Origin of the sequence: Paenarthrobacter nitroguajacolicus, from assembly GCF_031455195.1 — a bacterium.
In the GTDB taxonomy this organism is placed as follows: Bacteria; Actinomycetota; Actinomycetes; order Actinomycetales; family Micrococcaceae; genus Arthrobacter; species Arthrobacter nitroguajacolicus_D.
The window spans coordinates 1-56,785 of record NZ_JAVDSH010000011.1 but is presented as its reverse complement, the minus strand read 5'-3'; the positions used below and the strand labels follow the sequence as shown (position 1 = coordinate 56,785).

The 56,785-nt window shown below is 62.7% G+C and carries 52 protein-coding genes (1 of these 52 cut by a window edge); 24 read left to right on the top strand and 28 right to left on the bottom strand.

All coding sequences use genetic code 11. The annotated features are described in order from the left end of the window. From J2Y68_RS19345 to J2Y68_RS19320, 6 genes are all read right to left on the bottom strand, one after another. Window positions 1–359, bottom strand: the beginning of a protein-coding gene (locus J2Y68_RS19345; RefSeq protein WP_309996147.1) for an amino acid ABC transporter ATP-binding protein. 394 nt of this gene lie to the left of the window's left edge; the window shows 359 of its 753 coding nt (coding positions 1–359); the start codon lies at window positions 357–359; the stop codon falls past the left edge of the window. A 26-nt stretch (window positions 360–385) separates the two neighbouring features. Continuing rightward, complete coding sequence (locus tag J2Y68_RS19340) at window positions 386–1,348, bottom strand: amino acid ABC transporter permease (protein WP_309995887.1); 963 nt, start codon at window positions 1,346–1,348, stop codon at window positions 386–388. Between the two features lie 2 nt (window positions 1,349–1,350). Next, window positions 1,351–2,286, bottom strand: coding sequence for an ABC transporter substrate-binding protein (locus J2Y68_RS19335; RefSeq protein ID WP_309995886.1), 936 nt, complete (start codon window positions 2,284–2,286; stop codon window positions 1,351–1,353). A gap of 65 nt (window positions 2,287–2,351) precedes the next feature. Further along, window positions 2,352–3,572 carry an amidohydrolase gene (locus tag J2Y68_RS19330; RefSeq protein WP_309995885.1) on the bottom strand — a complete coding sequence of 407 codons (1,221 nt, stop codon included), beginning with the start codon at window positions 3,570–3,572 and terminating at the stop codon, window positions 2,352–2,354. Window positions 3,573–3,747: 175 nt separating this feature from the next. Further along, window positions 3,748–4,662, bottom strand: a complete 915-nt coding sequence (locus tag J2Y68_RS19325; protein ID WP_309995884.1) for an oxygenase MpaB family protein — start codon at window positions 4,660–4,662, stop codon at window positions 3,748–3,750. Window positions 4,663–4,767: 105 nt separating this feature from the next. Next, window positions 4,768–6,207: an MFS transporter gene (locus J2Y68_RS19320; RefSeq protein ID WP_309995882.1), complete on the bottom strand. Its 1,440-nt coding sequence runs from the start codon at window positions 6,205–6,207 to the stop codon at window positions 4,768–4,770. 85 nt (window positions 6,208–6,292) lie between these two features. Here J2Y68_RS19320 and J2Y68_RS19315 point away from each other — a divergent pair, with 85 nt between their 5' ends. Beyond that, window positions 6,293–6,670: a MarR family winged helix-turn-helix transcriptional regulator gene (locus J2Y68_RS19315; protein ID WP_309995880.1), complete on the top strand. Its 378-nt coding sequence runs from the start codon at window positions 6,293–6,295 to the stop codon at window positions 6,668–6,670. A 289-nt stretch (window positions 6,671–6,959) separates the two neighbouring features. Next, window positions 6,960–8,612, top strand: a complete 1,653-nt coding sequence (locus J2Y68_RS19310) for an ABC-F family ATP-binding cassette domain-containing protein (protein WP_309995878.1) — start codon at window positions 6,960–6,962, stop codon at window positions 8,610–8,612. Here J2Y68_RS19310 and J2Y68_RS19305 read toward each other — a convergent pair. Further along, window positions 8,595–10,025, bottom strand: a complete 1,431-nt coding sequence (locus J2Y68_RS19305) for an MFS transporter (RefSeq protein ID WP_309995876.1) — start codon at window positions 10,023–10,025, stop codon at window positions 8,595–8,597. The genes J2Y68_RS19310 and J2Y68_RS19305 overlap by 18 nt on opposite strands. A gap of 94 nt (window positions 10,026–10,119) precedes the next feature. Between J2Y68_RS19305 and J2Y68_RS19300 the strand changes: the two genes are divergently transcribed. Next, window positions 10,120–10,677 (top strand): TetR/AcrR family transcriptional regulator, encoded by a 558-nt coding sequence (locus tag J2Y68_RS19300; RefSeq protein ID WP_257370501.1) that lies wholly within the window; start codon window positions 10,120–10,122, stop codon window positions 10,675–10,677. 18 nt (window positions 10,678–10,695) lie between these two features. Here the strand turns inward: J2Y68_RS19300 and J2Y68_RS19295 are convergent, their stop codons facing one another. After that, complete coding sequence (locus J2Y68_RS19295; protein WP_284985299.1) at window positions 10,696–10,902, bottom strand: hypothetical protein; 207 nt, start codon at window positions 10,900–10,902, stop codon at window positions 10,696–10,698. Between the two features lie 263 nt (window positions 10,903–11,165). Here J2Y68_RS19295 and J2Y68_RS19290 point away from each other — a divergent pair, with 263 nt between their 5' ends. The 3 genes from J2Y68_RS19290 to J2Y68_RS19280 all read left to right on the top strand — a co-directional run bounded on the left by J2Y68_RS19290 (window position 11,166) and on the right by J2Y68_RS19280 (window position 14,371). Beyond that, on the top strand, window positions 11,166–12,704 hold the full coding sequence (locus tag J2Y68_RS19290) for a M23 family metallopeptidase (RefSeq protein WP_309995874.1): 1,539 nt from the start codon (window positions 11,166–11,168) through the stop codon (window positions 12,702–12,704). A 76-nt stretch (window positions 12,705–12,780) separates the two neighbouring features. Further along, the gene (locus J2Y68_RS19285; RefSeq protein WP_309995872.1) at window positions 12,781–13,263 is read left to right on the top strand and encodes a glutathione peroxidase; all 483 of its coding nucleotides are present in this window, start codon (window positions 12,781–12,783) and stop codon (window positions 13,261–13,263) included. A 142-nt stretch (window positions 13,264–13,405) separates the two neighbouring features. After that, window positions 13,406–14,371: a phosphodiesterase gene (locus tag J2Y68_RS19280; RefSeq protein WP_309995869.1), complete on the top strand. Its 966-nt coding sequence runs from the start codon at window positions 13,406–13,408 to the stop codon at window positions 14,369–14,371. On the opposite strand, the gene J2Y68_RS19275 is transcribed toward J2Y68_RS19280, so the two are convergent. Both J2Y68_RS19275 and J2Y68_RS19270 read right to left on the bottom strand, forming a co-directional pair. Beyond that, the gene (locus tag J2Y68_RS19275; RefSeq protein WP_397335436.1) at window positions 14,349–15,938 is read right to left on the bottom strand and encodes a stealth family protein; all 1,590 of its coding nucleotides are present in this window, start codon (window positions 15,936–15,938) and stop codon (window positions 14,349–14,351) included. The two genes, J2Y68_RS19280 and J2Y68_RS19275, sit on opposite strands and share 23 nt — an antisense overlap. Window positions 15,939–15,970: 32 nt before the next feature. Further along, window positions 15,971–16,891, bottom strand: a complete 921-nt coding sequence (locus J2Y68_RS19270) for a Cof-type HAD-IIB family hydrolase (RefSeq protein WP_309995867.1) — start codon at window positions 16,889–16,891, stop codon at window positions 15,971–15,973. Window positions 16,892–17,027: 136 nt separating this feature from the next. Here J2Y68_RS19270 and J2Y68_RS19265 point away from each other — a divergent pair, with 136 nt between their 5' ends. Continuing rightward, window positions 17,028–17,327 (top strand): type II toxin-antitoxin system VapB family antitoxin, encoded by a 300-nt coding sequence (locus J2Y68_RS19265; RefSeq protein WP_018778077.1) that lies wholly within the window; start codon window positions 17,028–17,030, stop codon window positions 17,325–17,327. 58 nt (window positions 17,328–17,385) lie between these two features. After that, complete coding sequence (locus J2Y68_RS19260) at window positions 17,386–18,033, top strand: LytR C-terminal domain-containing protein (protein WP_309995864.1); 648 nt, start codon at window positions 17,386–17,388, stop codon at window positions 18,031–18,033. Here J2Y68_RS19260 and J2Y68_RS19255 read toward each other — a convergent pair. Continuing rightward, a complete protein-coding gene (locus tag J2Y68_RS19255; protein WP_309995861.1) occupies window positions 18,011–18,742 on the bottom strand; it encodes a TetR/AcrR family transcriptional regulator in 732 nt (243 codons plus the stop codon). The genes J2Y68_RS19260 and J2Y68_RS19255 overlap by 23 nt on opposite strands. A 101-nt stretch (window positions 18,743–18,843) precedes the next feature. Here J2Y68_RS19255 and J2Y68_RS19250 point away from each other — a divergent pair, with 101 nt between their 5' ends. From J2Y68_RS19250 to arfA, 5 genes are all read left to right on the top strand, one after another. Further along, window positions 18,844–19,845 carry a LacI family DNA-binding transcriptional regulator gene (locus J2Y68_RS19250; protein WP_309995859.1) on the top strand — a complete coding sequence of 334 codons (1,002 nt, stop codon included), beginning with the start codon at window positions 18,844–18,846 and terminating at the stop codon, window positions 19,843–19,845. A gap of 185 nt (window positions 19,846–20,030) precedes the next feature. Continuing rightward, window positions 20,031–21,365, top strand: a complete 1,335-nt coding sequence (locus J2Y68_RS19245) for an extracellular solute-binding protein (RefSeq protein WP_309995856.1) — start codon at window positions 20,031–20,033, stop codon at window positions 21,363–21,365. A 36-nt stretch (window positions 21,366–21,401) separates the two neighbouring features. Beyond that, complete coding sequence (locus J2Y68_RS19240; RefSeq protein WP_309995854.1) at window positions 21,402–22,322, top strand: carbohydrate ABC transporter permease; 921 nt, start codon at window positions 21,402–21,404, stop codon at window positions 22,320–22,322. Window positions 22,323–22,324: 2 nt separating this feature from the next. Continuing rightward, window positions 22,325–23,227: a carbohydrate ABC transporter permease gene (locus J2Y68_RS19235; RefSeq protein ID WP_309995851.1), complete on the top strand. Its 903-nt coding sequence runs from the start codon at window positions 22,325–22,327 to the stop codon at window positions 23,225–23,227. A gap of 51 nt (window positions 23,228–23,278) precedes the next feature. Next, window positions 23,279–24,817: an arabinosylfuranosidase ArfA gene (arfA, locus tag J2Y68_RS19230; RefSeq protein ID WP_309995850.1), complete on the top strand. Its 1,539-nt coding sequence runs from the start codon at window positions 23,279–23,281 to the stop codon at window positions 24,815–24,817. A gap of 80 nt (window positions 24,818–24,897) precedes the next feature. Here the strand turns inward: arfA and J2Y68_RS19225 are convergent, their stop codons facing one another. Further along, on the bottom strand, window positions 24,898–25,596 hold the full coding sequence (locus J2Y68_RS19225) for a DsbA family oxidoreductase (RefSeq protein ID WP_309996141.1): 699 nt from the start codon (window positions 25,594–25,596) through the stop codon (window positions 24,898–24,900). Between the two features lie 146 nt (window positions 25,597–25,742). On the opposite strand from J2Y68_RS19225, the gene J2Y68_RS19220 reads away from it, so the two are divergent. Both J2Y68_RS19220 and J2Y68_RS19215 read left to right on the top strand, forming a co-directional pair. Next, window positions 25,743–26,816, top strand: a complete 1,074-nt coding sequence (locus J2Y68_RS19220; protein WP_309995847.1) for a glycosyltransferase family 4 protein — start codon at window positions 25,743–25,745, stop codon at window positions 26,814–26,816. Between the two features lie 45 nt (window positions 26,817–26,861). Continuing rightward, window positions 26,862–28,997 (top strand): amylo-alpha-1,6-glucosidase, encoded by a 2,136-nt coding sequence (locus J2Y68_RS19215; RefSeq protein WP_309995844.1) that lies wholly within the window; start codon window positions 26,862–26,864, stop codon window positions 28,995–28,997. 6 nt (window positions 28,998–29,003) lie between these two features. On the opposite strand, the gene J2Y68_RS19210 is transcribed toward J2Y68_RS19215, so the two are convergent. From J2Y68_RS19210 to J2Y68_RS19175, 8 genes are all read right to left on the bottom strand, one after another. Beyond that, window positions 29,004–29,534: a GNAT family N-acetyltransferase gene (locus J2Y68_RS19210; RefSeq protein WP_309995842.1), complete on the bottom strand. Its 531-nt coding sequence runs from the start codon at window positions 29,532–29,534 to the stop codon at window positions 29,004–29,006. Window positions 29,535–29,615: 81 nt separating this feature from the next. Then, window positions 29,616–30,950: a NosD domain-containing protein gene (locus J2Y68_RS19205; protein ID WP_309995839.1), complete on the bottom strand. Its 1,335-nt coding sequence runs from the start codon at window positions 30,948–30,950 to the stop codon at window positions 29,616–29,618. A gap of 30 nt (window positions 30,951–30,980) precedes the next feature. Beyond that, window positions 30,981–31,922 (bottom strand): carbohydrate kinase family protein, encoded by a 942-nt coding sequence (locus J2Y68_RS19200; protein WP_309995836.1) that lies wholly within the window; start codon window positions 31,920–31,922, stop codon window positions 30,981–30,983. Window positions 31,923–31,935: 13 nt separating this feature from the next. Continuing rightward, window positions 31,936–33,504: a glycoside hydrolase family 32 protein gene (locus tag J2Y68_RS19195; RefSeq protein WP_309995833.1), complete on the bottom strand. Its 1,569-nt coding sequence runs from the start codon at window positions 33,502–33,504 to the stop codon at window positions 31,936–31,938. Window positions 33,505–33,546: 42 nt separating this feature from the next. Further along, on the bottom strand, window positions 33,547–34,587 hold the full coding sequence (locus tag J2Y68_RS19190; protein WP_309995830.1) for a LacI family DNA-binding transcriptional regulator: 1,041 nt from the start codon (window positions 34,585–34,587) through the stop codon (window positions 33,547–33,549). 70 nt (window positions 34,588–34,657) lie between these two features. Beyond that, window positions 34,658–35,584 carry a carbohydrate ABC transporter permease gene (locus tag J2Y68_RS19185; protein WP_309995828.1) on the bottom strand — a complete coding sequence of 309 codons (927 nt, stop codon included), beginning with the start codon at window positions 35,582–35,584 and terminating at the stop codon, window positions 34,658–34,660. Further along, a complete protein-coding gene (locus J2Y68_RS19180; protein ID WP_235519812.1) occupies window positions 35,584–36,471 on the bottom strand; it encodes a carbohydrate ABC transporter permease in 888 nt (295 codons plus the stop codon). Before J2Y68_RS19180 ends, J2Y68_RS19185 begins: the two co-directional genes overlap by 1 nt. Window positions 36,472–36,544: 73 nt before the next feature. Then, a complete protein-coding gene (locus J2Y68_RS19175) occupies window positions 36,545–37,831 on the bottom strand; it encodes an ABC transporter substrate-binding protein (protein ID WP_309995824.1) in 1,287 nt (428 codons plus the stop codon). A gap of 333 nt (window positions 37,832–38,164) precedes the next feature. Between J2Y68_RS19175 and J2Y68_RS19170 the strand changes: the two genes are divergently transcribed. Beyond that, window positions 38,165–39,493 carry a NosD domain-containing protein gene (locus J2Y68_RS19170; RefSeq protein WP_309995821.1) on the top strand — a complete coding sequence of 443 codons (1,329 nt, stop codon included), beginning with the start codon at window positions 38,165–38,167 and terminating at the stop codon, window positions 39,491–39,493. Between the two features lie 80 nt (window positions 39,494–39,573). On the opposite strand, the gene J2Y68_RS19165 is transcribed toward J2Y68_RS19170, so the two are convergent. From J2Y68_RS19165 to J2Y68_RS19150, 4 genes are read right to left on the bottom strand one after another with little or no spacing between them, the layout of a single operon-like run. After that, a complete protein-coding gene (locus tag J2Y68_RS19165; RefSeq protein WP_211713924.1) occupies window positions 39,574–39,966 on the bottom strand; it encodes a universal stress protein in 393 nt (130 codons plus the stop codon). A 28-nt stretch (window positions 39,967–39,994) separates the two neighbouring features. Then, entirely contained in the window at window positions 39,995–41,533 is a 1,539-nt protein-coding gene (locus tag J2Y68_RS19160) for a tripartite tricarboxylate transporter permease (RefSeq protein WP_309995819.1), read from the bottom strand. After that, the gene (locus tag J2Y68_RS19155; protein WP_309995817.1) at window positions 41,533–42,036 is read right to left on the bottom strand and encodes a tripartite tricarboxylate transporter TctB family protein; all 504 of its coding nucleotides are present in this window, start codon (window positions 42,034–42,036) and stop codon (window positions 41,533–41,535) included. Before J2Y68_RS19155 ends, J2Y68_RS19160 begins: the two co-directional genes overlap by 1 nt. After that, window positions 42,033–43,043, bottom strand: a complete 1,011-nt coding sequence (locus J2Y68_RS19150) for a Bug family tripartite tricarboxylate transporter substrate binding protein (protein ID WP_309995815.1) — start codon at window positions 43,041–43,043, stop codon at window positions 42,033–42,035. Before J2Y68_RS19150 ends, J2Y68_RS19155 begins: the two co-directional genes overlap by 4 nt. 250 nt (window positions 43,044–43,293) lie before the next feature. On the opposite strand from J2Y68_RS19150, the gene J2Y68_RS19145 reads away from it, so the two are divergent. Then, entirely contained in the window at window positions 43,294–44,892 is a 1,599-nt protein-coding gene (locus J2Y68_RS19145) for a sensor histidine kinase (protein WP_309996139.1), read from the top strand. Next, window positions 44,889–45,557, top strand: a complete 669-nt coding sequence (locus J2Y68_RS19140) for a response regulator (RefSeq protein ID WP_211713920.1) — start codon at window positions 44,889–44,891, stop codon at window positions 45,555–45,557. Before J2Y68_RS19145 ends, J2Y68_RS19140 begins: the two co-directional genes overlap by 4 nt. A gap of 13 nt (window positions 45,558–45,570) precedes the next feature. Here J2Y68_RS19140 and J2Y68_RS19135 read toward each other — a convergent pair whose 3' ends face one another. The 3 genes from J2Y68_RS19135 to J2Y68_RS19125 form a co-directional block, all read right to left on the bottom strand. Further along, on the bottom strand, window positions 45,571–46,596 hold the full coding sequence (locus J2Y68_RS19135) for an ATP-dependent 6-phosphofructokinase (protein WP_309995813.1): 1,026 nt from the start codon (window positions 46,594–46,596) through the stop codon (window positions 45,571–45,573). A 40-nt stretch (window positions 46,597–46,636) separates the two neighbouring features. Next, window positions 46,637–48,124, bottom strand: a complete 1,488-nt coding sequence (locus tag J2Y68_RS19130; RefSeq protein ID WP_309995811.1) for a glyceraldehyde-3-phosphate dehydrogenase — start codon at window positions 48,122–48,124, stop codon at window positions 46,637–46,639. Between the two features lie 196 nt (window positions 48,125–48,320). After that, the gene (locus tag J2Y68_RS19125; RefSeq protein ID WP_309995809.1) at window positions 48,321–49,079 is read right to left on the bottom strand and encodes a FadR/GntR family transcriptional regulator; all 759 of its coding nucleotides are present in this window, start codon (window positions 49,077–49,079) and stop codon (window positions 48,321–48,323) included. A 219-nt stretch (window positions 49,080–49,298) separates the two neighbouring features. Between J2Y68_RS19125 and hxlB the strand changes: the two genes are divergently transcribed. Both hxlB and hxlA read left to right on the top strand, forming a co-directional pair. Further along, window positions 49,299–49,901, top strand: a complete 603-nt coding sequence (gene hxlB / locus J2Y68_RS19120) for a 6-phospho-3-hexuloisomerase (protein ID WP_309995807.1) — start codon at window positions 49,299–49,301, stop codon at window positions 49,899–49,901. Between the two features lie 55 nt (window positions 49,902–49,956). Beyond that, on the top strand, window positions 49,957–50,580 hold the full coding sequence (gene hxlA, locus J2Y68_RS19115) for a 3-hexulose-6-phosphate synthase (RefSeq protein ID WP_211713915.1): 624 nt from the start codon (window positions 49,957–49,959) through the stop codon (window positions 50,578–50,580). Between the two features lie 104 nt (window positions 50,581–50,684). On the opposite strand, the gene J2Y68_RS19110 is transcribed toward hxlA, so the two are convergent. Further along, a complete protein-coding gene (locus J2Y68_RS19110; protein WP_309995802.1) occupies window positions 50,685–51,956 on the bottom strand; it encodes a helix-turn-helix transcriptional regulator in 1,272 nt (423 codons plus the stop codon). Window positions 51,957–52,162: 206 nt separating this feature from the next. Between J2Y68_RS19110 and tkt the strand changes: the two genes are divergently transcribed. Genes tkt through J2Y68_RS19090 form a run of 4 tightly spaced genes read left to right on the top strand, consistent with a single transcriptional unit; the run spans window position 52,163 to window position 56,690 of the window. Beyond that, the gene (tkt, locus tag J2Y68_RS19105; RefSeq protein ID WP_397335386.1) at window positions 52,163–54,322 is read left to right on the top strand and encodes a transketolase; all 2,160 of its coding nucleotides are present in this window, start codon (window positions 52,163–52,165) and stop codon (window positions 54,320–54,322) included. 23 nt (window positions 54,323–54,345) lie between these two features. Then, the gene (tal, locus tag J2Y68_RS19100; protein WP_309995800.1) at window positions 54,346–55,464 is read left to right on the top strand and encodes a transaldolase; all 1,119 of its coding nucleotides are present in this window, start codon (window positions 54,346–54,348) and stop codon (window positions 55,462–55,464) included. A gap of 45 nt (window positions 55,465–55,509) precedes the next feature. Next, entirely contained in the window at window positions 55,510–56,208 is a 699-nt protein-coding gene (gene rpe / locus J2Y68_RS19095) for a ribulose-phosphate 3-epimerase (RefSeq protein WP_309995797.1), read from the top strand. Window positions 56,209–56,216: 8 nt separating this feature from the next. Continuing rightward, window positions 56,217–56,690 (top strand): ribose-5-phosphate isomerase, encoded by a 474-nt coding sequence (locus tag J2Y68_RS19090; protein WP_309995795.1) that lies wholly within the window; start codon window positions 56,217–56,219, stop codon window positions 56,688–56,690. The last annotated feature ends 95 nt before the right edge of the window (window positions 56,691–56,785 follow it).

The window sequence follows — 56,785 nt, the reverse complement described above, 5'->3', positions numbered from 1 at the left end:
CGTGGTCGGCCCAGGACCCTGGTGGGTCCGTAGGTGACATTCTCAAGGGCGGTAAGGTGACCGAAAAGGTTGAAGTGCTGGAACACCATGCCAATGTGTTGGCGGGCCTTGGCTACCCGGCGCTCACTTTGTTCGTAGAGCTGATCGCTGCGCAATTCGTAGCCAATGCGCTGCTCGTTCACCTCGATGACACCGCCGTCTACGGGGTCGAGGTGGTTGATGCAGCGCAACAGCGTGCTTTTGCCCGAGCCCGACGGGCCCAGGACGCAGACGATTTCGCCGGTGCCGACCTCGATGTCGACGCCCCTGAGCACATGGTTCTGTCCAAGCCACTTGTGTACACCTTGGATGCGCAGCATAGTGCCGCTGGTGGTCTTGGCGGGAGCTACTTGCGCCACGGCGCACCTCCGATGATTGTCCGGGTAATAGTGGTCCCAAGTCCCGCGGTCGTGCGCGCCTTGCGCGATCCGGGCTGCGAAGCGTTGAAGCGGCGCTCAAGGAAGTGCTGGCCGGTGCCGGCGATGGTTACCAGGATCAGGTACCAGAGCACCGCAACCATGAGCAGGGGCAGAATCTTGAAGTTCTGTCCGTAGATGAGCTGCACCCGGGTCAGCAGGTCGCTGCCGCCGATCACGGAGACGAGCGAGGTGGCCTTCAGCATGCCGATGAATTGATTTCCGGTCGGAGGGATGATGACCCGGATCGATTGGGGCAGCACGATGCGCGCCAAGGCCTGGTTTCGGGTGAGGCCTATGCTCACTCCCGCATCGGTCTGGCCAGCAGGCACCGAGATGATCCCGCCTCGGATGATTTCGGCCATGTAGCCCGACTCGGCGAGTGAGAGGGCGATGAGCCCGGCGGTGAAGCCAGATATGAGGGAGTTTGTTTCCTGGCCCAGAATTACAGGGAAAAGCACGGCAAGGTTGAACCAGAGCAGGACCTGAACGAGCATTGGTACGCCCCGGAAGAACCAGACGTAGGCACGGCCGATGACGCTGGCAACCTTATTGTTGCTCTGGATCATCAAGGCAATCACAAAGGCGAGCACGATCGAGATGAGCATGGCGAACAACGCCAGCTGGATCGTTACGCCGACGCCCTGCAGCACCACCGGGTTGAACATGTATTGCCAGGTGACGCCCCACTCCATGTTGGTGTTCCGGGCTTGGGACTGAACGAAGAGGACGAGCAGCGCGATGGCCACCAGGCCGGTGACGATCTGGCCATATTGGGGGCGCCGTTTGGCACGGATCGGCGCTTCCTGTGCCGGCGGTTCATCTCCCGTCTGCCGGACAAAATGTGAGGTTTCGGCCGAGGTCGGAAGCAGCGAATGCGTGGTGTCGGACATGGTCACTTCTTCGCCAGGTTGATGCCGGGGGCATCGAGATTAATGACTTCGACATGCCACTTCTTCAGGACCTCGTCGTAGGTACCGTCCTCGTGGATGGCCTTCAGAGCACTTAGGAAGGCATCGCGAAGTTCGGTCTGCGCCTTATTGAAGGTCATGCCGAGATAGACCTTCTCCTCGAAATCGACGGGGAGCGACTCGAGCTTGTCGCCCGTTTCGCGCTGGATCACGGAGACCGCCATGTCCGGCCAGAAGATGGCGTCGATGCGTCCCGAGGTCACTGCGAGGTTTTTATCGCTGGAGTTGGGGAAGGAGATGAGTTCGGTGGGAGTTTTGCCTGCGGCTACGCATGCCGCTGCCATCATGTCCACCAGGCGTTTGGCGTCGGAGCCTTTCACGTCGCCGATTTTGAGTCCACAGGCACCGTCGACCGCGCTCGTGACACCCCGGGGATTGCCCTTCTGCACCATGAAGACGGTGCCCGCCCACTGGTAGTCGATGAAGTCGACCTGTTCCTGCCGCTGCTTGCGGTCGGTCATGCCAGCGATCGCAGCGTCGAATTTGCCGCTCTGCATGCCGATCAGGATTTGGTCGAAGGGCACCTTCTCCCATTTGATCGGGATGCCGAGCTTCTTCGCCATCGCCTCCATGAGATCCACGTTGTAGCCCCGGATGCCGGTCTCGCCGGCGGGGGTGAAGTTAGCCGGTTCGAAGTCGGGTTGGGTGGCGACCGTCAGTACGCCCTTGTCTCTGATCTTTTGCGGCAGCAGGTCATGGAGCGGCGCCTTCTCGTCGAGGACAGCGGCTACCTGCGACTGCCCTGCGGCCGTGGCTGAGGAGTCAGAGACCCCGCAGCCGGTGAAGGCGAGCACGGCACAACTGCCGGCCGCGAGGGTGGCCGCAAGACGGCGTGCCAAGGTGATACGGGAGAACGACATTGTTCTTGCCTTTCGGGCGGGGTTCCGCGGGATGCGGAACCGGTTTGGGAGACGGCGGGCTGGGATCAACTCGCCGAAATCAGTGGCAACTCAGGGACACGTGCTCCATAACGGGCGACTACTCTGCCGTTTTTCAGCACCAGCCGCCGTGGTGGCCGGGCGGCGACTGCTTCGCCGATGCTGGCGGCCTCAATGAGGAAGAAATCGGCGGGGAATCCCGGTTCAATGCGGGCGGGCTCGCGTCCCAGGGCAATTGCCCCGCCACTGACAGCCACGTCAAAAGCAGTAGCGATCTGCTCGTCGGTGCGGAAGCCGCTGCGGTAGGCGAGATGAAAGGTCCGATCCAGCATGTCGCCGTTTCCGTAGGGACCCCAGAGATCCCGCACGCCGTCGTTGCCGGCTCCGACGTTGACGCCACGTTCTCTCAACTGGGCGATCGGCAACACCGGGGTGTTGTAGACCGTCGCCGTCAGCAGGGAGATCTGCGCCTCGGCGAGGCCTTGTGAGATCCGCTCGGACTGGATGCTGTCGACCTCGACGATTGCCACTCCGTGTGAAACCGCAACCCGGCCTTCGAGTCCGTGCCGCAGCACCCGCTCGATGATGAGCTCCATTGTGTGCGCACCGAGAGTGCCGCGTTCGTGCAGGTGGATGTCGAGTCTGGCACCGTAAGCTTCGGCAAGACCGAAAATGAGATCCAGGTGTCGCACGGCGTCGCGCTCCAGCGCGGCAGGATCGATCCCGCCGAGGCAACTGACCAGCCCCTTCTGGAGCGCCGACTCGAGTAGTTCGGCCGTCCCGGGACGGGTGAGCAGCCCGCCTTGCGGGAACGCGACCTGTTCCACGTCGATGACCCCGGCCATCTCTTCGGCGACTTCCGCTACGAGCTCGAGACCGGTCAGCCCGATTCCGGGATCTACATCGGTGTGCGTGCGGGCGAGGGTCGTCCCGGTGGCGGCCATCTGTTCGAGCAACCTACGCACGCCGACGCGACTCGGCACGCCAAGTTCCTCCCTGGCAGACTCGCCATGTGAGATGCGGTCCTCAAGAGCCGGGCCTGCGGAATGCGGCACCCATCCGCGGCCCCAGAGCGTCTTGTCGATGTGGCAATGGGCGTCGGCCATCCCGGGCAGTGCGAGCGCCCCGGCGCCGTCCTCATGCGTCACCCCCGCAGCCTCGATGAGCCCGGTTGGTTGAATCTCCGCAATGAGGCCATCCCGGATCAGTAAATCCACCAGGGGCGCATCATGGGCCACACGAACGCGCTCTATGAGCAAATCCGACATCCGAAGCTCCTACTCCTGTGACGATCGTCATTTTCTCTCGATAGAAAGAAGAGTAGGGATTTTGGTATGCCAAAGCAATGGCTCGCTGAGAGAAACTTGGAATATTTCGACTGATGGGTCGCATTTCCGCCGGATCGACAACCACGGCTTTTTTATTGGTATACCAAGAGGTGACCTAAGTGTCGGCGTAGCCGAGACGTTGCAGCCTATGCCGTGCGGCCTGCTCGCTCGGACCATGCGAGCCCAGCGCGAACCGGACCATGCCCAGCACCGCCCTGGCAGCGGTGATGACGGGCAGGGGGATGGGGCCGAACTTTGGCGCCCGGAGCCCAAGCATCTCCCGGTATCGGGGTTCAAGGCTTGCGACGGCGGCCGCGAACAGGATGCGGTAGCCCGGCTGGAGCATCGGGCTCAGGGGCGGATGGCGAATGAACCACACCGTCTCGGCCAGGCGTTCGTCTGCCCGCAGGACTCCTGAGGCGTACCACTGCTCCAGTTCGGCATGGACCTGGGCTTCGGTGAGCGGGGGATTGTCCACTCCCATGAGCCTGCCGGCCGCGGCCCACTCACGGACGTAGGCGTCGGCACCGCCGGGGATGGGCCGGCCCCAGATGCGGTTGGCAGTGATGAAGGAGTCCGCATAGGTGACGTGGACCCAGCGGAGGAGTTCGGGATCGTTCGCCGCGTATTCGCGCCGGATTCCGTTGCCGTCTACGTACGTTCCGCGGACGCGCTCGTGGATCTTCCGGACCCGGGCAGTCGCGGTTTCTGCAGCTTCCGTGGATCCGTATGTCACAGTGAAGATCCACCTGACGGTGTTGGCCAACCGTCCAAGCGGATCCTTCTGGAAACCGGAGTGCTCGTATACCCCAGCCAGCGCGCCGGGGTGCAGCGCCTGCATCAGAAGCACCCGGATCCCGGCCACGATCGTGGCCACGTGACCATGAACCGCCCAGACGGCCGACCCCGGCAGGTGATACCCGGCGTCGTTCCCTTCGGCCAGGCGCGGCACCCACTCAGGCGGCGTCCCCGACGTCCCTGTGAACGTGCGCTGGAGTTCGTGCCTGTACTCGGTGAGGTAATTCCTCATGGTCCATTCGACCTCGCAATCACGCCCGTGTACAGGGGAAATTTTGTACGGATAATGCCCTTATGGCAGGAGCATAAGGGCATTATCCGTACAAAGACGCGAGGGTTAGGAAGTGACCCGGCGTCGGGAAGGCGCTGCTGCCACCAGCAAGGCGGCTATGGCGACGGCGGCACTCAGGATCAGTCCCGGACGGTACTGTTCCAGCATGGCCTGGGCGCTGACGGTACCCGCAGCGTGTCCGTGGCCGCTCACCAAAGCCGTGGTGACGGCCAGTACCAACGCGGCACCGACCTGGGTGCTGGTCTGGATCAGCCCCGCCGCGAGACCTTGCTCGGAATCGCGGATGCCGGCGGTGGCCTGGACATTGATGGATGGGAAGGCCAACGCGAAGCCAATGCCCAGCAGGACCACCGACGGAAGGATGTCCAGCGCGTAGTTGGGCGTGGTTCCCACCCGCAGGAACAGGACGTAGCCCAAGCCGAGGGCCGTCAGGCCGGTGAGGATGAGCTGCGTGGCCCCGAACTTCTCGATGAGACGGTCCGCGAACGGTGCGCTGGTGGCCACCAGCAAACCCGCGGGCAGCAAGGCGAGTGCCATTCCCAAGGGCGTCCAACCCAGCACGGACTGCAGGAACATGGTGACGATGAACTGGAAGCTCAGGTAGGAACCGAACAGTCCCACTGCGCTCAGGTTTGCTCGGGCCACCCAGCCTTCCCTGAGGATGCTAAAACGGATCAGCGGGTGCTTGACCTTGTTCTCGATCACCGCGAAGGCTGCCAGCACGGCAACGGAAACTGCGAATCCGGCGATTGTTGCCACAGATCCCCAGCCCTGTTCAGGTGCTGAAACCAAGGTGTACACCAGGCCGAGCATGCCCAGCGCGAGGGTCACGGCGCCCCAGATATCGTGCCCGCTGTCTTCAACGGACGGCTTGTCCTTGGGAATGAACTTCATCCCCAGGAGGACGACTACCACCGCGATCGGCACGGAGACCAGGAACGTCCACCGCCAGCTGAGGCTGGTCATCAGGCCGCCAACCACCAGGCCCAGCGAAAAGCCACTGGCACCGAAGGTGGTGAAGATGGACAGCGCCTTGTTGCGCTCGCGTCCCTCCGCAAAGTTGGTGGTGATGATGGAGAAGCCGGTGGGGGCGGTGAAGGCGGCAGCGAGGCCCTTGACGAACCGGGTAGCGATCAGGATGGCGGGGTCGTCCACCAGTCCGCCAAGGAGCGAGGCTGCCGCGAACACCGTCAAGGCAATGAGGAAGATTCGACGGCGGCCCAGCAGGTCCGCCAGGCGGCCACCAAGGAGTAGCAGGCTCCCGTAGCCGAGGACGTAAGCGGAAACGATCCACTGCAGGGAATCGGTACCCAGGTTGAGTTCATGTCCGATGGAGGGCAAGGCAACGCCAACCATGGAGACGTCCAGCCCGTCCAGGGCCAGGACGGTGCACACGACCATTAGGAGCAGCCACTGTGCCCGCGTCCAGCGGACGGCTGATGCCAGAGGCGCGGCAGACGTTTTGAGGGTGGTGGGTGATGTCATGATCAACAATGTATATGACGCGTCATTCAATGACAAGGAATATTATGACGTGGATTCTAAGTGCGTAATGAACTAGAATCAGGACATGGCAACGACGCGTGATCGCCAACTGGTTGAGCAGTGGCGAAGCATCCAGGACTCCTACTTCCGTACCGCAGCGGCGATCGACCGCGCCCTGGAAGCCAAATTCGATATCGGCCTGAATGAGTTCGAAATCCTGGATCTCGTAGCCGACAGCGAAGAGTCTTCGTGCCGGATGAAGTCGTTGGGGGAGCGGACGCCCATGACCCAAAGTGCCGTATCAAAGGTGGTGGACCGGCTCGAAAAAGCTGGCCTCGTCTCGCGCCAGACCTGCGCCGACGACCGCCGCTCTCTGTTCCTGGAATTGACTGCGGCGGGCCGCGCGCTCCACTCAACTGCCGCCGTCGAGCACCGCGCGTTGCTTAGGGAAAACCTGGGCTGAAGCGGGCCGGAGGACTTCTTCGCATGTCCGATGACGGGGGCGGCAATGCAGGGCCGCGTGGGACGGCGTCAGCCCCTGGTCCCTCCACCGCCAGAAGGCCATGGGCCGCAAGTTGCCTTCGTTGGGGGCTTTTGCGAGACTGTAACCCTCTATTCCCCAGTGTTAGGCCGATGTTTTGACGGGCATTACAGGTTTCACGACGCCAACCGTGCGCTGACCTTGCCCTGATGCCCTTACCGGCCAGTGGTTGCAGCGCATTCGCTGAAACCACTGGAGCCTTCGGAGCATCATGTCTACAACAAAAAACCCGTCCATCACCCTGACCGACGTGCGCCTTCAGTGGCCCGACGGTACCGTCGCCCTTGCCGGGATCTCCGGAACATTCGGATCGGGCCGTACAGGCCTTGTGGGATCCAACGGTGCCGGAAAATCAACCTTGCTGCGCCTCATAGCCGGGAGTCTTGCCCCTACGAGCGGCAGTATTACGACCAACGGTGATGTCGGGTACCTTCCGCAGACACTCACCCTCGCGACCGACTCAACGGTGGCAGACCTGCTGGGTATCGGCCAGAAGTTGAAAGCACTGCGGGCCATCGAAGCCGGCGACGTTTCGGTGGAGAACTTCGATGCGGTGGGCGATGACTGGGATATCGAAGCCAAGGCGGACAAATCCTTGCGCCACATCGGCTTTACGGGGGCGGACCTGGAGCGGAACGTAGGCGAAATCTCGGGAGGCGAAGCGATGCTTGTTGCCATCACGGGGCTCCGGCTTCAGGGGACAGCAATCACTCTCTTGGACGAGCCAACGAACAACCTGGACAGGCAGGCGCGAACCAAACTGTCCGCCCTCCTCTCCACGTGGCCGGGGACGCTGGTGGTGGTCAGCCACGACCTGGCACTGCTGGAGTTAATGGACAACACGGCGGAACTGCATGGTGGAGAACTCGAAGTGTTCGGGGGTCCGTACAGTGCTTGGCGGTCGTATGTGGATGAGCGGCAGGCCGCAGCGGTTCAGGCTGCCCAAGCTGCCAAGCAGGCCGTGAAGACTGAGAAGCGCCAGCGCCAGGAAGCTGAAATGAAGCTGGCGCAGCGTGCCCGCACCGGTCAAACCAGCTATGACAACAAGAAGGGCTCCAAGATCCTGATGAATCAGCGGGCCTCCGATGCGCAGGTGTCAGCGGGCAAGCTGCGATCAGGATCGGATGACAAGGTGGACGCTGCCCAGGTTGCGCTGGATGTGGCTTCCTCCAAAATCAGGGAAGACGAACGGATCAGCGTGAACCTTCCGGATCCGGACGTTCCCCGCGGCCGGCGGATCGCCGAGCTGCGGGGAACCAATCGTGCGTTTGTGGTGGAAGGACCGGAACGGGTGGCCATCATCGGCGCCAACGGGGTGGGAAAAACCACCTTGCTCGAACGCCTGGTCAGCGAGGAACCGTTGACAGACGATGATGACGACGTCGAATCCGGCACCGCAGGTGGTCGGCTCCTGACCGGGCGGTCCGGCTATCTGCGGCAGCGGCTCGATGGCCTGGACGAGGCCGCGACAACTTTGGAGAACGTCCAGGCGGCGGCGCCACGTGTCCCTGTCGGGGAAATCCGCAACCAGTTGGCCCGGTTCTTGTTGCGGGGCGATAGCGTCTACCGTCCCGTTGGGACTCTCTCCGGTGGGGAACGGTTCAGGGTTTCCTTGGCCAAGCTTCTCTTTGCCGATCCGCCGCCACAGGTACTGATTCTCGATGAGCCAACCAACAACCTCGACATACAGAGTGTGGACCAACTCGTGGAAGCGTTGAATGCCTACCGCGGTGCCGTCATCCTGGTCAGCCACGACGACGGGTTCCTGGCCCGTCTCGATCTGGACCTGATGCTGAGCCTGGACCATGACGGGTCACTCACCGAGCTGCCGTCTTTGCCCGTTGGGTCACGGTCGGGAAGCTGACGCGTTTCCCGCCGCCCTGCGTTGCGCGAGGTAGATCAGTGCTGCGCAGGGGACGGCAAGCGTGTAAAACCATGTGGCCGAGGTGAAGACTGCTCCGTAGGCTTCGGCTCCTGCCGTTCCTTCGGCTGTTCCGCCGGAGCCCGCGAACACCACGGTCAACAGCGCCAGGCCAATGGACCCGCCGAGTTGATGTGCCGTGTTGACCAATCCGGAGGCGGCGCCGTTGTCCGCTGGTGCCACCCCGGACATGCCAAACTCGGTCAGCAGGATGATTGCTGTTCCTTGGCCGATTCCGAGCACGATCAGCGGAAGCAGGACGTCCGGAAAATACGCGGTGTCCGGGCCTATGGAGCTGAGCCACAGCATGCCCAGGCCGGCGATGACCAACGAGGCCACCAGCAGCGCGGGCTTACCCAGTAAGGCGCTGAGGGGTTTGATCACGTAGACCATGAGGAAGAACAGGAGCGTGAGCGGAATGTAGGCGATGCCGGCCGCGAAAGCGCTGAATCCCAGCACATTCTGGAGGTACTGGCTGAGGAAATAGAAGGTGGAGAACATGGCCCCCACGATCAGAATCCGGATGATGTAGGCGCCCGACCGGGTCATGTCTTTGAAGAGGCGCAGGGGAGTGATGGGCCGCTCGGCATGACGCTCGACGAGCACGAAAGCCAGAAGCAGGAGCACGGCTGCCGCGAGTGAAACGATGGTCGTCAGGTTCCCCCACCCAGCCTCGCCCGCGTTCACGAGTCCATATACCAAGGCGGACATTCCCGCTGTAACTGTCAACGCGCCCGGGATGTCTACACTGCCTTTGACCCTTCCGGTTTCCGGCAGGAAACGTGGGCTCAGCAGCAAGACGACAATTCCGATCGGAACATTGATCAGCAAGCCCCATCGCCACGAGAGCAGGTCTGTGAAGACACCGCCTACGATGATGCCCACGCTGCCCCCTGCCCCGATCACGGCACTGTAGATGCTGATCGCTTGGGACCGTTCCCCGGGCTCGGGGAAAGTCTGCACCAGGAGCGCCAGGGTTGCCGGAATGGCGAAGGCCGATGCGGCACCTTGGAGTATGCGGGCCCCGATCATGACCTCGGCGTTGAAGGCGACCCCGGCCAGCAGGGATGCCAGCGTGAAAACTCCTACGCCGACCATGAAGACCCGGCGCCTGCCCAGAAGGTCTCCGACGCGGGCGCCCAGCAACAACAGCCCTCCGAAAGCCAGCGCATAGCTGTTCTGGACCCACGAGAGGGTGGTGCTGTTGAAGCCAAGTTCACGTTCAAGGTGCGGCAGTGCCGTGGTCACGATGGACGTGTCCAACACCATCATCAGCTGGCAGCCCAAGATGACCGCCAAGGTTATGGTTCTGGACAATCGCGTGGCAGGGGTTGTCTCCATCTGCGTTGCTGACATGTCGGGCCCTTTCTAAGTAACTAACTGGTTGGTTTTAACCATGCACTTGAAATGCATCGATGTCAACTAACCAGTTACTTGCTATGGTGGGGACATGGCGAGAGATGCAGAAGCAACCAGGCAGCGGATCCTGAAGGCGGCAGAGGAGGAGTTTGCCAGCCATGGCATAGCCGGGGCGCGGGTGGACCGTATTGCTGACGAGGCACTGGCCAACAAGGCGATGCTGTACCGGTATTTCGGCAGCAAGGAGCAGTTGTTTGACGAGGTCTTCTCCCGGCGGGTGGTCGCAGTAGTGGAGGAGACCGAATTCGACGCACTGGACTTACCGGCGTACGCGGCCCGTGCTTTTGACCTCTACCAGAAGGACCCCAATGTCCTCAGGCTCACCAACTGGTACATCCTTGAACGCGGCCAGGCGGCGGACCTTGAAACCTTGGTGGCCTCACACCAGGAAAAGCTTTCCCGGATCGAAAGCGCCCAGAAAGCCGGCAACCTTCGCTCTGATCTCACACCCATCGAGCTGCTGGCAAGCGTGCGCGCCTTGGCCATGACCTGGCACACGCTCACTCCCGAGATGGCACGGTCCAAGCTTCCGAGCCTCAAACGGCGCCGCGAAACCATCATGGAGAACGTACGCAGACTCGTCAGCTAGTCCGATACTAGGTCCGAATCAGGGCTTTCCTTCGTAAAGGCCATCTACGGCCGAGGCCATCAGCCGGAGATCGACAGGGGACGCCACCAGAGCTTCGTGCACGTAGGCGTCGAACTCGAAAGCGGTGGCGTTTCCGCCCCGACCCCAGTATCCGGCCCACAATCGGTAGAGGGTCACGGCATTCTTCTCTAAAAGGATGCGTGCGGTCCGCTGTGGATCATCCATGGTGACATCCCAGTGCTATCGAGGCGCTCTCTTGCGCGGCATGAAATAATCCGCCTGCTTAGCGTCCACCGTACAGGGCTCGGAGCCCCCGATTGCACGGGCCACGACTGCCTGAGGTAAAGCTCAAGACATCTTGAGCCAAAACTGATGGAACCTTTCTTTGGCAAGGGCCCGGGAAGCCTTTATTTCTGCTGTGATTCCCGCAACAATGGTGCTTGCACGCCAGGCTGGGGTTTGGTGCCGCTGGCTTTGGGGAGTGTTTTGTGGGCAAGCATCATGATTCAGACCGGGCAGTAAAACTGATCCGTGCCGTAGTCTTCCACCGCGTTCTTATCGCTGGAAGCCTCGCCATCCTGGCGTTCTTCGCATTCGGCTTCCAGCCACTCACTTCTGTGCCTACCAGCAGCATTGGCGGCTCCCTGGCGCAGGGTGTTGTTGAACCGGCGGCATTGGGCACGTTGGTGGCGCCCGAGGCCGAGACTACGGTCATCGACCCTGCGCCCGAGCCACCGGCACAGCAGGCAGGCACGCCCATGGTCTACTTCGACCGGGCCGTGGTCAGGACGGTCAGCAAGGACGGTTCGACAGGCCTGACCGTTGCGTCTGCGGGCATGCCGCGGCCGCCGGCAGGAAGCTTGTACGCACCCCTCGAAGTCCTCAACCCAAGCTCCCCCTACGGCTACCGCTACAGTCCGCTGACGGGCCTCGCCGGTGAGTTCCACTGGGGACAGGATTACGCTGCAGCATGCGGCACCCGGGTGTACGCCGCCGATGCCGGTGTTGTGCGTGCTGTTGGCTGGCATATCTGGGGCGGCGGCAACCGTGTGGAAATTGAGCACGGCAACGGCCTGGTGACCACCTACAACCACCTGCAGGCGATCGGCGTCACGAAGGGTCAGTCGGTCCGCGTGGGCGAAGTCATTGCCGAGGTTGGCACCACCGGCTGGTCCACTGGCTGCCACCTCCACTTCGAGACGATCGTGAACGGTCTGCATACTAATCCGAACGGCTGGATCTACTTGCCCATGCGGCAAATTGATCCGCTGCAACCCATCACCATGGTGAGCTACCAGCCAGGCATCGGAACGGGCACCACTGCCACCCCGCAGTGGGCGGTACCAGTGGCCGATGGCACCAACCGCGCAGTCATCGGCGGCGAACACGAGGAACCCGTGGCACTGCCGGTAGTCGTTCCACCAGTGACCACCCCGCCGGCTGCACCAAGCGCCCCAGGCACCAGCACGCCGCCCACCACGCAGACACCGGCACCGTCCGTGACGGCCACGCCGACGCCGACACCTACGCCGACGCCGACGCCGACGGTCACCCCGACGCCGACGGTCACCCCGACGCCGACGGTCACCCCGACGCCGACGGTCACCCCCACGCCCACTGTCACTCCGACCCCGACGACGCCCGCGCCCACAACTACTGTGCCGCCCACAACAACTGCGCCGTCCACGACTACCGTGCAGCCGACGGTGACGGTCCCGGTAGCCCCGGCGCCGGCCGTCGTCGTGCCTCCCGCAGTGCCCGCACCAGCGGCTCCTGCGCCGGCTCCAGCGGTCATCGCGCCGGCCCCGGCAGTGGTCACCCCGGCACCAGCTCCAGTGGTGGCACCTGCCCCGGCCCCCGCGCCGGCCGCTCCCATCGCGCCGGTGCCCGCGCCAGCTGCCGTGCTTCCAACAACGCTGCCGGCTGTGGTCCTTCCGCCCGGATACATCCTGATCGGGACCGACAAGGTCCAGCGCCCGGACGGTGTGATCGTGCCGTTGTCCACGCTCATCATTCCAACGCCCTAGGTTTCGCCACCCGGCAAGCTCCCGTAAGCTCGATGGCGGCGATCCCGCCAGCCGACGACGTCAGGAAGCGAATCCCATGACCAGCCTGTACAGCATTCCCCTTACCTTCAACGACGGTTCCGACGCTGATTTCGGCCGCTTTGAAGGGAAAGCGGTGCTGGTAGTCAACGTCGCTTCCGAATGCGGCTTCACCAGGCAGTACGCGGGCCTGGAGGAGCTGTACGGCAAGTACCGGGAGCAGGGCCTGGAGATCCTGGGTGTGCCGTGCAACCAGTTCGGCGGCCAGGAACCGGGTGCGGACCATGAGATCGCCGAGTTCTGCGAGCGTAACTTTGGCGTCTCCTTCCCTTTGACCAGCAAGGCAAACGTGCTGGGTAAGGAACAACACCCGCTCTTCGCCGAGCTGACCCGGGGCGCCGACGGTGAGCCCGTCAAAGTGAAGTGGAACTTCGAGAAGTTCGTCATCAACCGCGACGGAAAAGTCGTGGCACGGTTCCCATCCGCAGTGGAGCCCGACTCCGAAGACCTGATGAAAGCAGTGGAAGAAGCGTTGGCGTAAAGCCACCAATTCCGAAGGGAGGAAAAGTAATTTTCCAACATTCCGCCGGAAATTAGCCAGATGTTGGCTTGTTGTCTGGTTGGATTGGCCCTACTGGATTGACACGGGAGGCGCCGCCTCCCACCAAACGCTAAGGCAAGCTATGGAGCTCATCGAGGCTGAATACCCCAAACCAGGTCATGTGCTTTTGCACCTGAGTGATCTTCACCTGGTGGGTGGTCCAAACACGCTCCACGGGTCCGTGGACAGTGCGGCGAGGCTCCAGGAGATCTGCGACCAGATCATCGCTTCCAGGATCAGGCCCGAGGCCATCATCTTCACCGGGGACTTGGCGGACAAGGGTGAACTCCACGCCTACGAACGCCTCCGCGAGATGATCGAGCCCATGTGCGCTGCGCTTGGCGCCAAAGCCATCTGGGCCATGGGCAACCACGACAACCGGGCGAACTTCCGGGCCGCCTTCAGCGACGCTTCCGAGGCCAGCAAGCCCCAGGACCCGGTTGATCGCAGCTACTTCGTGAACGGGCTCCGGATCATTACCTTGGACACCACGGTGCCCGGCCACCACTACGGCGAGCTATCCGAATCCCAGCTTGAGTGGCTGGCCGCCGAACTGGCCACGCCGGCCCCGGACGGCACCATCCTTGCCTTGCACCACCCTCCGGTTCCCTGCGTTCAGGACTTGGCTGTGTTGGTGGAGCTGCGCGGCCAAGCCGCACTGGCCGCCGTCGTCCGCAATTCGGACGTTCGCACCATCCTGGGTGGCCACCTGCATTACTCCACGACGGCGGGCTTCGCCGGCATCCCGGTGTCAGTCGCCTCGGCCACGTGTTACACCCAGGACCTGGCAGTGCGTGCTGGCGGACAGCGTGGCCGCGATGGTGCGCAGTCGTACAACATGATCCATGTCTACGAGCACACGATCGTCCACTCAGTGGTTCCGATGTCCGGGGGCGTGACCGTTGGCGAGCCCGTGGATGCTGCAGAGGTGCAGCGGAGGCTGGCCGAAGCCGGCATCCGCATCCCGCACGAGTCCCGGGTGGGGGCGCACACTTCCCCTGGCACGCTGACCTCGTCCCTGCCGCTTATTTCTCCCAGGGTGCCTTGACCGGGAAGTACTTCTCCAGGAAATCGGTCACCAGTTCCGCACGTTCATCTGACGCGACCTCCGGGAAGCTGCCGTCGTTCAGGCAGAAGAAGTCCATGTGGCGCTTCGCCAACAGCTTGGGCAGGTAGTGCAGGCCCGCCCACATGGTGGTGTCCACGTACCTGACTTTGGCATTGGTTTGCGTCACTGCGCGGCCCGTGAGCAGGGCGTAGTAGTGGTAGAACGAGTTGGTCACGGAGATGTTGTCAGCTGCGCGGAAGCGGCTGCCGGCCGTCTTGGCGAACTCCGTGGGGAACTCTTTCTCCATCCGGGCGACCACGCTGCGGCGCAGCGGGGCGGCGGTGTGCTCCAGGTGCCGGGTGGTGATCCGGCCGAAGCGCTCCCAGAGCAGTTTGCGGTTAACGCGGGCCGCGTTCTCGAAGCCACTGCGTTCGGCGTCGTTCTCGCCCAAGCCAATGCGGGTGTCCGCTTCGATGAACTTGGTGATGCCGCCAGGGGTGAAGAACATGTCCGGACCCACGGGACGGCCAAAGAACATGTCGTCGTTGGAGTACAGGAAGTGTTCGGACAAGCCCTCGATGTGGTGGAGCTGGCACTCCACGGCCTGCGAATTGTGCGTGGGAAGGACTGAGGGGTCGGCGAAGAACTCCTCGCTACGCACCACTGTCACCGACGGGTGCTCTGCCAGCCACGCCGGGGCGGGCGAATCGGTGGCGATGAAGATCCGGCGGATCCACGGCGCAAACATGTGCACGGAGCGCAGCGCGTACTTCAGTTCGTTGATCTGGCGGAAGCGGGCTTCATGGTCGTCTCCCTCCCCGAGCACGGCGCCGGCCTGCTGGGCGCGGCGCCGGGCAATGTATTCTGGGTCGCTGCCATCAACCCAGGAAAAGACGATGTCGACGTCGAAGTCGATGTCGCTTGCGTGGTCCGCGAACATGTTTTCGATGGTGGGCCAGGAGAGGCCGTGCCGTTGGACCGTGCCCCGCACGGCGTCCTGCCGCAGCATGGTGCGGCGGGTCAGGGAGTTCTCCACCGGTAGCTCCAGGTGGTCGCCTTCGAACCTCCACAGCTCAAGCTGCACACCCAGTGCGGGTCCGTACCAGAGGCCGCCGCCGGTCTCGACCCGGGGCCGGTACAGCCTGAAGATGCGGGACTTCCGGTTGGTGGTCAGCTCTCCGTCGGCCACCAGCACTGAGGTCTTTTTCTTGGCGTCAACGGTCATGGAGTAGAACGGCTCGTTCCGGAACGCCGCAACCAGCGCCTCCCTGACCACTTTGCGGGACTCCCAATCGACGGCGATGACAGGACGTTCGTCGTTTCCGCGGACCAGGATGAAGTCGACACCTGCGGCGTCCAAGGCAGCCCGGACGGCCAGGAGATCGGACACCATGGCCTGCTGCGGAGTGAGGTCGCTGTTGACCAGGGCGTACCGGCCGCGGTGACGGACGACGTCGGACCTGTGTTTCAGGTGCGCGACGACGGCAGGCGAGACCGCCTCGGCGATCGTGTCTTCTTCAATGGAAGGGCTGCCGTGGTAGATCGGATCGACCTGTGCTTGTGTGATGGCTGTTCTCCGGAATCGTTTGGGTGGTGGAGCTAGATGGAAAGTGCTTCGCGCCAGCTGCGGAGGAAAGCGCCGCCGGCGTCGTCGTGGATCACGTCGTCCGCCAGTTCGAGGTCAGCGGCCGTCAGGATGGTGTAGGGCTTAACCGGTACGCCGTCTGCGGGCCGGACATCCACGTGTTTCACATCGTGGTCGTTGTGGTGAAGCCAGTCTGCCATGGCGTAGTCCGTGCGGGAATCGCCAACGGTGCGCCATGACAGGGGAGTGATGCCCTGGGCCGCCAGCAGTTCGACGGCGCGGCTCGCGCCAAGGTCCTTGCCCAGACGCACCGATTCGATGTCAGTGGAGATGATGGTGGGGTCCAGGCGGTAGTCCGCGGCGTCGTCGGATTCGGGGGCGTGGTGGTCCAAAATCGCGGCGTTCAGGCCGTGGCGGTCCATGATGTCCAGGGCGTCGGCGTCGAACAGTTTCTGTTCGGCCAGGTAGTCTTCGCTGGACACTTCCAGGTGCTGTTCCACGGAAACCATGGCCCGCTTGGTCTCGTCGAAGAACATGTGGGCGGAGTAGTCCTCGGCAACGAGCCTGCGGATGTCGTCACCGTAGGCCTTGGGCACGGCGAGTTCGTGGTCCACATGTATGGTCCCGGGCCCGGCCGCCGTGTAGCTGAACCACACGGCGCCCTTCTCGCAGATGGCGTGGATCACGGTGTGTGCCGGCATCCCGGCGGCGATCATGGGCTTCATGACCTGCTCACTGATGAACGCGTCCGAGCGGCCCGTGTTGAAGATGACGGGAATGCCCGCCGAGGCCAGCGCCACCAGGTCCGCGATGATGTCCGGCTTGACGTCGCGCGTCACAGGGCTGGCGATGGGGCCATCGACGTCCAGCAACAGCGCCACCTCGGGCGTGGCCAGGGAAGCGGTCCGGTCAGTACCTTGGAGCGGTTGAGTCATGCCCCTATTCTGTCAGTCCCCGCGCCCTGCATCACAGCTGTGACGCCCCACGAAGGATAGTCACCTTTTGGCCACAACCTGCCTGTGCTGCAGGTCACAAGTTCCGTTAGGGCGCCAAGTTCCATAGGCTTGCAGGGTGATCTTCAAAGCTGTGGGCGAGGGACGCCCGTACCCTGACCATGGATACTCCGCGCCACGCGACTGGGCTGCCCTGCCTCCGCGCCCGGTGCGGCTGGATGACCTTGTAACCACCAAGCGGACCCTGGACCTGGAGGCATTGTTGGCAGAGGACTCCACATTCTTTGGCGATCTGTTCCCGCACGTCGTCCAATACCAGGGCGTCATGTACCTCGAGGACGGCTTGCACAGGGCGGTCCGTACCGCGCTTCACCAGAGGACTGCCATCCACGCCCGCGTATTGGTGATCGATGGCTAGGCCGGCCGCTACGGAGCAGGATACCCAGCGGCCAAAAAAACCTAAGCGTCCCAAGGATGTGACGCAACTGCATGGCCACCACGTGGTGACCGGACCGGAACTGCGGGCAACGTTTGCCGACGATGTCACGGTTCCCAGGGGCAGCTTCGGCCGCCGGCTGTTCCACGGAATAGTCCTGGTCCTGCTGGTTGGAGTCATTGCGGCTGGTGCAGTGGGAGCATGGGCGATCATGAACGGGGTCATCAAGGTCCCCACGGCTATCGCAAGCAAGGCCCCCACCAGCCTGTGCCCAACCACCACCTTCGACTACGTGCCCAACGAGACCGTGAACCTCAACGTCTTCAATGCGACGTCGCGCGGCGGCTTAGCTGGCACGGTCGCCGACGAATTCGCTGCCCGTGGGTTCAAGGTGGCATCGGTGGACAACAGCGACACAGCCTATTCGGGGGTGGGCGTGGTTGTCTCCGGGGTCAAGGGACAGGCGGCGGCTTTCAATGTCCAGCGGAACCTTGCTGGGACGGACTACTTCCAGGACAACCGTGAAGACGATTCCGTGGACGTAATTCTCACTCCAGGCTACGAAGGCTTGGTGGAACCGCAACTGGTGGACCAGACGCCCGGCAAGCTCCTTTGCCCGCGTGAGGACCTGCGGATCGCTGACAACTCCAAGTGGCCGGTGGTGCCTACCCTGCCGGCAGCGCCGTAGCTGCCTGCCCGGCGAGGACATCGAGGACCGGGCGGTCGAGGCGGACCGGGTTTCCGGCGTCGTCGAAGCGCGCTCCCGCCCCCAGTTGAATGAAGCGCACCGTTTGTTCCGTGTGCGCCTCTTGCGCGGCTGGAAGCTCGACGTCGGGGGCTGGGGCAGTCGCGGAGGTGTCGCCGTCGGGCGTTCGGTTACGTCGTGCGGCGCTGGCCGAAAGTGTTCCGTGGATGAGCCGCGCCAGCTGTGCGACGTCGATGTCCGGGAGGTAACCCTGTTGGACGCCATCCCGGAGGATGTCCTGGAGAAGGACGTTGAGGTCGCCCACGTGGTCCGCGAGCTTGGCGAAGGACCCGGGCGACAGGACAGCGGCCATGGCCGGCCCCGGCGGCAGGTGCCGGCGGCTGAGGTCCTCCACTTGCGCCCGGACGTACAGGGCGAGGCGGTCCACCGGGTTTTCCAGCGCGGCCAGTGAATCCCTCAAATCCACAATGAAGCGTTCGGTCTCGTCCAAGGCATACGCGATGAGCAGTTGCTCCATGTCCGCGTAATAGTTGTAGACGGCGGTCCGGCCCACACCGGCATGCCTGGCGACGTCCGTCATGGTGAGCCCCGGAAGTCCGTGGGTGAAGAGCAGTTCGCCGAAGGCCGTCAGAATCCTACGTTGGGTCTCGGCGCGTTGGGCAGCGTTCGTGGCGGCCGTGATCCTGGGCATACAGACACTTTACAGCGATCTGTCACTAAGTAGTTCGGGTTTCTGCGTACAAAACTCGCGTAATATCGGGGGAACCGGACACTAATCTTCTAGGGGGACTGTTGCGGGCAACGGTCAAGGACGTAGCGCGCCGGGCAGGGGTTTCACCCAAGACGGTGTCGAACGTGATGAATGGAATCGTTCCAGTCAGTGCTCCCACCCGGCTCAGGGTTGAGCAGGCCATGGCGGAACTCGACTATGTCCCCAACCTCTCCGCGCGGGGCCTCCGTAACGGCCGCTCGGGTGTCATAGGGCTGGCGTTGCCCGATCTGGCCACTCCGTTCTCGGCGGAGATTTCCCAAAGCATCGTGGAGGTCGCCCACGAGCAAGGCTGGAGTGTGCAGATCGAGGAAACCGGCTCTGATCCCCACCGTGAGCAGGAATTGATGACGCGTGCGCGGGCCAACCTCATTGACGGGCTGATCCTCAATCCTGTGGTGCTCAAGGAGAGCGCTGTGCAGGTGGGTGTGGCGCTGCCTCCGGTGGTCCTCCTGGGTGAAGTCACGCAGCAGTTGGCCGATCGCGTCTTTGTGGACAGCTTTGCGGCGGCGCGGGACATGACCCTCGCTTTGGCCAGGCCCGGGCGCAGGCGTATCGCCGCGTTGGGAGTCAACCGTGGGAGGCAGTCCGCCACGGCGCTCCAGCGGGCTGGTGGGTACGAGGCTGCACTCCAGGAGCTGGGAATCGCCAAGGATGAGTCCTTGCTGATCTCGTGCGATAGTTGGACGCCTGCTTCGGCTGCCGAAGCGTTGGGGGAGTACCTGGATGCGCACCCATTGCCTGAGGCGCTGTTCTGTTTCACGGATTCCATGGCTATCGGCGCGCTGAACACCCTGTGGAAGAGGGGAGTGCGCGTTCCCGAGGACATTGCGGTGGCCGGCTTCGACGACGTCATTGATGGGCGGTTTGCGGTACCGTCCCTGACCACTGTGTCCTTCGACAAACGTGCCATTGCCACAGAGGCCCTGCGCCTGCTGACCGAACGCATGTCTGACCGGTCCCATGCGCAGCAGCTCGTTGAAATCGAGTACCGCATTGTGGAGCGGGACAGCAGCAGGGGCTGAAACGAGAGCAGTCCCCTAAATTGTGTGCGCTAACAATTTTCTCTTGCCCTCCCTATTACATCGATGTAATGTGAGACCTGCGTCACCCCCGGGCCAACCTTTACCCGAGAGTGGGGACGCGCCGGAGCCGGATTTTGCGCAGCGAAGCAATGACCTTTCAGCGGACCCATCCAAAGGAGTGACGGGTGAAGCAGTTTGAATCTTTGACCGGGAAACAGTTGTCCCGGAGACAGTTATTGACAGGATCGGCCCTCCTTGGCGGAGGCCTCCTGGCCACCGGCCTCACGGGCTGTGGCGGAGCGGCCCAGGCCGCGGCAGTGCAAGACATCGATTTTTGGCATCTCTTGTCCGGCGGTGATGGCATCAAGATGCAGGCCATGATCAACAGCGCCAACCAAGCCAACCCCGGTTTCAAAGTCCACCCCACGGTGCTGGCTTGGGGGCCTCCGTACTACACCAAACTGGCCATGGCCTCGGCAGGAGGGCGGCCTCCCGAGGTTGCCATCATGCACGCCAGCAGGGTCCCCGGTTATGCACCGGGCGGCCTCATTGATCCTTGGGACCTGGACCTCCTCGCCGAGAACGGCGTGACGGCCAATGACTTCGCCCCGAGGATCTGGGAGAAGAGCCAGTACAACGGCAAGGTCTTCTCCATCGCACTGGACTCCCACCCTTTCATCATGTTCTACAACACGGATGTCGCCGGCAAAGCAGGCTTCCTGGGGAGCAACGGCCAGCTCCAGGAGGTGCACTCGCCGGAGGAATTCAAGGCCATGGCCTTGGAAATGCAGAAGGTCACCAAGGCCCACGGCTTGTCCTTCGGATACCTGGGCAGTGGTTCGCAGATGTGGCGCCTGTTCTACACCCTCTACAAGCAGCACGGCGTGGACATGGTGCTGACGCCGGGCCAGCCCATGAAGGTGGACCGGGACGCGGCCATCGAATCCCTGGAGTTCATGGCATCGCTCTTCGATGACACCATCGCTGCCCAGGCCGGGGACATCAGTACCGGCATTGCCGAGTTCGCACGCGGCGGCTCAGGAATGTTGTTCAGTGGCGTCTGGGAGCTTCCCACCATGAAAAAGGCCGGTATCCCCGTCGATGCGGCCACCATCCCCACGCTGTACGGAACTCCGGCGTCGTACGCGGACTCCCACTCCTTCGTTCTCCCTCGCCAACTCTCCGTGAACGAGGACAAACGCCGGGATGTCTACAAGTTCGTCACGGACGTCCTCAAAGGATCACTGTCCTGGGCGGAGGCCGGACACATTCCCGGTTATCAGCCCGTGGTCCAGTCCCAGGCATACAGGGAACTCACTCCGCAGATCCATTACGCCAACGCTGCGGACATCATCGCCTACGACCCCGAGGCCTGGTTCAGCGGCTCCGGCTCGGACTGGCAGACCTACTTCGCGGAGAACGTGCAGAACGTACTCCTTGGAAGGGACAAGGCATCCGTAGGTTGGGACGCCTTCGAGCAGCGCACCAACACCCTCCTCTCCCGTCCCAACCCCGTCTAGTCGGGCCCAGCACACCGAGCGACAAAGGAGTCCTTTATGAGTACCTCTACGCTGTCCCGGCCGAGGCCGGAGAATCTCCGCACATCACTGAGCCGCACCAACAACAACCTGAGCGGCTGGGCCTTCGCCGCGCCATTCCTGGTGTTCTTCCTCATTTTCCTTGTTTGGCCCATCCTTTACGGCTTCTATATGAGCCTCACGGGCAAGTCCCTTACCGGGGCCAATGACAGCCTGATCGGCTTCGCCAACTATGCCGAGGCCCTGGCCGACGCGGACATGTGGCATTCGCTGGGCAACACCCTGTACTTCACGGTGATCAGTACTGTTCCGTTGGTCCTCGTGGCCCTGGTGATGGCTGCGCTGCTGAATGTCGGACTGCCGGCGCAATGGCTATGGCGGCTCTCCTACTTTGCGCCGTACCTCCTGGCATCAACCGTGGTCTCCCTGTTCTTCACCTGGATGTATAACCCGCAGCTCGGCCTGATCAACGAGTTCCTCACGGGCATCGGGCTCCCGCGCGTTGCCTGGCTCAATGACCCCAACGTGGCCATGTGGGCAATCGTCATCGCCACGCTCTGGTGGACCGTGGGCTTCAACTTCCTGCTCTATCTGGCCGCGATGCAGAACATTCCGTCCCAGCACTACGAGGCAGCTTCGCTGGACGGTGCAGGAGCCTGGCGCCAGTTCTTCTCCATCACCCTGCCGCAACTGACCCCCACCACGGTGATGATCGTGCTGCTGCAGATCCTGGCATCGCTGAAGATCTTCGACCAGGTGTACCAGATGACTGCAGGCGGTCCCGCCGGATCGACCCGGCCCGTAGTGCAGTACATCTTCGAAACCGGCTTCACCGGCTACCGGCTGGGTTACTCCGCAGCCATCTCCTACATCTTCTTCGGACTGATCGTGGTTGTTTCGGTCATGCAGTTCGTCATCACCCGCCGCAGGAGTGCATAACCATGGCCACAGCAACGATCACCCGTCCCGCACCACAAACCACCCCCGCCAAGAAACCCAGGATCCGCCAGCCTCGTAGGAAAATGACGATCGGCAGGATCGCAGCCATCGTCGTCGCAGGCTTCCTCGCGGTGCTGTGGCTGATCCCCTTCGCTTGGGCCACCGTCACAGCCTTCAAAACCGAGACGGATGCCGCAGCCCCGGACGTCACCTGGCTGCCGCCGTCGGGTTTCACCCCTGACGCGTTCGTCAAGGTATTCCAGGACGGCAACATCCCCCTCTGGACGTGGAACTCGCTCTACACCTCGGCAGCCATCACGGCCATCACCCTGGTGATCTCGGCGCTGGTGGCGTACGCGCTCTCGAGGATCGACTTCAAGGGCAAGAAGGTGCTGATGACGGTGATCATCGCGTCCATCATCATCCCGCCGCCGGTGCTGATCATCCCGCTGTTCTACCAAATGCTGGCGCTGAACCTGATCGATACCTCGTGGGCCATCATCCTGCCGCAGGTCATCCACCCGGCCATGGTGTTCGTGCTGAAGAAATTCTTCGACCAGATCCCGCGCGAATTGGAGGAAGCGGCCGTGATGGACGGCGCAAGCCGCTTGCGGATCTTCACCCAGATCATCCTGCCGTTGTCCCGGCCCATCCTGGCCGCCGTCGCGATCTTCGTCTTCATCGGCGCGTGGAACAACTTCCTGTGGCCGTTCATTGCCACCAACGACGGCAACCTCCTGACCCTCCCGGTGGGCCTGCAAACCATCAAGAGCGCCTACGGCATCCAGTACGCGCAGAACATGGCGTCCGCCTTGCTTGCCGCGCTGCCACTGATCCTTGTCTTCCTGTTCTTCCAACGCCAGATCATCAAGGGCGTCGCGACGACGGGACTCGCCGGTACGTAATCGGCACCTTTTCGACCCAGCACCAGACCTGAAACACAACCAAGGAGATACATGTCCCGCGCACGCATCACCCTCGACCGCGACTTCACCATTGGCGAGGTACCCCGGCGACTCTTCGGCTCCTTCGTGGAGCACATGGGCCGCTGTGTTTACACCGGCATCTACGAGCCCGGACACCCCGAGGCGGACGAAAACGGCTTCCGCCAGGACGTCCTGAAGCTCGTCAAGGAACTGGGCGCCACCGTGATCCGGTACCCCGGAGGCAACTTCGTCTCGGGCTACAACTGGGAAGACGGCATCGGCCCCAAGGAAAACCGCCCCCGCCGCCTGGACGGTGCCTGGCACACTGTGGAGACCAACGCCTTCGGATTGCACGAGTTTGTGGACTGGTCCAAGCAGGCCGGCACCGAAATCATGGAAGCCATCAACCTGGGCACCAGGGGAGTGGACGCGGCCCGCGAGATCGTGGAATACGCCAACCACCCCGGCGGCACCTACTTGTCTGATTTGAGGGCCAAGAACGGCCACAAGGAACCGTTCGACATCAAGCTCTGGTGCCTCGGCAACGAGCTGGATGGGCCATGGCAGATCGGCCACAAAACCGCCGACGAATACGGCCGCTTGGCGCAGGAAGCGGCCAAGGCCATGCGCTTCGTGGACCCCTCGCTTGAGTTGGTCGCCTGCGGCAGTTCGAGCTCCAGCATGCCCACCTTCGGCGCGTGGGAGCAGACCGTCCTGACCCACACCTACGACGAAGTGGACTACGTGTCCCTTCACGCCTACTACCAGGAGCACGAAGGCGACGTCGGGAGCTTCCTGGCATCCGCCGTCGACACCGACTACTTCATCGAGTCAGTGATCGCCACCGCGGATGCGGTGCGGGCCAAGGGCAAGCACAAGAAGCACATCAACCTGTCCTTCGACGAGTGGAACGTTTGGTACCAGCGTGGCCTGGACACCGAGGACCAGCCGCACAACGTCGCCAAGGCCGGCTGGCGGGAGCACCCCCGCGTCATCGAGGACAAGTACAACGTCACCGACGCCGTGGTGGTGGGAACCCTCCTGAACTCGCTGCTGCGCCACGGCGACCGCGTGAAGATCGCCAACCAGGCCCAGCTGGTTAACGTGATCGCGCCTATCCTCTCCGAGGAGAACGGCCCGGCCTGGAAGCAGACCATCTTCCACCCGTTCGCGCGGATGGCAGAGCTCGCCAAGGGCCAGATCCTGCGGCTCTCCATCGACTCGGACAAGTACTCGAATGATCGCTTCGGTGACACGGACCTGGTGGATGTCAGCGGCACCTGGAACGAGGAAACGGGACGCGTGGCACTGTTCTTCGCGAACCGCGGGCTGGAAGAAGCTGCCGACGTCGAAGTTGCCCTGCGCGGTTTCGACGCCCGCCAGGTCCTCCGCGCCGAGGTTCTGGAGATTCCCGAGGGTGGCGACCGGTTCAGCATCAACAGCCAGGACCAGCCGGGCCATGTGGGCTTGAAGGCACTGGAAGGTGTGAAGGCGACTGGTTCCGAGCTGCGCCTGACGCTGCCCGCCTTGTCCTGGGCCGTCGTCGAGCTTGAGGTAGCGAAGGCTTAGCCCTCGCCAATAAAGCAACGCGGGGTCACTTACGGCCCATTCCGAGGGGGATTATGGGCCATAAGTGACCCCGCGTTGCGTTAAATGCTGCAGCCGTCCGGGCCGCAGGCCTCGGCGTCGGAGGCGCCCACCGGGATCAGGGGGTTGGCTTCCTGCCACGCCTGGTTCAGGGCCTGGCTAAAAAGTTCGGCGGGCTGCGCGCCGGAAATGCCGTACTTGCGGTCGATGACGAAGAACGGAACGCCTGTCACGCCGATGGCGCGGGCCTCGTTGATGTCCTGGTTGACCTCGTCCGTGTACCTGTCGGAGGTGAAAAGTTCGGCGACTTCATCGGCGGGCAGTTCGAGGCGGGCACCAAGTTCGGTCAGGTACTCATGGTTGCCGATGTCCTTGCCGTGCTCAAAGTGGTCGCTCAGCAGTTGCTCCTTGGCGGCGTCCTGCCTGCCGTGGGTAGCGGCGAGGTGGATGAGCCGGTGCGCCGTGAAGCTGTTGGCCACTACCACCTTGTCAAAGTGGTAGTCCAGGCCTTCGCCCTTGGCAGTCTCAGTGACGTGGCCGAACATCTGCTTGACCTGCTCCGGTGCCATGCCCTTGCGCTTGCTCAAGTAGTCCAGTTCGGTGCCGTCATAGTGCTCAGGAACGGACGGATCCAGCTGATAGCTCTTCCACTCGATGTCCACGGAATCACGGTGCGGGAACTGCGCCAGGGCGGTCTCGAAACGGCGCTTGCCGATGTAGCACCACGGACACGCGACGTCTGACCAGATCTCAATCTTCATGCTGTTGGCAACCTGTTGAACCGGCAGGGCATTCCTTACCCGGCTGTAATTCTCCTCACCCATTGCCGTCCCCTGTGAAGCCCCATACTCTTGAAAAGGGTTATGAAGCCAGCCCTTGGACTGGGGGTTTGCGCGGAGGAACCAGCATGCGCATCGGACTCATCGTCGGCCCGTGGTTCACGGTGCCCCCTGAAAAATACGGTGGAACAGAGCGGGTAGTTGACGCCTTGGCCCGGGCCTTGGCCGATCAAGGCCACGAGGTCCTGCTGGCAACGGCAGCAGACAGCACCTGTCCCGTACCCCAGGTCCCGGGGTTTGGTCCCGCGGCTCCGGAGGAACTGGGACTGACCTTCAGCGAGTTGGGGCATGTCATCAAGGCCTACGGTCACATGCGCGACGTCGACATCATCCATGACCATACGCTGGCGGGGCCACTGTATGCCCACCGACCACCCGGAATCCCCGTGGTCACCACCATTCACGGCCCCCTGTCACCGGGCTACGTCCCGCTCTACCGGGACATGGCACGCGACACCGCCATCATCGCCATCTCCCGCGATCAATGCAGCCGGGTGGAGAACCTGAAAATCTCGGCGGTCATCCATCACGGAATCGACGTGTCCGCGGTGAGAATGGGCGCGGGCGACGGCGGCTATGTGTGCTTCGTTGGACGCATGTGCCCGGACAAAGGGCTCCTGGAAGCCGTATCCATCGCCCGGGAAGCTGGGGTTCCCCTGAGGATCGCGGCCAAAATGCACGCCCCAGAAGAACAGGACTACTTTCACGATGTTGTGGAGCCGACTCTCGGAAACAATGAAGAGTTCCTGGGGGAATTGTCTGACCCGGAAAAATACCAGTTGATGGGCGACGCCATGGCACTGCTCAACCCCATCCAGTGGGCCGAACCCTTTGGCTTGGTGATGATCGAAGCCCTCGCCACAGGCACCCCTGTGCTGGCGACACCCATGGGGGCCGCTCCGGAAATAGTCAGGCACGGCATCACGGGATTCTTGGGCTCCACCGAGCAGCTTGCCGGCTGTATCACCGGTATCCCGGACCTGAGCCGGGAGGCCTGCAGGAGGTCCGTGGAGGAATCGTTCAGCGCACAACGGATGGCAGCGGACCACCTTGGCCTTTACGCCAGGGTGATCGAACAATCCGCGGCTAAACCTCTTCCCGGTGGAAGCCTGTTGCAAGAGAATCAGAGTCAAGCCCTGTAGGGCTGCCCACGCTCACCAAAGACCCCCGGAGGAGGCCAGCCGGCCATGACCGCTTGGAACGAAGACACCGAAGCCGGAGCGTCGGAGCTGGGTGCCGTCACCGTCGTAGAAGGTTCATCTTTCTGCATCTCCTCCCACTCCGGTGACATTCACGGAGGCGGTTCCCAAGGTGCCTACTACCAGGACACCCGAATCGTGTCCCGGTGGATACTGAGGGTCAACGGGGCGCTGCGGGAGCCATTGGTGGCCCGGAATCCCACAGCGTTCCAAGCCGAATATGTGGGCCGGGCCTGTTCCGCGGACGGCAGGTTCGACAGCCCGCTGGTGGTTGAGCATCAACGCCACGTGGGGGCCGGCTTGCGGGATGACATCACCATCCGCAACTACTCCGGGCAGGACGCCCCGTGCGAGATCGAACTGCTGATCGACGCCGACCTTGCGGACCTCTTCGACGTCAAGGGAGGCCGTACCAACACGGCGGGTGCTCCCCTGAAAAAAGTTCACAAGAAAGAACTGCACATCGATTCCCTCCACCCCAGCGGCCAACGCCGGGGCGTGGCGTTCCGGGCTTCCGGAGCCAAAGTGTCCGAAGACGGCCTGCAGTTCCACGTCAGCATTCCCGCACGCAGCCAATGGTCTACCAGCATCATCGCCATGCCGTTGGTCAATGGGCAGGGCCCCCGCGATCCCTTCACCGAAACCACTCCGCTGCACCACACCCCGGGCGTCCGCCGGCATGCCGCCTGGGAAGACCATGTGCCCCGGATTCGCGTGACGGACGCCAACGTGGAGGAGGTCCTGGAGCGGAGCCAACGCGATTTGGGCTCCCTGCGCATCTTCGATCCCAGCCATCCAGGCCGGGTGGCCGTGGCAGCAGGCGCCCCGTGGTTCATGGCCCTGTTCGGCCGGGACTCGCTCCTTGCCTCCTACATGTCACTCATGGTGGACCCGCGCCTGGCCGCCGGGACCCTGCAAACCCTGGCTGCGCTCCAAGGCAGCAAAGTGGACGAGGACTCCGAAGAGGAACCCGGACGGATGCCCCACGAGGTTCGGCTCGGTGTCACGGCCGGGCTTTCACTGGGTGGGACTGCCTACTACGGAACCGCAGACGCAACACCCCTGTTCGTCTCCACGCTCGGGGAGCTCAGCCGATGGGGTCTCGGCTCGGACATCATCGACTCCCTCCTCCCACACGCGGACCGGGCCATTGAATGGATGGAGCAGTACGGTGACCGCGACGGAGACGGCTTCATCGAGTACCAACGGCCCAACCAGCACGGACTGGTGAACCAGGGCTGGAAGGACTCCTGGGACGGCATCAACTTCGCTGATGGCCGGATGGCGGAAACGCCTATCGCGTTGTGCGAAGTCCAGGCCTATGCCTATGCGGCCTACGTGGGCCGGTCCCTGTTGGCGCGCGCGGCCGGGGACACCGCCGTCGAACGCCGATGCGCTGACCGGGCTGAAAAGCTCAAAGCCGCCTTCAACGAGACTTTCTGGCTTCCGGACGAGGGGTATTTCGCCCTGGCGCTGGACAAGGACAAGAAACCGGTGGATTCCTGCACGTCCAACATGGGCCACTGCCTGTGGGTGGGCATCGTGGATGAGGACAAAGCACCGCTGGTGGCCGAACGGCTGATGTCACCGGAAATGTTCACCGGCTGGGGCATCCGCACCTTGGGATCCGACATGGGCGCCTACAACCCCGTCAGCTACCACAACGGCTCGGTCTGGCCACACGATACGGCACTGGTTGCCACCGGACTGATGCGCTACGGGTTCGTCAAGGAGGCCAGCAGGGTGGCCAGCGGACTGTTCGACGCCGCTGAACACTTTGGTGGCCGGCTCCCCGAACTCTTCTGCGGCTTTGACCGGACCGACTTTTCGGAGCCGGTTCCCTATCCGACGGCGTGTTCCCCCCAAGCGTGGGCGGCTGCGGCGCCGATACAGCTGGCCCGCATCCTGCTCAGGTTTGACCCCGACTTCACGCGGGACGTGCTCCACCTGGCGCCCATTCTGCCGGAATCCTTTGGTGAGTTCCGGGCAGAGAACGTGCTGCTTGGACGGTCGCGGATCACCATTGAGGCGTCCGGTTCTTCGGGGAGCGCTACCGGACTTCCGGCGGGCTTGGAGTTGCATTCCGACCCTCGGCCACAGCTCGCTGGTGACCTGTTCGGCTAAGTGGGCCTAGAGTTCGTGCTCCATGACGAAGTCGTGTTCCATCGTGTTACCCAGTTTGAAGGACTTGGTGCCCACCTTCTGGAAACCGCTCTTCTCGTAGAAGCGGATGGCCTTGGCGTTCTCGCTGTTCACCCCAAGCCAGACACCTGCCGCGCCTTTGTCCGCGGCGTTGGCAAGGGATGCCTGCATCAGCCTGGATGCAGCTCCGTGGCCGTGGTAGTCCGGGTGGACGTAGCACTTGCTCAGTTCGGTGGACGGCAGGAACGAGAGTACTGAGGCGACGTCGGGATCGCTGGCCGGCTTGGCAACCAGGAGGGTGTAACCGTTGAGTTGGCCGTCGTCGTCGAGCACCAGGATGGTGATGTTCGCATCGGCCAGGTAATCCCGAAAATTGGACTCGCTCAGCGTCTTCTCAAGGTGCGCCTGGATGTCGGCCGGCGAGGAACCGGGCGGGCAGGCCAGCGGGAAGGTGATGGCTGCCAGCTCAGCCAGCTTTCCGGCGTCGTGCGCTGTTGCGGTGCGGATGGTCTCGGTCATGTGGGTCCCCCTCTGAGTTTGTGTACAGCTAATGCCCCCAAGAACGAATCTTAAGGGCATGAGCTGGACGAAAACTCCTGGTCACGGGGTGGGGGTGGCCCTGACGGCATTGGTGCCCCTGTCCGCGATTACTTGCGTGTCGCTCCCGGAATCGAGGATGGTGTTACGCGCTGAGCCGGGATCCACCAGGACAGCTGTCACGGCCAGGTCCTCTACGTCATCAGTGGCCAGTAGGGCATCTACCTGGGCCTCGAAGCAATCATCGCTTGGTGAGGAGTGGACGTTCATGGCAACTATGTGATTGTTGGACACGAAATTTCCTGTGCCCTCACGCAGCCGGATAATGACCGGGGTCGCGCCTTCTGGGCGGATGCTGGCGGAGTCGATGATTTGCGAGAAATGGTTGCCGATCACGGAGTTGTTGCTGCCGCTGACGCTGAGGATCCCGTGCAGGTCGTCCAGCCCGTTGTCGATCCCCAGGAACGGTGTCCACGGCTCATGGTCGCGCAGGAAGTGGTTGGTGGCTACGAGGTTCTCCGAACTGTTGTCTTCAAGGACAACCATGCCCGGGTAGAAGGAATGCAGGCGGTTGTTGGTGACGCTCGAACGGGTGACGCCGCTGAAGTGGACGCTGCTCGCCCCGCGGGGGAAGACGTTGTTCGCCGTGACCAGGAGGCCACCGTGGTTCTCCGCGTAGATGGAGTGGCCCTTGAAACCGGCCCCGATAAGGTTGTCGGTGATCTTGGACGCCTGCCCCCAGCCGCGCAGCTCGATGCAGCTTCCGCATTCTGCGATGAAGTTGTTGTGGATGGAGAGGGCGTCCGCGTTGTGGATGGTCAGCGCGTGTTCGAGGTAGATGAAGCCCATCTCATTGACGCGGAAGGAATCGTTGGCGCTGGCTACGTGGATGCCGGTCTTGCCATTGACGTAGCTGTTTTCCGCGGGCAGGTCCGAGCCGTCCGGGGTGAAGTGCAGCCCGTCGATGCAGAAGTTGGCGAACTCTACTGAGCTGATCCGGGGGCTGCCCGCCCGCTCGACAAGGAACGCAGCTCCATTCGCGGGGTTCGCGCTGTCTGCGACGGGGAGGTCAACCAGGACCCGGCTTCCTCCGGGCCACAGCTCGTGAAGATCGGGCCATTCGTCTTCGGGTACGTTGAACCGGATGCTTGAGGACGTAAAACCGTGTCCCGAGCCTTGGATCCTGAGGAAGCTGATGTCTATCAAAACCTGTGTCCGCAGGCGGTAGTCGCCGGGTGGGAGGTAGATCACGGCCCCCGGCTTGCCGCCGTCGTTCACGTCTGAGGCGTTCTGCCGTTCCTTGATGTCAGCGATGATGCTGTTGATGACCTTGCCGACGTCTTCGGAGGGATTGCCGACGTGCCAGGTGGTCACGTCGTAGTAGTTGCTGCTGGACATGTGTGGATCCTCTTGAAGTGTTGGGGGTGGTCAGTTGGCGGGTTGGTGTTCGCGAAGGTCGGCCAACAGCTCGTCCGACGTCGGCGGGTTGGCGCCCGCGCGCCGCACCGTGATGGCCGCGGCCTTGGTGGCCAAACGACCCAACGACTCCAGGGCTTCCGACCCCAGCCCTTCGGCTTCCCTTGCCAGGAGCCCGTAGATCAGGGCGGCCATGTAGGAGTCGCCGGCGCCAATGGTGTCCACCACTACAGACTTCACGGACGGAACCAGAACCTGCCCTCCCGGGGTTGAGAGCAGCGATCCATCTGAACCCTTGGTGACAACGGCCAGGCCGGCCCCTAGGTGCAGGATGCGTTGCGCAATGTCTTCCAGCGCCAACCCCGGATAGAGCCACCGGGCGTCCTCGTCGCTGAGTTTGACCACCTCTGTGAAGGGGATGAGGTCCTCAAAGATACCCTTCGCTTCGGCCTGGCTGCCCAGCAGCGCGGGGCGGATATTGGGGTCGTAGGTCACCACGCATCGCTGGTGTGACTGCTCCAGGAGTGTCCGGACTGCCGCCGCTCCGGGTGCAAGGAAGGTGGCGATCGATCCTGTGTGCAGAACCTTGGGAAGGGTCATCGGTGCGGTGGCGGGCAGGTCCCAAGTGATATCGAAGTCGTAATGGGCTGAACCGTCGGATGCCAGGGTGGCGGTTGCAGTGGCGGTTCGGTTCCGTTTTCCGGGACCAGCCAGGAGTTCGACGCCGGCACTGGCCAGGTGCCGCTGGATGGCGGCACCGTGGTGGTCGTCTCCGATCGACGTCATCAAGGCGGTGCGGACGCCCAGACGGCCAAGTCCGTAGGCGACGTTCGCTGGGGATCCTCCGGGGTGCGCCACAGTACCGCCGGGGGCGACGACAATATCCACCAGGGCTTCGCCAACAACTACAACGTCGGGGTCTGATCCAGGGAGGGCAGGTTTTGCTTCGTGCATTCCGGGCTTTTCCTTAGGCGATTGATGAGATGGCGAGCTTGCGGACGGTTGCGGTGCCACCCTCGGCTGACAACCAGTTGTTGAGGCTGTTGGCTTCGGGAAAAACAAGATCTGTCAGGACCACTTTGCCGTCCTGGGCGAAGACTTCCACGGAGCATTGGTCCACGACGATGAGCAGTTTAAGGATGCCGTCCTCCAAAGCGGCCGGTGCCGCTTCCACCGATGCGAACTTCCCGTGGAATTGGGTGTTTCCCGATTGCCTGCGGTCCAGGGTGAGCCGCCCGCTGCGTGTGCTGTAGCCCAGCACCGTGCGCTGACTCCCGTCGGTGCTGCCGAGCAGGCTGAACTCAACGAGTTCGGCGCTTCCCAGGACAATCTCGGCTTCGATGACCTGTGCGGTACCGGGAACGGCGTCGGGCAGCCGCAGGGCCGTGCCGTCCAGATTGAACGGCGCGGGACCGGGCACTGGGTTTTCCTCCACCCGCTGTTCGGTGAGGACCGGGTGCTGGATCAGTTGGAGGGAGCCATTCACGGAACTGAGCCGGAGTTCCCGTGCCAGGGTCATGGAGGACCGCCAGGGGGCCGTGGGCAATTGGTTGGCGTAGTCCCAGTTGTTCATCCAGCCGATGATGATGCGCCGGTTGTCAGGGACGTTGCTGAAGGACACGGAGGCGTAGCAGTCGCGGCCCCAGTCCAGCCAGAGGCATTGCTGCAGCGCCGCCTGAGCCGCATCCTTGTCGGGGAAGGACGACAACCCGGCGGGAGCGGCGAGCGAGCCCGCGTCCGGGACGAAACGGACGCCGTCGAATTCCCCAACGAAGTACTGGCCGCCCGAACCGCCCGCCACCGCGCCTGGATTGACGTTGACGATCAGCACCCATTTGGTGTTGTCCGGGTCGCCGTCCACCGCCAACGGGAACAGGTCGGGGCATTCCCATTCACCGGCGTCCGCGTTGGCCGGGCCAAAGTCGCTGAGGAAGTCCCAGGATTTGAGGTCCTCGGAACGGTACAGGACTACCTTCTGGTGCTGCGCTTCGACCGCGACCATCACCCAGCAGGAACCGTGCGGGCCCTCATAGCGGAACACTTTGGGATCCCGGAAATGCGCTGAGTTCCGGGTGAGGACGGGATTTTCATCATATTTGAGCCATGTCATTCCGCCATCAGTGCTGTAGGCAAGGGACTGGGCCTGGGTGCCGCTGTGCGGGGAGGCGGCTTTGAAGGCGCTCGTGTAGACAGCTACCAAGGCTGGTGACTCGACTGTTCCGAACCCGGACGTGTTGCCGTGGTCTACAACGACGCTTCCGGAGAAGATGTCCTCAACCTCGTCGCCGGCAATAGCGACGGGGTGCTCAGCCCAGTGGAGGAGGTCGGGGGACGTGGCATGGCCCCAGGACATGTTGCCCCAGACGTTTCCGTAAGGGTTGTTCTGGAAGAAGAGGTGGTACAAACCGTCGTGGAACACCAGGCCGTTGGGATCATTCAGCCACGTGTCGCTTGCCGTGAAATGGATGGCAGGGCGAAACCGGGGGGTTACGGCCGGGGCTGTTACCGGGCGTGCGGCATCAAGGCTACTGGACATGTGGTGCGTTCCTTTTGGGACGTTGAAGTGGCTGGCTGGGCTCTACCGCGGAGCGGCGACGGAATCGCGGGTGACCAACGGACAGCCCAGGATGGTGGGGTGGAGTGCCATTAAGGACAGGTCGTCCTTGCCCTCAATGGCGTCAATAAGGTGTTCCGTGGCCCAGGCCCCCATCTCGTAGTGGGGGAGGGCGACTGTGGTGAGGCCGGGGTAGAGGTTGGCGGCGATCAGTTCCTGGTCGTCAAAGCCCACCACGGAAAGGTCGTGGGGAATACTGAGTCCCAGTTCAGCGGCAGCCCGGTAAGCGCCCATGGCCATGCGGTCGTTGTAGCAGAACAGTGCCGTAGGCCTCTCCGTCCGCGAGAGAATCCGTTTCGCTGCCTCATAGCCGCCCTGCACCTCGGAGACCTCGGACTCAACAGGTGCCTCGTCGCCGTCGAGCCCTGCTTCGTTGAGCATGGCCCGGAAGGCCCGGAGCCGCTGGCGGGTCGCGGGCACGTCATCGGTGTTGTTGATGAAGCCCACCCGGGTGTGGCCGGCGTCGAGGAGTGCTCCAACGGCGGCGCGGGCGCCGCCGTCCTCGTCCGGGACCACGGCGGTGATGTTCCCGCCAATGGCAACGGAGTCCACCAGGACCGATGGGACGCTGGCCAGGTTCTCCGGGAGTTCCACGTTGCGGTGGTACATGGTGGCGTAAAGGATCCCGTCCACACGGCGCTCCAGGAGGGCCTGCACGTCGGCTTGCCTTGATTCGAGGCTGGCCGAGCCCGGGGTGTTGATGATCATGAGGTTGTATCCCCGGGCTTTGGCGGCCTCATCGGCGCCAAGGATGATCCTTCCCGCGTGGGGCGTGGTGGCGATTTCCTCGCTGACCAGGCCCAGCATGCCGGTCCTTTGCGTGCGGAGGGCCTGGGCCAGGCGGTTGGGGCCGTAACCGAGTTCTTCGGCGGCCATCCTGACTTTGTCCCGCGTTTCGGTGCTGATCCGGGCGTAGGAAACCTCGTTGAGGACATGGGACACGGTGGTGACGGACACGCCCGCAGCGACGGCTACGTCCTTGATACCGATGTTCTTGCTGCTCATTGACTCCCACGTCCTTATGGTTGGTGACGCCCCGGAGGGGCTATCAGTAGGCTACTCGTTGATGGTGGCGCTAGCCCTTGACCGCACCCAGCGTCATGCCCGCCACGATCTTTCGCTGCAGCAGGAGCGTCAGCAGGATGACCGGGATCGAGTACACCGCGGCGAGGGCCGTCATGGAACCCCAGTCCAGGCCGAACTGCGTTTGGAAGTTCGCGATCACCACTGGCGTTGTCTGGGAGCGGATCGCTGTCATCAGGAGTGCGAACAGGAATTCGTTCCAGGAAGCCAGGAAAGCGAAGATCGCTGTGACGGCGATACCGCCGGACACCACGGGGATGACCACCCGCCACAGGGCGCCGAGCCTGCTGCATCCGTCCACGGTTGCGGCTTCTTCAAGGTCCCGGGGGACTGACTCGAAGAAGCTGGACATCAGCCAGATGGAGAGCGGAAGCGAGATGGTGGTGTGCGCAATGGACAGGGCTATCGGGGTGTCTGCCAGTCCCACGGAAGCCATCATGGACGCCAGCGGAATGCCTATGGCTACCGGCGGAACCATGCGGGTGACCAGTGCGGCCATGATGAATACGCGCCCGCTGGGGGTCTTGTACCTGGTGATGCCGTAGGCGGCCGGAACTGCCAGGACCAGGGAAAGCAGTGTGCTGATGACTGCCGTTTGGATGCTGTTGATGAAAGACGCCACCACGCCGCTGCGGCCCAGGGCATTGGTGTAGTTCTCCAGCGTCCACTCGCGGGGCAGGATGGTGGGCGGGACAGCGATGGTGTCGATCGGCGTCTTGAACGATGTGAACAGCAGGTACAGGAACGGGAAACCGTACAGCACCATGGCTACCGCCAGCAGGATCCACAGGATGGTCCGTGTGCTGCGCCGGCCGGCTTCGAGCCCTTCACGGTTGACCCCGCGTCGCCGGAGCACTTGTGGTTCGCTAAGGCCCGACGGCGGAGGGCCGGCTTTGGTGGTTATGCTCGCGGTGCTCATCAGTTGTCCTTTCCTGGCCGCCAGATGGTGGCCACCGCAACGAAGGCAATGGCCAGCATGGCGATGAGGTAAATGGTGCCCATGGCGCTGGCCAGGCCCGGGTCGCCGAAGCGGATCATGGTGCGGTAGATCAGCAGGCTCATCGTTTCCGATGCCGACTGCGGTCCGCCGTTGGTTTGGATCAGGATGGTGTCGAAGGCCCTTGCTGCGTCTATTCCGCGGACCACAAGGGCAACAGCGATCACGGGGCGAAGCAGCGGAAGGATGATCCGGAACAGGAGTGCCGGAGCACGGGCGCCATCCAGGCGGGCGGCCTCGAGCAGGTCGCCGGGGATGTTCTGAAGGCCGGCGAAGAGCACCAGGCACATAAAGGAGGTCGTGAGCCAGATATCTGGAATGGCCACCGAGAACAACACAATGTTGGGGTCGGACAACCACCCGATCTGGTTGGGGTCCGACAGGATCCCGGCTTGGTGAAGGAGCGTTCCGATGAGGCCGAAGTTATCGATCATCAGGAACTTCCACAGGAGGCCCGCCACGATCGGGGCGATCATCAGGGGGTAGAGGAACACTGTCCGCCAGATTTGGGACTTCTTGCCCAGGGCTGTGAAGAGCAAGGCCATGCCGAGGCCGAGGGTGAACTCCAGTGCTACTACCACCACCGTGTAGCCCAGGGTTCGCCACCCGGCGCTGGTGAAGGCCTCGGAGGTGAAGGCCGTTACGTAATTCTGGAAGCCCACGAAATCGCGGGGGCCGCCGGCGATGGGCGAGATCTTGAAGAAGCTGTCAGCCACCAGGCGGAAGAGGGGATAGGCCACGAATACGGCCAGGAACAGTGCCGCGGGCGTCATCAGATAGAGGGCGAAGCGGCGATCGGAGATACGCACGGTTTTCTTTTCTGCTGGTTGGGACCGCGGCCGGCACTGTCATTTCAGTACTGATGGTGCCGGCCGCGGAGTTCTACTTCAGGAGGTCCTGGATCTGCTTCTTGGCATCGGCCAGGAGGGCGGAGGTGTCGCCACCGGCCACGGCCTTCTGCAGCAACGGGATCAGGACGGTGTCAACGATCTGCTGCCACTTGGCGGTGGCGGGCCGGGTGGCTGTTGCCTGGCCGTTGAGGGTCTCGATCAGCGGCTTGAAGCTCTCGTAACCAGGCTGGTCCTGGTATTTTTCGAACGCGCTGATACGGGAGGCCAAACCGAGCTTGGATTCGATTCCCTTGTCGTTGTAGTCGTAGGCGCACTTGACGAACTTCTTGGCAGCGTCAGTGTTCTTGGTTGCCTTGGGAACGGAGAGGTACCACGGTCCCGGAACGCCTGCGACGCCGGCGCTGCCGCCGATCATTGCTGCGGCTCCCACCTTTCCTGCCACGGGAGCATCGGCGGGGATCTGGCGGTAGGCGTGGGCCCAGAAGCGGGTCATTGCCGTCTTGCCCTGGTTGAACAAGTTCTGTGCTGCTGCCCAGTCAACCTGTGCTGCACCACTCGGGGCGTCCTTGGCCAAGCTCACGTAGAAGTCCAGGGCTTCCTTGTGGGCGGCGTTGTCGATGACCACCTTGTTGTCCTTGTCCAGGACCATGGGGGAGCCGGCCTGGAGGACGTGGGCCAGCCATTCGGTTTCCACGGCGCCCTTGACGTCCGTGCCGTACATGCCGTCCTTGGTGAAGAACTCGGAAATGTCCTGGTACTGCTTCCACGTCTTGGGCGCTGCGAGCTCGTAACCGTACTTGGCTTGGAAATCGGCCTTGTTCTTGGCGTTCTCAAACAGGTCCTTGCGGTACAGGATGATCTCGGCGTTGGTCCAGGCCGGCAGGCCGATGAAGTGGCCGTCCACGTTGGCTTCCTTGACGAGCGCGGGGAAGATGTCCTTCTTGACGTCGTCCGTGAAAAGCTCATCGATGGGTTGGACGCCGTCCTTGAAGCTGGGCAACCAGACCGAGTCCAGGGCTGCTACATCGAAGGACACGTTGCCCGAGGAAAACTCGCTGGAAAGGCGGTTGAACATGCCGTCATAGGGGAGTTCGACGAAGTTTACGTCGACGCCGGCGTCCTTCTTGCACTGTTCTGCGACGCCTGTGAGTTCAGCGTGACCACCTGCTTCGACCAAAACGTTGATGGAGCTGGATCCTCCGGATCCGCCGGACGAGGGTGCGGGACCTCCGGCGCCACAACCGGTGGCAACAAGTGCGACGGCGGTGCACAGCCCGCCGAGGGTGACGAGCTTGGAGATGGTGTTTCGAGTGGACATCGCTGTCGACTCACTTTCTCTTGAACGGAGTGGCAAAAACGGTGATGAGGTTCATTTGGGTGACAAATCGTTTTGCCAAAACGACTTGGCAAAAGTGTAGGCCTCCAATATTTCTGGTGTCAAGGGTCACGTTGGCGGCAGATCCGGAGCGGATCCTGCCAAAATACTGGCCAGGACTTTGGCGTTGACAGCCCTCACTGCTGCTCTTAGTGTTTCTCCCAACCCCCCTTGGATAAACGATTTGGCACGCTCGTGCCTGATTGCCACGCCGAGGTGCCGGGCTATGGACAAGGACTGACAGGAGATCCAGTGGGAACTGGCAGGAAGCTTGAAATGACCGACCCGAGCCGCCGAATGCTCGTGGGGGCAGGGGCTGTGGGCACGCTGGCCGCGGCCTTGAGCCTTGGAACATCCCCAAACGCAGACGCCGCGGAGGAGAGTAAAGGGGGGCCCTTCATTTCACCGAACGCCTATGACGTCACGGCTTGGAAAATCAAGGGAAAGCCCAAGATCACGGCGGAATCGGATATCGGTGCCGTCATCAATGACATCATCGCTGACATCAAAAAGCGCCAGTCGACGCCGGAGACCAGGCCGGGTGCCGTCGTCATCATTCCCCCGGGGGACTATGACCTTCTCACCCAAGTGGTGGTGGACGTGGACTACCTCACCATCGCAGGTTTTGGTCATGGCTTCTTCTCCCGAAGCATCAAGGACAACGTCGACACCACGGGCTGGGTGAACCTGCAGCCGGGTGGCAGCCACATCCGCGTCCTGACCCCACCTTCCGCGCCCCAGGCATTTCTGGTGCGCAGGAACGGAAGCCCCCGCCTGTCCGGGATCGTGTTCAGGGATTTCTGCCTTGATGGGGTTACTTTCACCCCGGACGCGAACAGCTACAAAAATGGGAAGACCGGCATTGACGTCGCATCCGACAACGACTCCATCCACATTACGGGGATGGGGTTCGTCTATCTCGAACACGCTCTGGTAGTCCGGGGCGCCGACGCCCTCCGGATCCACGACAACATGATCGCCGAATGCGGGAACTGCGTCGAACTGACCGGTGCCGGTCAGGCAACGATTGTCAGCGACAACCTGATGGGTGCCGGCCCCGAGGGTGTGACTCTTCTGGCCGAAAACCACGAAGGCCTCCTGGTCACGGGAAACAACTTCTTCCCCAGGGGACGTAGTCTCCTTGAGTTCACAGGCTGCAACCGCTGCAGTGTGACATCAAACAGGTTCCAGGGCTTCTATCCGGGCATGATGCGCCTTCTGAATGGATGCAAAGAAAACCTCGTCACCTCCAACCACTTCCGCCGGGGCGCGGAAGGGTTTCCGCCCTTCATCGACCGCACCAACGGACTCGATGACCTCTACGGCGTCATCCATACGCTGGGAGACAACAACCTCATCTCAACCAACCTATTCGCTTATGACGTCCCGCCGAACAAGGTTGTCCCGGCCGGTTCCCAGCCGACCATCATCCTGATCGCAGGAGGGGACGGCAACGTCATAGCCACCAACCACGTGGTCAGCAATGTTGCCACCCAGCACGTGGTTCTTGACGGATCGACCACCCATTCGAAGGTGCTCGACAGCGGAGCCGCAACCACCATCACGTCATACAGCCAGGACACGGCCATCCGGCCCACCCCCTGACGCCCGGAGGGAAAGCGGAGGGAAAGCACGACCGCGGCTGGTCACCAATGGTGACCAGCCGCCGTCGTGATTCCCGAACCTTAGTCCGCCTTGACCGCCAGCACCGGGCAGTCGGCCTCCAGCAGGATCCGTTGGGAGACGCTGCCCATGATGAGTTTGCCCACCGGGCTGCGACGGCGCAGGCCGATCACTATCAGTCCGGCGTCATGCTCATCAGCAGCGTCCAGTACCTCAGCCGCAGCGTCATGGCCACGGATTGGTTGCTTGATGACGTGCTGCACGCCCTGCGAAGCAAGTCGTTCCTCGATGCTCTGGATGTCCGGCTCCTGGGCGTAACGGTTGTCCACCAGGGCGTCGCCCTTGGAGGAGTTGATGACAAGAAGGGTTTCGTTGCCCTTCTTGGCCTCGGCGATGGCCTGGGTCAGGGCCGCTTCGCCTTCCGGTGTAGGGACGTATCCCACCACGATGGTCATGGTTTCTCCTGTTCGATAAGGCTGTTGGTTAGTCGCTGTAGTCGGCGGCACCGGAATTGGCCGGGAGCAGTGAAGCTTTGGCCGGACGGTTGCGCCGGATGAGCTTAAGCACCAGCGGCCACGCCAGGATGATGCCGATGATCACATAAATTCCGACGGCGATCGGCTCACTGAAGAGCCCTGCTGGGTCGCCGGCACTGAGCTGCAGGGTCTTGCGGAGCTGGCCTTCCAAACGGGGGCCAAGGATGACGCCCAGGATGAGTGGCAGGACGGGGAGTCCGAAGCGCCGCGTCATGAAGCCAAGTGCACCGAGGACCAGCAGGATCACCAGGTCGAACGCCTGCAGGTTCACCGAGTAGGCGCCCAGGGTGGCGAAGAACAGGATGCCCGCGTACAGGTACGGGCGGGGGAGCTGCAGGAGCTTGGCCCACAGCGGCGCCAGCGGAAGGTTGATCAGCAGGAGCAGGAGGTTGCCAATGAAGAGGCTGGCAATCAAGGCCCACACCAAGGGTCCTTGGCTGGAGAAGAGCTGCGGACCAGGCTGGATGCCGTAGGACGTGAACGCTGCGAGCATCACGGCGGCTGTTGCATTGGTGGGCAGTCCGAGGGCCAGCATGGGGGTGAGGGTGCCGGCTGCCGCTGCGTTGTTGGCAGCCTCCGGGCCGGCTACACCCTCAATGGCCCCGTGTCCGAATTCTTCCGGGTGCTTGCTGAGGCGCTTTTCCGTGACGTAGCTCAGGAACGTGGGGATCTCGGCGCCGCCTGCTGGGAGGGCACCGAAGGGGAAACCAAACACTGTGCCACGAAGCCACGGCTTCCAGGAACGCTGCCAGTCCTTCTTGCCCATCCACGGACGGCCCACCGGAATGATGTGCAACGGAGTACGGCGCAGGTGCGCGGCAACCCAGAGCGCTTCACCCACGGCGAAGATAGCGACTGCCACCACCACAATGTCCAGTCCGTCAGACAACAACGGAATGCCGAACGTGAGGCGGCTTTGCCCGGTGACGGAGTCCAACCCAACCAGGCCGATGGCCAGGCCCAGGCCCAGGGAGGCGAAGCCGCGGAGACGTGACTTGCCCAGGACCGCGGTGACGGCCAGGAGAGCCAGCATCATGATCGCGAAGTAGCTGGGAGAGCCCAGGCTGACGGCGAATTTCACAACGATCGGCGCGCAGACGGCAAGGAGGGTGGTGCCGATGGTGCCTGCCACGAACGAGCCGATGGCCGCCGTCGCAAGTGCTTGGGCGGCGCGGCCCGCTTTTGCCATCTTGTTGCCTTCAATGGCCGTGACCACGGATGACGATTCACCCGGTGTGTTCAACAGGATGGAGGTGGTGGAACCGCCGTACATTCCGCCGTAGTAGATGCCGGCGAACATGATGAACGCGCTGGTGGGTTCAAGGGCATAGGTAACGGGGAGGAGCAGTGCCACCGTCATGGCCGGGCCCAGGCCCGGGAGGACACCAACGGCGGTGCCCAGGATGACGCCGATCATGGCGTACATCAGGTTCAGGGGAGTCAGAGCGGTGGAGAAACCGTCCATCAAGGAGGACCAGACGTCCATCAGAGGATTCCTTCCAGGAGCCCGGCAGGCAAAGCGATGCCCAAGCCGAGGTAAAAGCCGTAGAAGGTGAGCAAGGAGAGCGCCACGGAGATGATTCCGTCGCGGATGTACCGGCGGCTGCCCAAGGCAAGGACGCTGCCCCAGAACAGAACGGTGCCGGAGATGACCCAGCCGGCCCAGTCGATCAGCAGGATGTTCAAGAGGAACGCACCGGCCAGCGGCAGGACGGTCTTCCAGTCCGCAGGGTGGGTCAGGTCCACATCCTCGCCTTCTTCGGCTTCACCTTTACCGCCACGCAGAACGTTGATGGCAAGCATCACAGCGCAGATCAGGAGAATGCCGGCAACAATGAACGGGACCGTTTTGGGGCCTACGGGGTCTGACTTGGAGTACGGGGTCACCAGGCCGTTGGCATCGAGGAAAACAAGGACGCCAACCACGCCGAGCAGGAGGGCTACCCCCAGCTCGGCGCGGCCTTTCAAGCCTGTTACTGCAGAGCTCACGCCAGACCAAGCTTGGTGAGGACGTCCGCCACCCGCTTGTCCTGGTCAGTCAGGAAGGTCGTGAATTCATCGCCGGTGACAAAAGCGTCCGTCCAGCTGTGGGTCTTCAGCGCTTGCTTCCACCCTTCGGAAGCGTGCATTTTCTCCAGTGCGGCGATCAGGGACTGCTTGTCAGCGTCGCTGATGCCTGGAGGGGCCACCACGCCACGCCAGTTGCTGAATACCAGGTCAATGTTGGATTCCTTCAGTGTGGGTGCGTCCACGCCGTCCAGCCGCTTCTCACCGCTGGTGGCCAGTACGCGGACTTCGCCGGACTTGATCTGCTCCAGGTATTCGCCTGCGCCGGAGGCTGCAAAGCCGAGCTTGTTGCCCAGGATGGCGGGCAGGAGGTCGCCGCCGCCGTCGTAGGAAACGAAGTTGACCTTGGTGGCATCGATGCCCACCGCGCCAGCCAATTGCATCGGCAGCAGGTGGTCAGGTCCGCCAGGGGACGAGCCGCCACCTACGGAGATGGACCCGGGATCGGCCTTCCAGGCCTTCACAAGATCGTCGATGGTCTTGTAGGGGGAGTCCTTGCTGACCATGATGGCACCCGGCTCTTCAATGAGCTTTGCCAGGGGTGTGGTGTCCGTCAGCTTGGACTGCGACTTGTTGGTGTAGCTGGCACCCACGACGCCCAGGCCCATCAACATGGCGAGGTCGCCGTTGCCCTTCTCATTGACCACACGGGCCAGGCCGACAGTACCGCCGGCACCGGCGAGGTTGAAGACCTCGGTGTTGTTGGCGATCTTCTCGTCATCAAGGACCTTGGCCGCGGCGCGGGCCGTGGTGTCATAGCCGCCGCCGGGAGTGTTCGGCACCATGATCTGGAGCCCGGTAATGGGTCCGGCTGCTGCGCCGGAGGTTTCCGAACCGGTGGAGCTCTTGCCTGTGGCACCGCAACCTGTAGCCATCAGGGCGAGGCCGGCAGCGACGGCGGCAACTCGCAATGCGCGGATCTGGCGCATGGTGTTCCTCTTCTCAGTTATGCATTCTGTTCAGGGCGGTCAACGTTGAGCCCCGTGAACTGATGCTAGGCGGGGGCGTGACGGCGATCACTCTTGTGTTCGCAGTGATCTTTAAGTTCATTGCGTTCACGGACCGGAAAGGTCCCGGAAGGGTCTGGGGTATAGTTCCCGTACGCCACGCGGAGCATCCCCAGCCAGCTCCGATCACCGGCACCACCAAAGGAACCGCACCGTGACTCGACGCAGAGGCATGTCCCTTGCAGGGCAGTACCTTGTACTGCAGTTGCTCATAGTGTTGGCCGTCCTTGTAGCCGTTGTGGCAATCTCCCTGGCCCAATCGGCCGCGGCTTTCGAACGGACCGAGGGGCGCCGGGCGTTGTCCGCCGCCGAAGCCCTGGGCAACAACCCCACCGTACGGGCACTCCTGCCCACGGCAGAACCACGTGGCGGTTCAGCCCTTCCGGCAGTAGCCGAGTCCGTCCGCACAGTGTCCGGATCAGCGCACGTTGCCTTGGCCAAACTGGACGGCACCGTCATCACTGCCTCCGACCCCGGACTGATAGGCCGCAAGCTTCCCTTGGGTGAAAGCAGGGTCATGGAGGGCCGCGCCTGGACCGGTGTACTCAACGCCAACAACAGCGAAGTCCTTTCCGCCCACGTGCCGGTCATCGACGACTCCGGAACCATGATTGGCATCGCTTCCATCAGCCGCAACTATCCCTCCACACTGGAACGCCTGGGCGATGCCGTGCCCAACCTGCTCACTTATCTGGGCGTTGCAAGCATCCTGGGAGTGGCCGGCTCGCTCCTGTTGTCCCGGCGCGTCAAACGCCAGACACTTGGCATGGAACCCCGGGAAATCACCGGTCTGGTGGAGAACCGCGAGGCCATGTTGCAGGGTTTGAAGGAAGGCGTCGTGGCGCTCGACCCGCACGAGCGGATCACCGTGGCCAACCAAAGCGCGCGGCAGCTCTTGGGCCTTCCGCCGGACTGCGTCGGCAAGAAGCTCCGTTCCCTCACCGTGGACCCCGCTCTGAAGACCGTCCTGACCCGCGATCAAGCAGACCCGGACCAACTGGTGCTGGTGGGCGAACGGCTGGTGGTGATGAACCGCGTGGCCCTCCACTCGCACGGCCGTGACATCGGCTCCGTGACAACCCTGAGAGACCGGACAGAACTGTCCTCCTTGGAAAGCGAACTGGGCGCCACCCGTACGGTCACCAACACGTTGCGGGCGCAAGCGCACGAGTTCGCCAACCAACTCCACGTCATCTCTGGCCTGATCCAGATCGGCGAATACGACTCCGTGGTGCAGTTCGTCAACGGCGCCACAGTGGAACGCACCCGGCTCAACGATGACGTCACCAGCCGCATCGAAGACCCCGCGCTCGCCGCCCTGCTCATCGCCAAGGCCAGCCTCGCCTCTGAACGTGGCGTGGACGTGCAACTGGACCCTGAATCCGGTCTCGCGCCGGTGCCCGAGGAACTCTCCCGGGACGTCACCACCGTGGTGGGAAACCTGGTGGATAACGCGTTCGACGCCGTCACCGGGCTTGCGGGGGCAGCGGTCACCGTTCTGGTGGCCGACTCGGTGGACGGCGTCACTGTCACCGTGCGGGACAACGGACCGGGCGTACCCTCCGATTCCGCAGAGGACATTTTCCGGCAGGGCTTCTCCACCAAGGACCCAGGACCGGGCGACGCCCGGGGCTTTGGCCTGGCGCTCTCGCGGGTGATTTGCCGGCGCAGCGGAGGGGACCTGACGGTGGACAACAATGGGGGTGCCGTCTTCACCGCCCGGTTCGCAAAACGGGATTCATACGCAAAGAAAGAGGCAGCGCAGCCGTGATCAAGGTCCTGATCGTCGACGATGACTTCATGGTGGCTAAAGTGCACGCCGGGTTCATCCAGAGGACACCCCACTTTGAAGTGGTGGGAGTGGCCCACACCGGAGCCCGTGCCGTGATCGAAACCGAACGCCTTCAACCCGACCTGGTGCTATTGGACATCCACCTTCCGGACATCAGCGGTCTGGACCTGATGCACCAGCTCCGGGACGTGGCCCCGGACCTGGACGTACTGGTGATCAGTGCCGCCCGGGAAGTGGAGACGGTGCGGAAGGCCCTGCGTGGAGGGATAGTGCATTACCTGATCAAGCCGTTCTCCCAGGCGGACCTCCAGGAAAGGCTGGAACACTATCTCAGCGCCTACCAAGGACTGGATTCTTCGAAGAACCAGGCCGAACAGGCCGATGTTAATCGGGTGTTCGGTGTAAGCGTCTCTGAGCGGTCACTTCCCAAGGGCTGCAGCGTCGAGACCCTCGAACTGGTCGAATCAGCGCTGAAATCCGCTCCTGGTGACCTTTCCGCAGCTGAGGTCGCCGAACAGCTGGGAACTTCGCGGGTGAGCGCCCGCCGGTACCTTGAGTACCTCCACGACGAAGGTGCCTTGGACGTCCGACTCAAGTACGGCGTCGGACGTCCTGAACGGCGATACGTGTTGAAGGGGCGCTGACGGGTATCCCTGCCTAGCCGAACAGGACGGCAGCTTCGTCATAACGGTCCTGCGGAACTGTCTTGAGCTTTCCGAGGGCCTCATCAAAGCTCACACTCCGTATTTCCGTTCCTTTGAGCGCCACCATGGTGCCCCAGCGATGCTCGACGACGGAGTGGATTGCGGCCATGCCCAAGCGGGTGGCCAACACCCGGTCAAAGGCGGTAGGCACTCCACCACGCTGGATATGGCCGAGGATCGCAGTCCGGGTTTCCAGACCCGTGATCGCTTCCAACTGCGGAGCCAACTGATCCGCAATGCCACCCATACGGGGACGGCCGAAGGTGTCCAGGCCCCGCTGTGAATGCGGGGTCTCCATATGTTCCGGGACGAAGCCCTCAGCTACTGCCAGCAATGGTGCCCTGCCGCGGGCATGCGCTGCCAGCATCCACTGGCCGATTCGCTCCACGCTGACCTTTTGCTCAGGGATCAGGATGGCATGCGCGCCGGCGGCCATGCCCGCGTGGAGGGCGATCCAGCCCACGTGCCGTCCCATGACTTCGGCGATCATGCAGCGGTGGTGCGATTCGCCGGTGGTCCGTAGCCGGTCCATCGCTTCGGTGGCGATGTGCACCGCGGTATCGAACCCGAAGCTGTAATCCGTGGCGTCGAGATCGTTGTCCACGGTCTTGGGAACGCCCACGATATTGAGCCCGGCATCCGTGAGCCGTTTGGCGGCTGCGAGGGTGCCCTCGCCGCCGATCGCGATGATCGCATCAATGCCGAGGCGTTCCAGATTTGCTTTGATGACGTCCGGGCCACCACCATCGCCGAAAGGGTTGGTGCGCGATGTCCCCAAGATGGTGCCGCCCTGCTTGGCAATACCCCGGACCATGGAACGGGGGATATCGATCACGTCGCTTTCCACCACTCCGCGCCATCCGTCCCGGAACCCTACAAACTCGTGTCCTTGGATGGCGATGCCCTTTAGGACGGCACCGCGGATCACCGCATTCAAACCGGGGCAGTCGCCACCACTGGTCAGGATTCCAATTTTCATGCGTCGGCTCGCTTTGTTGGGGCTGGTTTTTGGACGGCCATCAGGAGCCCGTGGCTGCCAGTACGGACAGGGCTTCCTCCACCATGTTCGCCACGGGGTAGGACGGCCGGTGCACGCCTGCCATAACTTCCATGACACGGATCACCTGGCATGAGTAGCCAAACTCGTTGTCGTACCAGACGTAGAGAACCAGGTTCTTGCCGTTCGAGATGGTGGCCAGCCCATCTACTATCCCTGTGTGCCGGGACCCCACGAAGTCCGTGGAAACAACGTCCGGCGAATCGATGTAATCGATCTGCTGCCGAAGGTCGGAATGCAGCGCCATTCCGCGCAGGTACGTGTTGACGTCGTCCTTGGTGGTGCCGCGCTCAAGGTTCAGGTTCAGTATGGCCATGGACACGTCAGGGGTGGGCACCCGGATGGCGCTTCCGGTGAGCTTGCCTTGCAACTCGGGCAGCGCCTTCGCCACGGCCCTGGCAGCCCCGGTTTCGGTGATGACCATGTTGAGCGCTGCGGAGCGGCCCCGGCGGTTTCCCTGGTGAAAGTTGTCTATGAGGTTCTGGTCGTTCGTGAACGAGTGGACCGTTTCCACGTGGCCATGGACGATTCCGTACTTGTCATTGATGGCTTGCAGGATCGGTGTGATGGCGTTGGTGGTGCAGGACGCCGCGGTGACGATCGTGTCGTCGTTGTTGACGTCCCGGTGGTTGATGCCGTGCACGATGTTCTTCAGCCCACCCTTGCCCGGTGCGGTCAGCAAAACACGGGCGGCACCTTGACTCAGGAGGTGCTGCGAGAGGCCTTCTGGGTCCCGCCACCGTCCGGTGTTGTCAACAATCAGGGCGTCCCTGATCCCGTACGCCGTGTAATCGACCGTGGCGGGGTTGTCCGAGTAGATGACCTGGATGCGGACGCCGTTGGCCGTAATGGTCTTGGCCTCGTGGTCTACCTTGATGGACCCTTCGAAGGGTCCATGGACCGAGTCCCGACGCAGCAGGCTGGCGCGCTTGGTGAGGTCGTTCTCCGCGCCTTTGCGAACAACAACCGCCCGAAGCCGCAGGCCATGGCCGCCGCCCGCCTGTTCCACCAGAAGCCGCGTCAGCAGGCGTCCAATTCGGCCAAAACCATAAAGCACGACGTCGGTGCTGCCGCCGGCCCCGCCGCCGCGCCGGCCCGCTACTCCCGCGAGTTCTGCGCGGAGGAATTTCTCAACGCTGGTGCCCGTGCGCTTGTCCTTGAACTTCTGGTTCAGGCGGGCGATATCGACGGTGGCCGGTCCGAGCTGGAGTTGGGCCAATGCGTTGACCAAGGGCGCGGTCTCTTCCAGGAGGAGTTCCTCCTTGCTGATCCGGCGGGCGAAACGATGGGCTTTGAGGATGCTCGTAGTGGACTGATTGACCAGGCTGCGTCCGTGGATGGTGGTGACCACGTTGTTTTCCCGGTAGAGCCGGCCTATGACGGGAATCATGGCCTCGGCGAGGGCCTCCCGCCCCATCCATTCGGCAAGGCAAGTATCTGAAGTAAGCATCGGTCTGCCCTTCCGGAGGAGCATGGGGACAGGTTCACCTGGGGCAACGAATGCTGCAGGGCCTGGCTTCCATCGTCCTTCGGGCGCAGCGAACCCGAAACGCTAATTCGGGATGGTCTTAACCACTCCTTTGGGTGGGCCGGAGTTTTTGGGTGTGGGCAGGGTTTTCTGAGCGGGCCGCGGGAGGGTGCCTTATTTAGCCGCTTCGATGGGACTGGGCATAGTCGAGGGTGAGCTTTGTATCGATCAGGTGGAACACGTTCCGCCTGATATGTTCCTGCACCAAGGCCTGGGCCGTGCCGGGTTGGTCCTGTGCAATTGCCCGGACCAGTCCAAGGTGTTCGGCGGTGGCAGTAGCGGGATCGAATGGCACCGCGAGGGGAGTCCATAACTGCTGGACGGTCTCCTGTTGGAGCCTGATCTCCGCGTTGGTGAGCCGTGGTGACCGGGCTGCGAGGGCAAGTTGGATGTGGAATCGGCTGTCGGCAGCGGCACGGACTTCGGGTGACGCAGCATCACCCAGTGCCCGGGCCAGTGCCTGCAGGCGCTCGAAGTCGTGGGATTCTGCGCGTTCGCAGGCAAGGCGGACAGTCGCCGTGGCGATTGCAGCGTGCTCTTCACCGATGTCCCGTATCTCCGGAATCGACGTTGCGAGGAACCACGCCCGCATCGTACCGGCATCGGGTCGGGGGTGGCCTACGACGAAAGATCCGCCGCTTCGCCCCCTGCGGGTCTCCACGGTTCCCCGGGTGCGGAGCTCAGTCAGCGCTTCGCGAAGGGTCGAGCCGCCAACACCGAACATTTCCGACAGGGCGGTCTCCGCTGGCAGGCGTTCGCCGACGTTAAGCAACCCCAACGCAATGGCCGTGGAGATTCTGTTGACGATCGCATCGGCTCGCTCAATTTCCGGCAGTGACCGGTAGATCTGCGATTCGAACGAGGAAGGCGCTGCCAAGTGTCTGTGCTCCCAAGAACGGCTGCCAGGTGGCTCCAATACTACCGAGCGCGGTTGCACAGGGCGGGCTGCGGATTGCCACACCAATCCTTAAGGGTAGGAAGAACCGTCAGAAAACAGTGTTACCCCATCCCTTGGGTTTCGGAAGCATAGTCAGCAACCGAACATCACTCCGAACGCCTGCACGGGCCGAGGACCGAATCGAAGGGACAAACGATTGTGAATCCGGCAGCGAACGCAACGAATGCAGCTCCGACCACGACACCGTCCGACGTTGTCCGCAATATCTCCCTCGTCCTTGACGAGATGTCGGGGACGGTCGTCAAGATTGATGAACAGCAGATGGCCCGCATTGCAAGCCACCTCGCACACCCTGGACGAATCTTCGTGGCGGGAGCCGGTCGCAGCGGGCTGGTCCTTCGGATGGCCGGCATGCGATTGATGCATTTGGGCCTGGCTGTCCATATCGCCGGCGATGTCACCACCCCGGCCATTTCCTCAGGCGACCTCCTTCTGGTTGCCTCGGGATCGGGCACCACCTCCGGAGTGGTCAAGTCCGCGGAAACTGCCGCGAAAGCCGGAGCCCGCATCGCGGCATTCACCACCAATCCGGACTCGCCGCTCGCTGGGCTTGCTGATGCATTGGTGATCATTCCGGCAGCCCAGAAGACCGACCACGGATCGTCGAAGACCCGTCAGTACTCCGGCTCGCTGTTTGAGCAGGCCTTGTTCGTGGCCACGGAAGCCATCTTCCAGTCCCTCTGGGACAACGACCCGCAGCCTGCCGAAGAGCTGTGGCTGCGGCACGCGAACCTCGAGTAATCCACCCATCGTTTTTGCACACCCAGATCAGTTCTCAACAGAAAGAAGTATCGTCATGAAACTCCAAGTTGCCATCGACCTCCTCACCACCGAAGCCGCCCTTGAACTGGCTGGCCAGGTCGCCGAATACGTCGACATCATTGAGCTGGGCACTCCGTTGATCAAGGCTGAAGGGCTGTCCGTGATCACGGCAGTCAAGGACGCACACCCGGACAAGATCGTTTTCGCAGACCTCAAGACCATGGACGCAGGCGAGCTCGAGGCCGACATCGCCTTCAAGGCCGGTGCTGACCTGGTGACCGTGCTCGGTGCCGCTGACGACTCCACCATTGCTGGGGCAGTCAAGGCAGCGAAAGCGCACAACAAGGGCGTCGTCGTCGACCTTATCGGCATCGCGGACAAGGTCACCCGTGCCAAGGAAGTCCGTGCCCTGGGCGCAAAGTTCGTGGAAATGCACGCTGGCCTGGACGAGCAGGCCAAACCCGGCTTTGACCTGACCGGGCTCTTGCGTGCCGGTGCAGAAGCCCGCGTTCCGTTCTCAGTGGCTGGCGGCGTCAAGGTTGCCACCATCGGAGACGTCCAGAAGGCTGGCGCCGACGTCGCGGTGGCAGGTGGCGCCATTTACGGTGCCGAGGACCCGGCACTTGCTGCCAAGGCTCTCCGCGCAGCTATCTCCTAGCCACCGCATCGAAGGTGGTGTCCCGCAGGCGATCAGCCGTGGGGCACCACCTTTTTTGATGTCCGCGTCAATCGCTTCTACTACTCTTTCGAGTAGTTTCACCCCTATTGCCGCATTCCGTGGCTGTGGGCCAGCGCGATCGCTTCGGTGCGTGAACCGACGTCGAGCTTCTTGAAAAGGTTCCGCACATGGAACTTGACCGTGTTCTCGCTGATGCCCATGGCCGAGGCGATGGTGCGGTTGCGGTGCCCGGAAGCCAAGTGCTGAAGGACCTCCAGCTCGCGCGCGGCCAGGTTCCAGCCAGCGACATCGCCCGTGGGGCGGGCCGGAAGGTCGAGCGGCAATGACACGAAGACGTCCGCACCCCAGCCGGACATGACGTCCATACGCAACTGTCCAGTGAGTGCCTGGACCCTGCGGTCCAGCCGGCTGATATTGGGATCCTTGGCCGTCAACGCCCCGCCGCCGTCGTCGCGCACGTTGATCAGCAGGTTCTCGCCGTCACAATCCCAATGGGTGCGGATCCGGCTGACCTCGGGCTGCTCCATCATGACCAAAACCAGCCCGCGAACAATGGCGCGCGCAGCGTGCGCAACTTCCCCGGGGAGGGCTCGGCCGTTCAACGGCGGTTCGATGAACTGGACCTCGATACCGCTGAAACTGGTGAGCGGCCGCAGGTCCTCACGCAGGCGTTCAAACGCCTTGGCTACCGGTTCTTCGACCAGATCAGTGGTGCGGTCGCTGTGCGTGCGGAGCCCTACCAAAGCCCTTGCGGCGAGGTCAGTGACGGTGGTGCGGGCCGTGGCGTCGTCCAGGGAAGATGACCGCAGCGCGGCCAGGAGGGTTTCCAGCGTGGTGGAGTGCAGGTCGGTCAGCTCGGCTGTGACGCGCAGGCGCTCCGCCGAGGCCGCCCGCGATTCAAGCAGGTACGACGGCGGCGCATCAGCGACTTTTTCTTGTATCCGCCGCGCGGTCAGGTTCCAGAGGAACCGCAGGAGATCAAGCCCGGCAACGTTGTCGGGTTCGGTTGGGCGGGGATCGGTGAGGACCAGGAGGGCGTTGCTGGACGCATGCTTAAGGGCCAGCGCGTGCCTTGGTTTACCGGCGAGTTCGGCCTCGCCGAACCACGGATCCTCATCCGCTAACTGTGCCCGGAGCAGGTCCAGCTCGGCAATCGAGACCTTGGAAATGATGTCTTCCGCACCGGCCTTTTTCTGCGGGCGCCCCGTGCAGTCCTCTGTGAAGATGACCAGTGCGCTGCTTCCAAAGGACGGGAGGATGGCTTCACGGAGCCGCTCTGCTATGTGGGACAGCGGGGCATCGGCGAGGGCGGCCACAGAGTTTAACAATGGCCAGGGAAGGTCAGAAAGGGTCATTGCTGCATCCTTGTGCGCTCATTAGGGTGGCGCCGCGGTGCGCACCCATTAGGGCAGAATTCGTGCCCCGTCCGAAAGTGTAGTCAAAAACTGTCAGAAAACAGTGTTATCACCCACTCCTTGTTTAGGAAGTATGAGTAGCAAGCAAAAGATGACGTTTTGGCCCCCCTTTTTTATGGAGGCCATCCGATCGAAGGGGACATATCGTGAACCAAACAGCAAATGCGGCGCTCACACTCAATGACTGGAATCATGCGGCCACACTGGACTGGACCGCCGAGGATCAACGGGCAGTTGACACTGCCCGTGTCCTGGCCGCCGACGCCGTGGAAAAGGTCGGCAACGGCCACCCTGGTACGGCAATGAGCTTGGCTCCGGCAGCGTACCTGCTGTTCCAGAAGCTGATGAAGCATGATCCCCGCGACCCGGATTGGATTGGCCGTGACCGGTTCATCCTGTCACCGGGCCATTCTTCCCTGACCCTCTATATTCAGCTGTTTCTTTCCGGCTATGGCCTGGAATTGAAGGATCTTGAGGCGCTGCGCACCTGGGGTTCGTTGACCCCGGGCCACCCCGAGTACAAGCACACCGCAGGTGTGGAAATCACCACCGGTCCGCTCGGCCAGGGCCTCGCGTCCGCCGTCGGGTTCGCCTACTCACAGCGCCGCCATCGTGGATTGTTCGACGCCGATGCTCCCGCCGGCGAATCGCCGTTCGACCACACCATCTGGGTTATCGCATCCGACGGTGACATTCAGGAAGGCGTCACGTCCGAGGCTTCCTCGCTGGCCGGACACCAGGAACTGGGCAACCTCGTAGTGATCTACGACGAGAACCACATTTCCATTGAAGATGACACCGATATCGCCTTCACCGAGGACGTACTCAAGCGTTACGAGGCCTACGGCTGGCACACCCAGCGCGTGGACTGGACCAAGACCGGCGACTACGTCGAGGACGTCCAGGAGCTCTACGCGGCCTTGCTCGCTGCCAAAGCTGAGACGAACAAGCCGTCCATCATCTCGCTGCGCACCATCATTGGCTACCCGGCACCGAAGAAGCAGAACACCGGCAAGATCCACGGCTCCGCCCTCGGTGCCGAGGAAGTGGCGGGACTCAAAGAGGTCCTTGGCTTTGACCCCGGGAAGTCCTTCGAGGTCGACCAAGCCGTTCTGGACCACGCCCGCAAGGTTGTTCAGCGGGGTGCAGCTGCCCGTGATCACTGGGATGCGACGTTCTCTTCCTGGCAAAGTTCACATCCGGAGGGCGCCGCCCTACTGGAGCGCATCGAGGCTAAGCAGCTTCCGGCCAATCTTGGCGAGGTTCTGCCGGTATTCGAGGCCGGCAAGGACGTTTCCACCCGCGCGGCCTCGGGCAAGGTCTTGAACGCCATCGGCCCTGTCCTGCCTGAACTCTGGGGCGGTTCCGCTGACCTTGCGGAGTCGAACAACACCACCATCGAAGACTCGCCGTCGTTCATCCCGACGTCGCGTTCCACCGATGCCTGGAAGGGCAACCCCTACGGACGTGTCCTGCACTTCGGTATCCGTGAGCACGCTGCCGCGTCGATCGTGAACGGTATCTCCCTGCACGGCCGCACCCGCGCCTTCTCGGGCACGTTCCTGATCTTCAGCGACTACCAGAAGCCGGCTATCCGGTTGTCAGCGTTGATGGGGGTCCCCTCCATCTATGTGTGGTCCCACGATTCCATCGGCCTGGGTGAAGATGGACCCACCCACCAGCCTGTGGAGCAGCTCGCGACCCTCCGGGCCATCCCGGGCCTGGACGTTGTCCGCCCCGGCGACGCCAATGAGGTGGGGATCGCCTGGCAGACCATCTTGGAGAACCACCAGAACCCCGCAGGCATCGTGCTGACCCGCCAGAACGTGCCGGTCTTTGAGCGCGGTGACGGCGAAGCCACCGGGGATACATTCGCGTCCTCCGCCGGTGTTGCCAAGGGTGGCTACGTCCTGGCGGAGGCTTCCCGCGATGGTCAGACGGTAGCCCCGCAGGTGATCCTGATCGGCACCGGTTCAGAGGTCCAACTCGCCGTCGCTGCCCGCGAAGCCCTCCAAGCCGAAGGCATCGCAGCCCGCGTGGTTTCCATGCCCTGCGTTGAATGGTTCAACAAGCAAGACGAGGCCTACCGGGAGTCTGTGCTCCCGGCATCCGTGAAGGCCCGCGTCTCCGTCGAAGCCGGCCTGGCCCTGGGCTGGCGCGAATTCGTCGGCGACGCCGGCCGTTCCATCTCCCTGGAACACTTCGGCGCCTCGGCCGACTACAAGCGGCTCTTCAACGAATTCGGCATCACCGCCGAAGCCGTTGCGGCGGCAGCCAAAGACTCCCTCGCTGGCTTGACTGCCTAATCATCGAATACAGGAGAATCATCATGACTACCACTCCCACGCAGCAGCTTTCGGACGCAGGGCTCTCCATCTGGCTGGACGACCTTTCCCGCCAGAGGCTCTCAAGCGGCAGCCTGCAGAAACTCATCGACCAGAAGAACGTGGTGGGCGTGACCACGAATCCCTCCATCTTCCAGGCCGCCATCACGTCCAGCACGGATTACGATGACGCGATCACCGCCCAGGCCGCGGCCGGCGCGAGCGTCGAAGAGACCATCTTCGAACTCACTACCACCGACGTCGCAGATGCCTGCGATCTCTTCGCACCGATCGCCGCTGTCACCGAAGGTGTTGACGGCCGGGTCTCCATCGAGGTGGACCCCCGCCTCGCATGGGACACGGAGGGAACCATTGCCGAAGCCAAGAACCTCCACGCAAAGGTCAACAAGGACAACGTGCTGATCAAGATTCCGGCCACCCGGGAAGGACTTCCAGCCATCAGCGCGGTTCTCGCGGCAGGAATCAGCGTCAACGTGACCCTCATCTTCTCCCTCGCCCGGTATCGCGCCGTGATTGATGCCTTCCAGTCCGGCATGAAGCGGGCCATGGAAAACGGTCATGATCTTTCGAAAATCCACTCTGTGGCATCCTTCTTCGTCTCCCGCGTCGACACGGAAATCGATCAGCGCCTTGACGCCATCGGCACAGACGAAGCCAAGGCACTCAAAGGCAAGGCAGGGTTGGCCAATGCCCGGATCGCATATCACGTGTACGAAGAACTTTTCTCCACCGAGCGCTGGGCTGTTCTGGCTGCAGCGGGGGCGCGTCCACAGCGTCCTCTCTGGGCTTCAACCGGCGTGAAGGACCCGGCATACCCGGACACCCTCTATGTCACGGAACTCGTTGCGGCCGGCGTAGTGAACACCATGCCGGAAAAGACACTGGACGCCACCTTTGACCACGGCATCGTCACAGGGGACACCATCGCAGGCACCTATGAGGAAGCGAGCGTCGTCCTCAGCTCACTGCGAAACCTCGGCATCACCTACAACGAGGTGGTTGACCAGTTGGAATCCGAAGGGCTGAACAAGTTCGTCGCCAGCTGGAACGACCTCCTTTCCGACGTTGAAAGTGCCCTCACCGCAGCCCGCAATGCGGCGTGACCACCCGGCAATGCCAGCTCCTACCCTTACCGAAAGGCAGGCACCATGTCCTCCTCGTCCCTGACTTGCTGCATCAACCCCAGCATCCTCTCGGCTGACTTCGCCAACCTCGAATCAGAGCTGGCCCGCATCAGCAACGCAGACGCCGTTCACGTAGATGTCATGGATAACCGTTTCGTGCCCAACCTGACCATCGGTCTGCCTGTCGTGGAGAGGTTGCAAAAGGTCAGCCCGGTGCCATTGGATGCCCATCTGATGATTTCCGACGCCGACCGTTGGGCACCGCTGTACGCGGACGCCGGCCTCTCGTCGGTCACCTTCCACGTGGAGGCCGCGATGGCTCCCATCAAGCTCGCACGCGAACTCAGGGCCCGGGGGGCCAAAGCGGGCATGGCTCTGCGGCCAGCCACTCCAGTGGAGCCGTACCTTGACATGCTTTCGGAGCTTGACATGCTGCTGCTCATGACGGTGGAGCCGGGCTTTGGCGGCCAGGCGTTCTTGGACGTGGTGCTGCCCAAGATCCGACGTGCCCGTGAGGCCGTGGATGGTTCCGGAGTGAGCGTGGCCATCCAAGTTGACGGTGGCATTACGGAGGAAACCATCCTCCGCGCAGCGGAGGCCGGCGCCAATGTCTTCGTGGCGGGTTCGGCCGTTTACGGTAAGCCTTCACCGTCTGAGGCGATTGAGGCGCTGAGGACAAACGGACAGCTTGCATTCGCCTCCAACAATCCTCGGAAAGCCTGAGGCCACGCATGCGTGTTCATATAGCGACGGACCATGCCGGGCTGAAACTCAGCTCGCACCTCATCACTGCGTTGACGGCCAGCGGCTACGACATGGTGGACCACGGACCCACGTCCTTCGACCCGGACGACGACTACCCGGCGTTCTGCATTAAGGCGGCGACCGCCGTCGTCAATGACCAGGAAGCGGGCGTGGAGGCGCTGGGGATCGTGCTGGGTGGGTCCGGCAACGGCGAACAGATATCGGCGAACAAAGTCAAGGGTGTGCGAGCAGCGTTGGTGTGGAACGTGGACACCGCCGTGCTGGCCCGGCAACACAACAACGCAAACGTAATCGCTGTGGGTGGACGCCAACACAGTGTGGAGGAAGCCACGCAGTTGATCAGAGCATTCCTTGCCGAACCGTTCAGCAACGCCGAACGCCACGAGCGTCGAATCGGCCAAATTACCGCATACGAGACCGACGGGGAGGTTTCTGAGTAGCCATGCCCATTGCAACCCCAGAGATTTACTCCGAGATGATCGATCGTGCGAAGGCTGGCGGTTTCGCTTTCCCCGCGGTGAATGTGACGTCGTCG

What these genes read in the sequence shown, in the direction of transcription:
- J2Y68_RS19175 (WP_309995824.1), bottom strand. Translation starts at nt 37,831, where the DNA reads ATGTCCACTCGAAACACCATCTCCAAGCTCGTCACCCTCGGCGGGCTG.
- J2Y68_RS19090 (WP_309995795.1), top strand. Translation starts at nt 56,217, where the DNA reads ATGCGTGTTCATATAGCGACGGACCATGCCGGGCTGAAACTCAGCTCG.
- J2Y68_RS19320 (WP_309995882.1), bottom strand. Translation starts at nt 6,207, where the DNA reads ATGACATCACCCACCACCCTCAAAACGTCTGCCGCGCCTCTGGCATCA.
- tal (WP_309995800.1), top strand. Translation starts at nt 54,346, where the DNA reads ATGACTACCACTCCCACGCAGCAGCTTTCGGACGCAGGGCTCTCCATC.
- J2Y68_RS19310 (WP_309995878.1), top strand. Translation starts at nt 6,960, where the DNA reads ATGTCTACAACAAAAAACCCGTCCATCACCCTGACCGACGTGCGCCTT.
- J2Y68_RS19280 (WP_309995869.1), top strand. Translation starts at nt 13,406, where the DNA reads ATGGAGCTCATCGAGGCTGAATACCCCAAACCAGGTCATGTGCTTTTG.
- J2Y68_RS19305 (WP_309995876.1), bottom strand. Translation starts at nt 10,025, where the DNA reads ATGTCAGCAACGCAGATGGAGACAACCCCTGCCACGCGATTGTCCAGA.
- J2Y68_RS19240 (WP_309995854.1), top strand. Translation starts at nt 21,402, where the DNA reads ATGAGTACCTCTACGCTGTCCCGGCCGAGGCCGGAGAATCTCCGCACA.
- J2Y68_RS19195 (WP_309995833.1), bottom strand. Translation starts at nt 33,504, where the DNA reads ATGTCCAGTAGCCTTGATGCCGCACGCCCGGTAACAGCCCCGGCCGTA.
- J2Y68_RS19205 (WP_309995839.1), bottom strand. Translation starts at nt 30,950, where the DNA reads ATGTCCAGCAGCAACTACTACGACGTGACCACCTGGCACGTCGGCAAT.
- J2Y68_RS19315 (WP_309995880.1), top strand. Translation starts at nt 6,293, where the DNA reads ATGGCAACGACGCGTGATCGCCAACTGGTTGAGCAGTGGCGAAGCATC.
- J2Y68_RS19110 (WP_309995802.1), bottom strand. Translation starts at nt 51,956, where the DNA reads ATGACCCTTTCTGACCTTCCCTGGCCATTGTTAAACTCTGTGGCCGCC.
- J2Y68_RS19160 (WP_309995819.1), bottom strand. Translation starts at nt 41,533, where the DNA reads ATGGACGTCTGGTCCTCCTTGATGGACGGTTTCTCCACCGCTCTGACT.
- J2Y68_RS19270 (WP_309995867.1), bottom strand. Translation starts at nt 16,891, where the DNA reads ATGACTCAACCGCTCCAAGGTACTGACCGGACCGCTTCCCTGGCCACG.
- J2Y68_RS19340 (WP_309995887.1), bottom strand. Translation starts at nt 1,348, where the DNA reads ATGTCCGACACCACGCATTCGCTGCTTCCGACCTCGGCCGAAACCTCA.
- J2Y68_RS19170 (WP_309995821.1), top strand. Translation starts at nt 38,165, where the DNA reads ATGACCGACCCGAGCCGCCGAATGCTCGTGGGGGCAGGGGCTGTGGGC.
- J2Y68_RS19300 (WP_257370501.1), top strand. Translation starts at nt 10,120, where the DNA reads ATGGCGAGAGATGCAGAAGCAACCAGGCAGCGGATCCTGAAGGCGGCA.
- J2Y68_RS19165 (WP_211713924.1), bottom strand. Translation starts at nt 39,966, where the DNA reads ATGACCATCGTGGTGGGATACGTCCCTACACCGGAAGGCGAAGCGGCC.
- J2Y68_RS19185 (WP_309995828.1), bottom strand. Translation starts at nt 35,584, where the DNA reads ATGAGCACCGCGAGCATAACCACCAAAGCCGGCCCTCCGCCGTCGGGC.
- hxlA (WP_211713915.1), top strand. Translation starts at nt 49,957, where the DNA reads ATGAAACTCCAAGTTGCCATCGACCTCCTCACCACCGAAGCCGCCCTT.
- J2Y68_RS19200 (WP_309995836.1), bottom strand. Translation starts at nt 31,922, where the DNA reads ATGCACGAAGCAAAACCTGCCCTCCCTGGATCAGACCCCGACGTTGTA.
- J2Y68_RS19255 (WP_309995861.1), bottom strand. Translation starts at nt 18,742, where the DNA reads ATGCCCAGGATCACGGCCGCCACGAACGCTGCCCAACGCGCCGAGACC.
- rpe (WP_309995797.1), top strand. Translation starts at nt 55,510, where the DNA reads ATGTCCTCCTCGTCCCTGACTTGCTGCATCAACCCCAGCATCCTCTCG.
- J2Y68_RS19190 (WP_309995830.1), bottom strand. Translation starts at nt 34,587, where the DNA reads ATGAGCAGCAAGAACATCGGTATCAAGGACGTAGCCGTCGCTGCGGGC.
- J2Y68_RS19145 (WP_309996139.1), top strand. Translation starts at nt 43,294, where the DNA reads ATGTCCCTTGCAGGGCAGTACCTTGTACTGCAGTTGCTCATAGTGTTG.
- J2Y68_RS19130 (WP_309995811.1), bottom strand. Translation starts at nt 48,124, where the DNA reads ATGCTTACTTCAGATACTTGCCTTGCCGAATGGATGGGGCGGGAGGCC.
- J2Y68_RS19325 (WP_309995884.1), bottom strand. Translation starts at nt 4,662, where the DNA reads ATGAGGAATTACCTCACCGAGTACAGGCACGAACTCCAGCGCACGTTC.
- J2Y68_RS19330 (WP_309995885.1), bottom strand. Translation starts at nt 3,572, where the DNA reads ATGTCGGATTTGCTCATAGAGCGCGTTCGTGTGGCCCATGATGCGCCC.
- J2Y68_RS19295 (WP_284985299.1), bottom strand. Translation starts at nt 10,902, where the DNA reads ATGGATGATCCACAGCGGACCGCACGCATCCTTTTAGAGAAGAATGCC.
- J2Y68_RS19210 (WP_309995842.1), bottom strand. Translation starts at nt 29,534, where the DNA reads ATGACCGAGACCATCCGCACCGCAACAGCGCACGACGCCGGAAAGCTG.
- J2Y68_RS19285 (WP_309995872.1), top strand. Translation starts at nt 12,781, where the DNA reads ATGACCAGCCTGTACAGCATTCCCCTTACCTTCAACGACGGTTCCGAC.
- J2Y68_RS19220 (WP_309995847.1), top strand. Translation starts at nt 25,743, where the DNA reads ATGCGCATCGGACTCATCGTCGGCCCGTGGTTCACGGTGCCCCCTGAA.
- arfA (WP_309995850.1), top strand. Translation starts at nt 23,279, where the DNA reads ATGTCCCGCGCACGCATCACCCTCGACCGCGACTTCACCATTGGCGAG.
- J2Y68_RS19235 (WP_309995851.1), top strand. Translation starts at nt 22,325, where the DNA reads ATGGCCACAGCAACGATCACCCGTCCCGCACCACAAACCACCCCCGCC.
- J2Y68_RS19150 (WP_309995815.1), bottom strand. Translation starts at nt 43,043, where the DNA reads ATGCGCCAGATCCGCGCATTGCGAGTTGCCGCCGTCGCTGCCGGCCTC.
- J2Y68_RS19135 (WP_309995813.1), bottom strand. Translation starts at nt 46,596, where the DNA reads ATGAAAATTGGAATCCTGACCAGTGGTGGCGACTGCCCCGGTTTGAAT.
- J2Y68_RS19335 (WP_309995886.1), bottom strand. Translation starts at nt 2,286, where the DNA reads ATGTCGTTCTCCCGTATCACCTTGGCACGCCGTCTTGCGGCCACCCTC.
- J2Y68_RS19225 (WP_309996141.1), bottom strand. Translation starts at nt 25,596, where the DNA reads ATGAAGATTGAGATCTGGTCAGACGTCGCGTGTCCGTGGTGCTACATC.
- J2Y68_RS19215 (WP_309995844.1), top strand. Translation starts at nt 26,862, where the DNA reads ATGACCGCTTGGAACGAAGACACCGAAGCCGGAGCGTCGGAGCTGGGT.